Annotated in this window: 55 protein-coding genes and 1 pseudogene (2 of these 56 only partly in view); 31 read left to right on the top strand and 25 right to left on the bottom strand. The window is 70.6% G+C overall.

All coding sequences use genetic code 11. From position 1 onward, the window contains the following. Positions 1-385, bottom strand: partial view of an FHA domain-containing protein gene (locus ABD346_RS12095; protein WP_344374355.1) — the start only. It extends 422 nt beyond the left edge of the window; 385 of the gene's 807 nt are visible here — the first part of the coding sequence; the start codon lies at positions 383-385; its stop codon lies beyond the left edge, outside the window. A gap of 326 nt (positions 386-711) precedes the next feature. On the opposite strand from ABD346_RS12095, the gene ABD346_RS12090 reads away from it, so the two are divergent. The 3 genes from ABD346_RS12090 to ABD346_RS12080 all read left to right on the top strand — a co-directional run bounded on the left by ABD346_RS12090 (position 712) and on the right by ABD346_RS12080 (position 4,193). Then, entirely contained in the window at positions 712-2,226 is a 1,515-nt protein-coding gene (locus tag ABD346_RS12090; protein ID WP_344374354.1) for a DUF8189 domain-containing protein, read from the top strand. A 56-nt stretch (positions 2,227-2,282) separates the two neighbouring features. Beyond that, on the top strand, positions 2,283-2,798 hold the full coding sequence (locus ABD346_RS12085) for a GNAT family N-acetyltransferase (RefSeq protein ID WP_344374353.1): 516 nt from the start codon (positions 2,283-2,285) through the stop codon (positions 2,796-2,798). Between the two features lie 81 nt (positions 2,799-2,879). Then, positions 2,880-4,193 carry a cytochrome P450 gene (locus ABD346_RS12080; protein ID WP_344374351.1) on the top strand — a complete coding sequence of 438 codons (1,314 nt, stop codon included), beginning with the start codon at positions 2,880-2,882 and terminating at the stop codon, positions 4,191-4,193. Positions 4,194-4,255: 62 nt separating this feature from the next. Here the strand turns inward: ABD346_RS12080 and ABD346_RS12075 are convergent, their stop codons facing one another. From ABD346_RS12075 to ABD346_RS12065, 3 genes are all read right to left on the bottom strand, one after another. Beyond that, entirely contained in the window at positions 4,256-5,404 is a 1,149-nt protein-coding gene (locus tag ABD346_RS12075; protein WP_344374481.1) for a macrolide family glycosyltransferase, read from the bottom strand. Between the two features lie 315 nt (positions 5,405-5,719). Beyond that, positions 5,720-6,370 carry a CatB-related O-acetyltransferase gene (locus tag ABD346_RS12070; protein ID WP_344374350.1) on the bottom strand — a complete coding sequence of 217 codons (651 nt, stop codon included), beginning with the start codon at positions 6,368-6,370 and terminating at the stop codon, positions 5,720-5,722. A 270-nt stretch (positions 6,371-6,640) separates the two neighbouring features. Then, entirely contained in the window at positions 6,641-6,781 is a 141-nt protein-coding gene (locus ABD346_RS12065) for a hypothetical protein (RefSeq protein WP_344374349.1), read from the bottom strand. Positions 6,782-6,808: 27 nt separating this feature from the next. Here ABD346_RS12065 and ABD346_RS12060 point away from each other — a divergent pair, with 27 nt between their 5' ends. The 4 genes from ABD346_RS12060 (at position 6,809) to ABD346_RS12045 (ending at position 9,261) form a co-directional block, all read left to right on the top strand. Then, on the top strand, positions 6,809-6,991 hold the full coding sequence (locus ABD346_RS12060) for a hypothetical protein (protein ID WP_344374347.1): 183 nt from the start codon (positions 6,809-6,811) through the stop codon (positions 6,989-6,991). A gap of 108 nt (positions 6,992-7,099) precedes the next feature. Beyond that, positions 7,100-8,245 carry a winged helix DNA-binding domain-containing protein gene (locus tag ABD346_RS12055; RefSeq protein WP_344374346.1) on the top strand — a complete coding sequence of 382 codons (1,146 nt, stop codon included), beginning with the start codon at positions 7,100-7,102 and terminating at the stop codon, positions 8,243-8,245. 54 nt (positions 8,246-8,299) lie between these two features. Beyond that, positions 8,300-8,653 carry an ASCH domain-containing protein gene (locus ABD346_RS12050; RefSeq protein ID WP_344374344.1) on the top strand — a complete coding sequence of 118 codons (354 nt, stop codon included), beginning with the start codon at positions 8,300-8,302 and terminating at the stop codon, positions 8,651-8,653. Between the two features lie 110 nt (positions 8,654-8,763). Next, complete coding sequence (locus ABD346_RS12045) at positions 8,764-9,261, top strand: VOC family protein (protein WP_344374343.1); 498 nt, start codon at positions 8,764-8,766, stop codon at positions 9,259-9,261. Positions 9,262-9,393: 132 nt separating this feature from the next. Here the strand turns inward: ABD346_RS12045 and ABD346_RS12040 are convergent, their stop codons facing one another. Next, positions 9,394-9,756 (bottom strand): nuclear transport factor 2 family protein, encoded by a 363-nt coding sequence (locus tag ABD346_RS12040; RefSeq protein WP_344374341.1) that lies wholly within the window; start codon positions 9,754-9,756, stop codon positions 9,394-9,396. A gap of 175 nt (positions 9,757-9,931) precedes the next feature. Between ABD346_RS12040 and ABD346_RS12035 the strand changes: the two genes are divergently transcribed. The 5 genes from ABD346_RS12035 (at position 9,932) to ABD346_RS12015 (ending at position 17,157) form a co-directional block, all read left to right on the top strand. Beyond that, the gene (locus tag ABD346_RS12035) at positions 9,932-10,402 is read left to right on the top strand and encodes a pyridoxamine 5'-phosphate oxidase family protein (protein ID WP_344374340.1); all 471 of its coding nucleotides are present in this window, start codon (positions 9,932-9,934) and stop codon (positions 10,400-10,402) included. 253 nt (positions 10,403-10,655) lie between these two features. Continuing rightward, positions 10,656-13,628: an amino acid adenylation domain-containing protein gene (locus tag ABD346_RS12030; RefSeq protein ID WP_381228843.1), complete on the top strand. Its 2,973-nt coding sequence runs from the start codon at positions 10,656-10,658 to the stop codon at positions 13,626-13,628. Beyond that, positions 13,625-14,839: a cytochrome P450 family protein gene (locus ABD346_RS12025; protein WP_344374338.1), complete on the top strand. Its 1,215-nt coding sequence runs from the start codon at positions 13,625-13,627 to the stop codon at positions 14,837-14,839. Before ABD346_RS12030 ends, ABD346_RS12025 begins: the two co-directional genes overlap by 4 nt. A gap of 44 nt (positions 14,840-14,883) precedes the next feature. Continuing rightward, the gene (locus ABD346_RS12020) at positions 14,884-16,110 is read left to right on the top strand and encodes a cytochrome P450 (RefSeq protein ID WP_344374336.1); all 1,227 of its coding nucleotides are present in this window, start codon (positions 14,884-14,886) and stop codon (positions 16,108-16,110) included. Positions 16,111-16,353: 243 nt separating this feature from the next. Continuing rightward, positions 16,354-17,157 (top strand): maleylpyruvate isomerase family mycothiol-dependent enzyme, encoded by an 804-nt coding sequence (locus ABD346_RS12015; RefSeq protein WP_344374335.1) that lies wholly within the window; start codon positions 16,354-16,356, stop codon positions 17,155-17,157. On the opposite strand, the gene ABD346_RS12010 is transcribed toward ABD346_RS12015, so the two are convergent. The 3 genes from ABD346_RS12010 to ABD346_RS12000 form a co-directional block, all read right to left on the bottom strand. Beyond that, complete coding sequence (locus tag ABD346_RS12010; RefSeq protein ID WP_344374334.1) at positions 17,154-17,819, bottom strand: HAD-IA family hydrolase; 666 nt, start codon at positions 17,817-17,819, stop codon at positions 17,154-17,156. The genes ABD346_RS12015 and ABD346_RS12010 overlap by 4 nt on opposite strands. A gap of 41 nt (positions 17,820-17,860) precedes the next feature. Further along, a complete protein-coding gene (locus tag ABD346_RS12005) occupies positions 17,861-19,399 on the bottom strand; it encodes a carboxylesterase/lipase family protein (protein WP_344374333.1) in 1,539 nt (512 codons plus the stop codon). A 189-nt stretch (positions 19,400-19,588) separates the two neighbouring features. Next, positions 19,589-20,197, bottom strand: a complete 609-nt coding sequence (locus ABD346_RS12000; RefSeq protein ID WP_344374332.1) for a TetR/AcrR family transcriptional regulator — start codon at positions 20,195-20,197, stop codon at positions 19,589-19,591. Positions 20,198-20,251: 54 nt separating this feature from the next. Here ABD346_RS12000 and ABD346_RS11995 point away from each other — a divergent pair, with 54 nt between their 5' ends. Then, positions 20,252-21,208, top strand: a complete 957-nt coding sequence (locus tag ABD346_RS11995; RefSeq protein ID WP_344374330.1) for a GNAT family N-acetyltransferase — start codon at positions 20,252-20,254, stop codon at positions 21,206-21,208. Between the two features lie 34 nt (positions 21,209-21,242). Here ABD346_RS11995 and ABD346_RS11990 read toward each other — a convergent pair whose 3' ends face one another. Then, the gene (locus ABD346_RS11990) at positions 21,243-21,524 is read right to left on the bottom strand and encodes a hypothetical protein (protein ID WP_344374329.1); all 282 of its coding nucleotides are present in this window, start codon (positions 21,522-21,524) and stop codon (positions 21,243-21,245) included. Positions 21,525-21,996: 472 nt separating this feature from the next. Here ABD346_RS11990 and ABD346_RS11985 point away from each other — a divergent pair, with 472 nt between their 5' ends. Then, complete coding sequence (locus tag ABD346_RS11985; protein ID WP_344374328.1) at positions 21,997-23,733, top strand: MFS transporter; 1,737 nt, start codon at positions 21,997-21,999, stop codon at positions 23,731-23,733. Positions 23,734-23,778: 45 nt separating this feature from the next. On the opposite strand, the pseudogene ABD346_RS38610 reads toward ABD346_RS11985, so the two are convergent. The 3 genes and pseudogenes from ABD346_RS38610 to ABD346_RS11975 form a co-directional block, all read right to left on the bottom strand. Beyond that, positions 23,779-24,120 (bottom strand): annotated as a pseudogene (locus tag ABD346_RS38610) (VC0807 family protein); the annotation flags it as partial. 301 nt (positions 24,121-24,421) lie between these two features. Continuing rightward, on the bottom strand, positions 24,422-24,814 hold the full coding sequence (locus tag ABD346_RS11980) for a carboxymuconolactone decarboxylase family protein (protein ID WP_344374327.1): 393 nt from the start codon (positions 24,812-24,814) through the stop codon (positions 24,422-24,424). Continuing rightward, complete coding sequence (locus ABD346_RS11975) at positions 24,811-25,485, bottom strand: class II aldolase/adducin family protein (protein WP_344374325.1); 675 nt, start codon at positions 25,483-25,485, stop codon at positions 24,811-24,813. The genes ABD346_RS11980 and ABD346_RS11975 overlap by 4 nt, the downstream gene beginning before the upstream one ends. Before the next feature lie 118 nt (positions 25,486-25,603). Between ABD346_RS11975 and ABD346_RS11970 the strand changes: the two genes are divergently transcribed. Then, complete coding sequence (locus tag ABD346_RS11970) at positions 25,604-25,996, top strand: MerR family transcriptional regulator (RefSeq protein ID WP_344374324.1); 393 nt, start codon at positions 25,604-25,606, stop codon at positions 25,994-25,996. Positions 25,997-26,171: 175 nt separating this feature from the next. On the opposite strand, the gene ABD346_RS11965 is transcribed toward ABD346_RS11970, so the two are convergent. From ABD346_RS11965 to ABD346_RS11955, 3 genes are read right to left on the bottom strand one after another with little or no spacing between them, the layout of a single operon-like run. Continuing rightward, positions 26,172-26,813 (bottom strand): response regulator transcription factor, encoded by a 642-nt coding sequence (locus ABD346_RS11965; RefSeq protein WP_344374323.1) that lies wholly within the window; start codon positions 26,811-26,813, stop codon positions 26,172-26,174. Continuing rightward, positions 26,804-27,958 (bottom strand): sensor histidine kinase, encoded by a 1,155-nt coding sequence (locus tag ABD346_RS11960; protein ID WP_344374322.1) that lies wholly within the window; start codon positions 27,956-27,958, stop codon positions 26,804-26,806. Before ABD346_RS11960 ends, ABD346_RS11965 begins: the two co-directional genes overlap by 10 nt. Positions 27,959-27,978: 20 nt before the next feature. Continuing rightward, a complete protein-coding gene (locus ABD346_RS11955) occupies positions 27,979-28,626 on the bottom strand; it encodes a DedA family protein (RefSeq protein WP_344374320.1) in 648 nt (215 codons plus the stop codon). A gap of 180 nt (positions 28,627-28,806) precedes the next feature. On the opposite strand from ABD346_RS11955, the gene ABD346_RS11950 reads away from it, so the two are divergent. Continuing rightward, complete coding sequence (locus ABD346_RS11950) at positions 28,807-29,514, top strand: DUF6215 domain-containing protein (RefSeq protein ID WP_344374319.1); 708 nt, start codon at positions 28,807-28,809, stop codon at positions 29,512-29,514. 40 nt (positions 29,515-29,554) lie between these two features. Here the strand turns inward: ABD346_RS11950 and rph are convergent, their stop codons facing one another. Continuing rightward, on the bottom strand, positions 29,555-32,152 hold the full coding sequence (gene rph, locus ABD346_RS11945) for a rifamycin-inactivating phosphotransferase (RefSeq protein WP_344374317.1): 2,598 nt from the start codon (positions 32,150-32,152) through the stop codon (positions 29,555-29,557). Between the two features lie 552 nt (positions 32,153-32,704). Between rph and ABD346_RS11940 the strand changes: the two genes are divergently transcribed. Further along, complete coding sequence (locus ABD346_RS11940) at positions 32,705-33,445, top strand: VC0807 family protein (RefSeq protein WP_344374316.1); 741 nt, start codon at positions 32,705-32,707, stop codon at positions 33,443-33,445. Positions 33,446-33,476: 31 nt separating this feature from the next. Then, the gene (locus tag ABD346_RS11935; protein ID WP_344374315.1) at positions 33,477-34,652 is read left to right on the top strand and encodes an epoxide hydrolase family protein; all 1,176 of its coding nucleotides are present in this window, start codon (positions 33,477-33,479) and stop codon (positions 34,650-34,652) included. Positions 34,653-35,026: 374 nt separating this feature from the next. On the opposite strand, the gene ABD346_RS11930 is transcribed toward ABD346_RS11935, so the two are convergent. Both ABD346_RS11930 and ABD346_RS11925 read right to left on the bottom strand, forming a co-directional pair. After that, the gene (locus ABD346_RS11930; RefSeq protein ID WP_344374314.1) at positions 35,027-36,535 is read right to left on the bottom strand and encodes a neocarzinostatin apoprotein domain-containing protein; all 1,509 of its coding nucleotides are present in this window, start codon (positions 36,533-36,535) and stop codon (positions 35,027-35,029) included. Between the two features lie 158 nt (positions 36,536-36,693). Then, positions 36,694-37,053 carry a winged helix-turn-helix transcriptional regulator gene (locus tag ABD346_RS11925; RefSeq protein ID WP_344374312.1) on the bottom strand — a complete coding sequence of 120 codons (360 nt, stop codon included), beginning with the start codon at positions 37,051-37,053 and terminating at the stop codon, positions 36,694-36,696. A gap of 133 nt (positions 37,054-37,186) precedes the next feature. Between ABD346_RS11925 and ABD346_RS11920 the strand changes: the two genes are divergently transcribed. After that, on the top strand, positions 37,187-37,897 hold the full coding sequence (locus ABD346_RS11920) for an ANTAR domain-containing protein (RefSeq protein ID WP_344374311.1): 711 nt from the start codon (positions 37,187-37,189) through the stop codon (positions 37,895-37,897). A gap of 3 nt (positions 37,898-37,900) precedes the next feature. Here the strand turns inward: ABD346_RS11920 and ABD346_RS11915 are convergent, their stop codons facing one another. From ABD346_RS11915 to ABD346_RS11905, 3 genes are read right to left on the bottom strand one after another with little or no spacing between them, the layout of a single operon-like run. Then, complete coding sequence (locus ABD346_RS11915) at positions 37,901-38,308, bottom strand: GntR family transcriptional regulator (protein WP_344374310.1); 408 nt, start codon at positions 38,306-38,308, stop codon at positions 37,901-37,903. 33 nt (positions 38,309-38,341) lie between these two features. Next, a complete protein-coding gene (locus ABD346_RS11910) occupies positions 38,342-39,328 on the bottom strand; it encodes an ABC transporter permease (RefSeq protein ID WP_344374309.1) in 987 nt (328 codons plus the stop codon). After that, positions 39,325-40,269 carry an ABC transporter ATP-binding protein gene (locus ABD346_RS11905; protein WP_344374308.1) on the bottom strand — a complete coding sequence of 315 codons (945 nt, stop codon included), beginning with the start codon at positions 40,267-40,269 and terminating at the stop codon, positions 39,325-39,327. The genes ABD346_RS11910 and ABD346_RS11905 overlap by 4 nt, the downstream gene beginning before the upstream one ends. 325 nt (positions 40,270-40,594) lie before the next feature. Between ABD346_RS11905 and ABD346_RS11900 the strand changes: the two genes are divergently transcribed. From ABD346_RS11900 to ABD346_RS11880, 5 genes are all read left to right on the top strand, one after another. After that, a complete protein-coding gene (locus ABD346_RS11900; RefSeq protein WP_344374306.1) occupies positions 40,595-41,122 on the top strand; it encodes a flavin reductase family protein in 528 nt (175 codons plus the stop codon). Positions 41,123-41,338: 216 nt separating this feature from the next. Beyond that, on the top strand, positions 41,339-41,890 hold the full coding sequence (locus tag ABD346_RS11895; RefSeq protein WP_344374305.1) for a nucleoside 2-deoxyribosyltransferase: 552 nt from the start codon (positions 41,339-41,341) through the stop codon (positions 41,888-41,890). A gap of 90 nt (positions 41,891-41,980) precedes the next feature. Further along, positions 41,981-42,859: a dihydroorotate dehydrogenase gene (locus ABD346_RS11890; RefSeq protein WP_344374303.1), complete on the top strand. Its 879-nt coding sequence runs from the start codon at positions 41,981-41,983 to the stop codon at positions 42,857-42,859. Next, complete coding sequence (locus tag ABD346_RS11885; protein WP_344374302.1) at positions 42,856-43,710, top strand: creatininase family protein; 855 nt, start codon at positions 42,856-42,858, stop codon at positions 43,708-43,710. Before ABD346_RS11890 ends, ABD346_RS11885 begins: the two co-directional genes overlap by 4 nt. Beyond that, the gene (locus ABD346_RS11880; protein WP_344374300.1) at positions 43,707-45,047 is read left to right on the top strand and encodes an NtaA/DmoA family FMN-dependent monooxygenase; all 1,341 of its coding nucleotides are present in this window, start codon (positions 43,707-43,709) and stop codon (positions 45,045-45,047) included. The genes ABD346_RS11885 and ABD346_RS11880 overlap by 4 nt, the downstream gene beginning before the upstream one ends. A gap of 47 nt (positions 45,048-45,094) precedes the next feature. Here the strand turns inward: ABD346_RS11880 and ABD346_RS11875 are convergent, their stop codons facing one another. Continuing rightward, positions 45,095-45,514 (bottom strand): winged helix-turn-helix transcriptional regulator, encoded by a 420-nt coding sequence (locus tag ABD346_RS11875; protein WP_344374299.1) that lies wholly within the window; start codon positions 45,512-45,514, stop codon positions 45,095-45,097. Between the two features lie 126 nt (positions 45,515-45,640). On the opposite strand from ABD346_RS11875, the gene ABD346_RS11870 reads away from it, so the two are divergent. Both ABD346_RS11870 and ABD346_RS11865 read left to right on the top strand, forming a co-directional pair. Continuing rightward, positions 45,641-47,224 (top strand): MFS transporter, encoded by a 1,584-nt coding sequence (locus ABD346_RS11870; protein ID WP_344374298.1) that lies wholly within the window; start codon positions 45,641-45,643, stop codon positions 47,222-47,224. A 289-nt stretch (positions 47,225-47,513) separates the two neighbouring features. After that, a complete protein-coding gene (locus ABD346_RS11865) occupies positions 47,514-49,364 on the top strand; it encodes a M1 family aminopeptidase (protein ID WP_344374297.1) in 1,851 nt (616 codons plus the stop codon). Positions 49,365-49,485: 121 nt separating this feature from the next. Here ABD346_RS11865 and ABD346_RS11860 read toward each other — a convergent pair whose 3' ends face one another. Continuing rightward, a complete protein-coding gene (locus ABD346_RS11860) occupies positions 49,486-50,304 on the bottom strand; it encodes a dienelactone hydrolase family protein (RefSeq protein WP_344374296.1) in 819 nt (272 codons plus the stop codon). 90 nt (positions 50,305-50,394) lie between these two features. Between ABD346_RS11860 and ABD346_RS11855 the strand changes: the two genes are divergently transcribed. After that, the gene (locus tag ABD346_RS11855; protein WP_344374295.1) at positions 50,395-51,366 is read left to right on the top strand and encodes a GlxA family transcriptional regulator; all 972 of its coding nucleotides are present in this window, start codon (positions 50,395-50,397) and stop codon (positions 51,364-51,366) included. 53 nt (positions 51,367-51,419) lie between these two features. Here the strand turns inward: ABD346_RS11855 and ABD346_RS11850 are convergent, their stop codons facing one another. Both ABD346_RS11850 and ABD346_RS11845 read right to left on the bottom strand, forming a co-directional pair. Continuing rightward, positions 51,420-51,959 carry a TlpA family protein disulfide reductase gene (locus tag ABD346_RS11850; RefSeq protein WP_344374294.1) on the bottom strand — a complete coding sequence of 180 codons (540 nt, stop codon included), beginning with the start codon at positions 51,957-51,959 and terminating at the stop codon, positions 51,420-51,422. A 115-nt stretch (positions 51,960-52,074) separates the two neighbouring features. After that, on the bottom strand, positions 52,075-52,629 hold the full coding sequence (locus ABD346_RS11845; protein ID WP_344374292.1) for a MauE/DoxX family redox-associated membrane protein: 555 nt from the start codon (positions 52,627-52,629) through the stop codon (positions 52,075-52,077). Positions 52,630-52,848: 219 nt separating this feature from the next. Between ABD346_RS11845 and ABD346_RS11840 the strand changes: the two genes are divergently transcribed. The 4 genes in view from ABD346_RS11840 to ABD346_RS11825 are tightly spaced (at most 36 nt apart) and all read left to right on the top strand, a layout consistent with a single transcriptional unit that may run on beyond the window. After that, positions 52,849-53,016: a hypothetical protein gene (locus ABD346_RS11840; protein ID WP_344374291.1), complete on the top strand. Its 168-nt coding sequence runs from the start codon at positions 52,849-52,851 to the stop codon at positions 53,014-53,016. Between the two features lie 36 nt (positions 53,017-53,052). Continuing rightward, positions 53,053-53,223 (top strand): hypothetical protein, encoded by a 171-nt coding sequence (locus ABD346_RS11835; RefSeq protein ID WP_344374290.1) that lies wholly within the window; start codon positions 53,053-53,055, stop codon positions 53,221-53,223. Further along, on the top strand, positions 53,223-55,109 hold the full coding sequence (locus ABD346_RS11830; protein ID WP_344374288.1) for an ABC transporter ATP-binding protein: 1,887 nt from the start codon (positions 53,223-53,225) through the stop codon (positions 55,107-55,109). The genes ABD346_RS11835 and ABD346_RS11830 overlap by 1 nt, the downstream gene beginning before the upstream one ends. A gap of 25 nt (positions 55,110-55,134) precedes the next feature. Beyond that, positions 55,135-55,405, top strand: partial view of a S26 family signal peptidase gene (locus tag ABD346_RS11825; RefSeq protein ID WP_344374287.1) — the 5' portion only. It continues 215 nt past the right edge of the window; 271 of the gene's 486 nt are visible here — the first part of the coding sequence; its start codon is at positions 55,135-55,137; its stop codon lies off the right edge, out of view.

Here is a 55,405-nt window from a genome sequence, read left to right as displayed (position 1 = left end):
CGTGGTCGGGTGCGAACACCTGGAAGGCGACCGTGGTGTTGCGGCGGGTGGGCAGCACGACCCGGGAGAACTCGAAGGGGATGGGCGCTCCGGCCCGCCGTGGCGGCACGCGGAGATACTCCCCGGCCCCTTCCGGGTTCTCGACGAGGTAGCTCTGCGTCGTACTGAGGTTGCTGAGCTGCCAGTGGTCGTCGGTCACCCTGATCTCGCCCGCGAGCCGGGAGATGGCCTCGTCGTCGAGGCGGAGTTCGACGGGGGTCGTCGCGGAGCCCCGCCCGAAACGTGCCACCTCGCCCGGCCCGAGCCGCAGCGTCACGGCGTCGCCGGACGGCTCACCCGCGACCTCGCCGCACCCCCGCGGCACATGGATCACTACCCCACTCACTGCCCCCTCCTCACCCCCGCGTCACCGAACCTCACGCAGATCGAACGTTACACATCCTGACGATCGGTCAACTCCTGGGATCTGGCCGATTTAGTACCCAGGGAATGGGGTTGTTCTGTCCGGATCCATCGGGATTCCGCTGGGGCGCGTGATGGCCTCCACCGGCTTCCTTCACAGGTCGGCGGCGGGTGTCTGCTCCCCGGCCGTTTGTCAGCCCGTAGCGTTCCGGGTGCCACCGCCGGGCGTACGCGGCTACCGTCCACCCCGACTCGATCTCAAGGCATCTCAAAGGGATCGCACGGGATCCCCAGGGGGAGGAACGCCACGTGCTTCACGGTCTTTCCCGGCGCGCGCTGCGCTTCGCGCTCGCCGCGGCCGCCGCCGTACTGCCGTCGCTGGTGACCGCCTCCCCGGCGGCCGCCCAGACCGCCGGATTCGCCGGATCGTGCCCCACCACCGGCTTCGTGTCCCAGCGCTACAGCGACGGCCACGACGGCATCGACATCGCCGACGACTACGGGACACCGATCTACGCGGTCGGCGACGGAGAGGTCATCAACTCCGGCCCGGCGCAGGGCTACGGCCAGTGGATCCGCATTCTGCATCCGGACGGCACGGTGACCGAGTACGGGCACATGTACCGGCGGGACGTCGCCGTCGGCGAGCACGTGGTGGCCGGGCAGCGCATCGCGCTCATGGGCAGCGAGGGCGAGTCCAGCGGCCCGCACCTCCACCTGCGGGTGCGCGTCGGCACCTCGACCGACGTCCGCGGCATCGACCCCATCCCCTACCTCGAAGAACGCGGCGTGGGACTGCCGTGCACCCCTGGCGGCGGGCCGCGGCCCAAGCCGTTGGTGTATCCGGTGGAGTCGGGGCGGATGGTCTCGACGCGCTCGGCCGACGGACGGCTCGAAGCGTTCGCCGCCGGGGCCGACGGGGTGCATCACGCGTGGCAGTCGCAGGTCAACGGCGCCTGGTCGGAGTGGGAGGCCCTGGGCGGTCCGGGCAACGCGCAACTCGCGGTCGCGCCCAACGCCGACGGACGCCTTGAGGTGTTCGCGCTGAACGGTGACGTACTCCAGCACCGCTACCAGACGTCTCCGTCCGGCGGCTGGTCGGGCTGGGAGAGCTTCGGCACCGGCGGGCGTTACGTCACCGCCGGGGCCGACGCCGATGGACGGCTCGAGGTGTTCGCCTCCGGCCCGTTGGGGGTGTTCCACACGTACCAGACCGCCCCCAACAGCGGGTGGTCCGCATGGGAGCCCACGGGCGGCGGGCCGAGCGCCGGCCGGATCGAGATGGAGAAGGCACCCGACGGCCGCCTTGAGGTCTTCGCACTCAACGACAACACGTTCCAGCACCAGTACCAGACCGCAGTCAACGGCGGCTGGTCGGCGTGGGAGGACTTCGGCGGCGGAGGGCACGACCTGACGGTCGACCACAACGCCGACGGGCGCCTGGAGGTCTTCGCCTCCGGCCCGGTGGGTGTCTTTCACAAATACCAGACGGGGACCGCCAGTTGGTCACCGTGGGAGTCCGCGGCAGGTCCCGCGAACTCCCAGCTCACCAGCGACCGAACCCCCGACGGCCGGGTCGAGGTGTTCGCCGTCAACGGCGACGTGGCGATGCACACCTGGCAGACCGGGGTCAACGCCCGCTACGGAGACTGGGCCCCCTTCGGCGGTGGTGGCACCGAGATCGCGGCCACCACCAACGCGGACGGCCGGATCGAGGTGTTCGGCACCAGCCGCGAGGGAGTCCACCACAAGTGGCAGACGGGCTTCAGCACATGGTCCGAATGGTCCTGGCTCGCGAACGGTCCCGGTCCTGGGGTGAGTTGAGATGCACACGAACAAGCGCCTCGCGCGCACGACAGAGCCGATGCCAGACTGCCCGAATGATCGAGGATCTTCCCGCAGGCCTCAGCGCCCGGCACCCTGCCTGTGACGACCATCTCCGCGTGCTCGCCGTACTGGACACCTGGTGGGGCGGACTCAAAGGGGCGGCAGGGGCGACGGAACGCGCGCTTCTTCTGCCCCGGCTGTACTTCCAGCACTTCACCACCACCAGTTTTCTGGTCGAACGTGCCGACGGCGAGGTCGCGGCGTTCCTGGTCGGCTTCCTGTCGCAGACAGAGCCCGAAACCGCCTATGTGCACTTCGTCGGCGTGGACCCGGCTCTGCACGGACGGGGCATCGGACGCACCCTTTACCGGGCCTTCTTCGCACTCGCCCGGTCACAGGGCCGCCGCTACGTGCACTGCGTCACCAGCCCGGAGAACACCGCCTCACAGGCATTCCACACCCGGCTCGGCTTCTCCGCCTCCCGGGTCGAGCCGGACTACGACGGTCCCGGGCTCGACCGGGTGGCGTTCACCCTCGACCTGGCTACGGAGCCGACGGCGAGCCACTGACGCGGGGGGGAGGGGCTCTGGTGGAGGACGCGTGAATCGCGGATGCTCATGGACATGTTCCGACAACCATGAGGAGCGGCCATGAACATCCCCGGTCCCGAGCCCCGTACGGACGCCGGTGTCGGCGCGATCGCGGCGGCGGGCGGGCTGCACCACTACCAGCGGTGGCTGCACACCGAGTACGGGCCGGTCGTACGGTTCCAGCTCCCGGGCGCCGAGACGGCCGTGTCGGTCGCCGATCCCGTACTCCTCGAAGCCACGGCGCACATCAACAAGCGACCGGAGCGGCTCTTCGACTTCCTGGCCCCGCTGTTCGAGGCCGGGAACCTACAGGTGCTGCCGGCCGACGAGCACACGCCCTTACGGCGCCTGCTGCTCTCGGTGCTGGCCGGACGCCCTTCGCACGAGCGGCACTTCGCGCGGTTCACCGAGCTGACGACAGCTCTCGCGGATCGCTGGGCCGAACGGCCCGGCCAGGGGCCCGTCGCACTGCAGAAGGACCTCACGGCGCTGACGCTGCGGATGATCTGCGCGTACGCGCTGGGAGGCGACGCCGAGGACCCGGACGCCGTCATCGCCGCGTTCGAGGACGTGCTCACCGAATACCTGGGGCGGCTCTACGAGGTGCCGGCTCCGGATGCCGGACAGGAGGGCGCCAAGCGGGCGGCCGAGGCTCTCGCCCACCTCCGGGCGACGGTCGACCGCATCGTCGCGGCGCACGGGTCCGGCGGCGGGGACAGGAGCGATCTGATCGGGGCGCTCGTCGAAGCGGGCGAGCGGCCGGCTCGGATCCGCGACACCGTCATGATGTCGCTCCTCGCCGCCCACCACACCACCGGCGTCGCCGTCTCCTGGACCCTGCATCTGCTGGCCAGCCATCCCGAGGCGGCCGACCGCGTCACCGACGAGCTGGACCGCGTACTCGGCGACCGTCCGGCTCCCGAGTACGCCGACCTGAGGCGGCTCACCTACCTCGACATGGTCCTCAAGGAGTCGATGCGGCTCTGTCCGCCCGGCCCGTACGGTGCGCGCGAGACGGCCGAGGCCATCACCTTGGGCGAGTACGAGATCCCGGCCGGGGCCACGGTGTTCTATCCGTTCTGGGCGGTGCACATGAACCCCGATCACTGGCCCGAGCCCGAGAAGTTCGTGCCCGAGCGGTTCACTCCTCAAGAGGTGGCCAAGCGGCCGCGGCTGGCCTACATTCCCTTCGGGCTCGGGCCGCGCAGCTGCGAGGGCGCCGGCCTGGCCGTGATCGAGGCCCAACTGGTCCTTGCCGTCCTGCTCAAGCGCTTCCGGTTCCGGCCCGTGCCCGGACACGACGTCACTCCCGTCGAGCGGTTCGTGCTGTGGGCGGCGGACGACATCCTCATGACCGTGAGCCCGCGCCGCTGACCGGGGGCAGGGGTGGTGAAGCGGGACAGCGCTCCACCACCCCCGGCCACGGGCGGACGGGCTCAGACCAGCATGTTCTCGATCAGGTCGGCTGCGCGCCGGGTGCCGCCCTCGGACCGTGCGTCGGCGCGCAACTGTGCCGAGCGCCGGGCGACCTCCGGGTCGGTGACCAGGTCGTCGAGGGCTGCCCGTAGGGCCTCGGCGGTGGCGTCCGGGGTGTCGATGCGGCGGGCCACGCCCAGTTCCACGAGCCGGTCGGCGTTCATGGGCTGTTCGGCCCCTTGCGGCACGGCGATCATCGGGACACCTGACATGAGTCCTTCGCTGCAGCCGCCCATACCGGCGTGCGTCACGAAGGCGTCCGCCTGTTCCAGGATCGCCCGCTGCGGAACCCAGGAGTGCACCTCGACATTGGACGGGATGTCGCCGAGTTCGCGCGGGTCGGTGTACTTGCCGATCTGGAGGACGACGTGCCAGCCGGGCAGGTCGCCGTAGGCCGCGAGGCACTGGCGGTAGAACTCGGGTCGACGGGTGAACGCCGACCCCAGGGACACCAGGAGCACACGCTCCGCATCCACCGGTCGGGCCCAACCGTCCATCTCCGTACCCGGGTTGAAGCAGGGCCCGACGAAGGTCACCGTGTCGGTGTCGACCCGGTCGGCGTGCGGCTGCATCGCCCGTGTGATCAGCGCCAGGGCCCGGGCGGGACGACCGGAGAATGCGTCCACGCCCGTGGTGGTCGCTCCACAACTCGCCAGCCACTGCGAGAACTTGGCGTGGTACGCGTCGGCGCCCGGCAGCCGACGAAGGTGGACCGCAACGTCCTCTTCGTAGCCGTCCCAGCCCACGAACGTCGGGGACAGCTGCATGAGCGGCCGGCCCTGTGATTCGGCGAGGGCACGCGCGGCGTAGGCGCCGATGTCGTACAGGTACAGGTCCGCAGGGTCCGGGTCGTACACGGCGCGCAACTGCGGGAGCGCCTGCATGGCGTCGTCGAGGAAGAGCCCCATCGCGGCAAAGGGTTCGTCGGGCCAGTTGTTGTCGGCGACCGGCAGCACGGAAGTGCAGGGAACGAATGCGGCGCCGGTGGGCGTGATCAGGTCGGCCACGGCCGGGGCGTTGGCATAGGTCACCCGGTGGCCCCGCGCCACCAGCTCGCGGATGATCTCAAGGCTGGGCAGGACGTGACTGACGGCGGGGATGCCGACCATCGCGATGTGGGCACGGCGAGGGAACGTAGAAGGCACGGAGGATCACTCACTTCAGGTCTGCGGCGAAAGGACACGGCAAGCCGGTGCGTCGGCCTCGCCCGAGAGACTCGGTCGTAGGGCCGCGCGCACAGGGATGTGCGGGAAGGAAGTGGAACGCTTCCCCTGCGCGTGTCAGCCGTAGATCTGAAAGAGGTTCATGCCCGCGACCCTAGCCCGTAGCCCGCCTTCCAGCACGTCATTTTCGGTCGACCGCCCGCGTGCAGTGCCCCGCCCCGGTCCGATGCACCGGCATGCACGGCAACTCCCTTGCTTCCCCTATGAGTTGGTATTGCTTGGGGCAGCGGCCTCCAGCTCGTCGATGCTCCCGGACATGATCGTCCGTACGTGTTCGGTGATGTGCTCCGCGGTCCAGTCCCACCAGGCCACGGCAAGCAGCCGGGCGATGCTCTGCTCGCTGTAGCGGGTACGGATGAGGCGGGCCGGGTTGCCGCCGACGATCCCGTAGTCCGGTACGTCCGTGGTGACCACGGCGCCGGAGCCGATGATCGCGCCGTGCCCGATCCGCACCCCCGGCATGACCGTCGTGCCGTGCCCGAACCAGACGTCGTTGCCGACGACGGTGTCCCCCCGGTTCGGCAGGCCGGTGAGCAGATCGAAGTGCTCGGCCCAGGAGCCGCCCATGGTGGGGAAGGGGAAGGTCGAGGGGCCGTCCATGCGGTGGTTGGCCCCGTTCATGAGGAAGCGCACCCCTGTGCCCAACGCGCAGAACTTGCCGATGACCAGCTTCTCCGGTCCGTAGTGGTAGAGCACATTGCGCGTCTCGAAGGCGGTCGCATCGACCGGATCGTCGTAGTAGGAGTACTCCCCGACCTCGATGAGCGGGGACTTCACCAGCGGCTTGAGCAGCACGACGCGCGGCTGCCCGGGCATCGGGTGCAGGACGGTGGCGTCGGCGGGTACGGGCATGGCGAGCTGTTCCTTTCGGGCCGCGTATGTTCCGCTCCATGATCGCGGTCCTGCGGTCGCCGGTCACTGATTTTCCTGTGGACGTCCCCCCGTCCCGCTGGTCCCCGGAAGCCACCTGCGGTGGAGGCCGCGCGATTGCCCGTCTGAAGCTCGCTCATCGAACAGGTTCTCCCCGGCGCCGCGGGTGCGGTGCCGGGGAGACCCTTGTTGCTTCGGTGCGCCCGAAGTCCAGCTACTGCCCAATCTCCTGACGGAACATCAGCGAACCACCTAACCGAAGCGGCCGCCGGTGGCCGGGAGGCCGCCCTGGCCGGGCTGGTAGGTGGTGATCGCGGCGTTCGAGCCGCCGGCGGTCACGTTGGACAGCGGCAGGGAGTAGACCGTGCCGTAGCTGCCCGGGCCGTACGGCATGCCGAGGTAGAGGTGGGTGCCGGTGTAGTGGATGCTCTGGCCGAGGTGTTCAAGTCCTCCCTCGCCGGCACCGCGCTGGGCCTGATCGCCTTCGGCCAGTCCAAGTGGATCGGCGCACTCGGCGGGTCCCAGGTCGCCACGAAGATCACGCAGTTCGGCCACGACCTCGTGTCCCCGGTCACCGGCCTCCTGGGATCCCTCGGACTCTGATCGGCCAGCGTGAGGACCGCATGGGGCCGGCGGCGCATCTGCCGCCGGCCCCATGCGCCCAGACCGGTGCTGGCGGATACGGCACGGCCCACGGCAGAATCCCCGAGCATGGAGATCTCCGAGCGCGAGCTCAACCGGGCGAGCCTGAGTCGGCAGTTGCTGCTGAAGCGCCGGCCTCTGACCGTCCTGGACGGCCTGCAGCGCATCGTCGCGCTTCAGGCACAACACCCGGCCTCTCCGTATCTCGCGCTCTGGAACCGGCTCGCCGGTTTCGACCCTGCCGAGCTGGACGAAGCCTTCGCGCGGCGCTCCGTGGTGAGGGCGACCCTGATGCGCATCACCCTGCACGCGGTGCTCGCGGAGGACTACGAGGTGTTCCGCGCGGCGATGCAGCCGACGCTGTACGCCTCGCGGCTCGGATACCGCTTCGCCGCGGCGGGGCTGACGCCCGCGGACGCCGAAGAGCTGGTGCCGGAGCTGCTGGCCTTCGCGGACCGGCCGCGGAGCATGGCCGAGATGCGGGCGTGGGTCGAGGAGCGGCTCGGTGCCGAGAAGGCAGAAGGGGGTTGGTGGGGGCTGAAGGCGTACGCGCCGCTGCACCACGCTCCGTCGGGCCCGCCGTGGTCGTTCGGTGCCAGGTCGTCCTTCGTCGCGGCCGGGACGGGGCCGGGGATCACCGGCCGGGCAGCGGACCCGGAGGCTCTGAGGACCCTGATCCTGCGGTACTTGGCGGGGTTCGGGCCGGCCTCGGTGGCGGACGTGGCGCAGTTCGCGATGGTGCGGCGCGCACCGGTACGCGAGGCCCTGCGTGCCCTGAACGGAGCGGTCGAGGAGCTCCAGGGACCGAACAGGGTCACACTGTTCGACCTGCCGGACGCCCCCCGGCCACCGGCGGACACCCCCGCCCCGCCCCGCTTCATGGCGATGTGGGACAGCATCCTGCTGGCCTACGCCGACCGAAGCCGAGTGATCCCGCCGGCCTGTCGCTCCTCCGTCATCCGCACCAACGGCGACGTCCTTCCCACCCTGCTGGTGGACGGCTACGTAGCGGGAGTGTGGCGCCCGGTGGAAGCGGGCATCGAAGTGACGGCCTTCCACCCCCTCTCCCCCGCGACGTGGGACGTCCTGGCCGAAGAGGCGGAGTCCCTCACCGCATTCCTCGCGGACCGCGAACCGGCCCCGTACAGCCGCTACGACCACTGGTGGGCGAAGCTCCCCGAGGCGGACGTACGGGTGTTGCCGATGCGGCCCTGACCTGGGGTACTGGTCAGACGTCCCTGACGTTGGCGGTCCGTTAGGGTGCACCGAATGGACAACACCACATCGCGGGACGCAACGCCGACTCAGTCGCTGTACTTTCACCCCGACTATCTCGACGCGGTGCGGGCCGAGCGGAAGACGACCACGGTCCGTTTCCGCGACCCCGTGGAGCCAGGCCCGGTGAGCCTGGTGTTCGAGTCGGACGACGAGGTGGCATTGCCGGGTGTCATCACCCAGGTCACCGTGAAGACCGTTGCCCGGTTGACCGAGACGGACGCCCACGCGGACGGTTTTCGTGATCTGGCCGAGCTCCACGACAGGCTGCGGTTCCACTACCCCGACATCGGGCCGACCGACGACATCACCATCGTCCACTTCCGGTTGGCGGAACGGAACGCCTGACCCCGGGCGGTGTCACGTTCGGGGTTCATACAGGACCGAATCTGACCCAGACCATGACTACTGTCATCACCACATCGAGGCAAGGCACCCCCGCCCCAGGAGGCAGTCACATGTCGGTCGAGCCGGTTCCCGAGGGATACAGCACCGTGACGCCGTGGATCATCTCGCGGGACACGCGGCAGCTCATCGACTACCTGAAGAGGGCCTTCGGCGCGGTGGAACTCGCGTGTCTCGTCGGCACGGACGGAACCGTCGAACATGCCGAGGTACGGATCGGCGACTCGGTGGTGATGATGTTCGACGCCCGTCCGGAGTGGCCGCCGACCCCTGCCTTCCTCCGCCTGTACGTCGAGGACGCCGACGCCGTGCACCGCCAGGCCGTCGCGGCCGGAGGTACATCGGTCACCGAGGTCACCCACCTGTCCTTCGGCGACCGCGTCGGGCGGGTGCGCGATCCGCTGGGCAATCTGTACTGGATCCAGACGCACGTGGAAGACGTGAGCCCGCAGGAGATGCAACGCCGCTTCGGCGACCCGGAGTTCACCAAGGCCATGGAGTACGTCCAGGGCGCCGACTTCTTCCCCGGCCGTAAGTCCGACCTCGGCTGACGGGGGCAGGCCGGCGTCGGCCACCGAGACTCCGGGTTCCCCTCCAAGCCTCGATGTACGACGCCATCAGGCCGTCCGATCAGCCACCGGATCCGACACATCCGGAAACGAGTGGTGCTCGTGCGCCACCACTCAACGGCCCCTCCTTGCGCAGCCCGAGCGACAGCCGCACACGCCCGAATCCGGGCGACCGGCCGGCTCCTGGGACGTACCCCAGCGCAGCAGGGCGCGGGCGAAAGCCACTTCGGCGCCGGCGGTCACGTCGAGCGACTCCATCTCGAACACCGCCCCCTGCGCCAACCGGGCAAAGGAGGGCGGCCACGTCTGGCGGTACGCCTCGATGCCGCGCACACCCCCGTACGGCGGCGGCGCATCGAACACCACGATGCGGTCCGGAAGTTGCCGTAGACCTCCGGCAGTGGCGTGGGCTTTCCACGTTCCGTCCTTGACGCCCTTGACGCCCTCGGCGCCCTCGACGCCCCCACAACCGGACATAGCACTGCAGAAACCGGCTTAAAACTGCCTAAAACACAAGTTTATTGGCTATTCCGCCGGGGAGTGATCACTCGTTCTCACCATCGCCCGCCGCGGTGACACCCACAACAGCGCCACCTCGGCCACATCCCTCAGCCACGTCCCCCAGACAGGAGACCCACACATGCTTCCCTCCATGCCACGTCAGGACCGCGAGCGATTCCTCGCCGAGCCACGCGTCGGTGTCCTCGGCGTCACCGACTCCCGGGGCGGCGACCGGGCACCCCTGATCGTGCCGGTGTGGTACGGGTACGAGCCCGGGGGCGAGGTGCTCGTCGGTACGAACCGGGAGAACGTCAAGTCGCGCCTCCTGCGCACCGCAGCGCGCTTCAGCCTCTGCGTGCAGGACGAGCAGCGGCCGTACCGGTATGTCAGCGTCGAGGGGCCGGTCACGGCGATCGAGGACCCGATACCCCCGGCCGTGCGCGAAGCACTGGCCCATCGCTATCTGGACCCCGAGGAGGCCCGCGCGTATCTGACGGCCACCTCGGCCCAGCTCACCGACGACATCCTCTTCCGCATGCGCCCCGAACGGTGGCGCAGCGCCGACTTCGCCGCGTTCGCGGCCGACTTCGCCGAAGAAGGAGCGGGTGGCAACACCGGCTGAGCGCCCCCACCCCGCAATCCCCCGCGTCGGCCGCGTGAACGGCCCGGCGCACGCAAGCCGTTCGACCGAGAAGGACTTGATGAACAACACCGATGTTCCGTTAGCCCCGTCACGCCCGTTGTCCGTTCCTCCGCGAACAGCCGCCGGCACGCCCGCGCCCGGCTATCCGCGGGACAGCCTCATCCCGGAGCTGTTCGAGGCGCAGGCCGCGGCCCGGCCGGACGCCCCGGCGGCACGGCACGGAGAACGAGTCGTGACGTACGGTCAACTCGACGCCCACGCCGACGACTTGGCGGCGCGCCTCACCGCGCACGGCGTCCGCCCCGGTGAGCTGATAGGCGTGTGCGGCAGCCGCTCGCTGGAGGCACTGGTGGCGATGCTCGGCATCCTCAAGGCGGGCTGCGCGTACGTACCGCTCGACGAGGACCTCCCGCCCGCCCGGCTGCGGGCCATGGCCGAGGACGCGGGGCTCAGTGCCGCGGTCACCCTGCCGGGCAGTACGCGCCGCGTGCGGGGTCTACGCGCGTCGGTCGAGGTCGGTCCGCTCGGCCGCCCTACCGACGGACTCACCCAGCCGGTCGCCCGTACGCGGAGCGGCTCAGCAACAGACTGCGCCTACGTGGCCTTCACCTCCGGCACGACCGGCCGCCCCAAGCCCGTCGCCGTACCCCACCGCGGCGTGGTGCGACTCGTTCTCTCCGAGCCCCAACTGCCCCCGCCCGGGCCGGGGGACGCGGTGTTGCACGCGTACGGCCTGTCCTCCGACGCCTCGACCATCGAGATCTGGGGCGCGCTGCTCACCGGCGCCTGCCTGGTCGTGGCCGACCGCGAGGAGCTGCTCTCCCCCGCCGCGCTGGAGCGGCTCTTCCAGGCGGCCGGCGTCACTGTGGCGTATCTGACGACGAGCGTGTTCCACTTGGTCGCCCGGACCCGCCCCGAGGCGCTGGCCTCGCTGCGCTTCGTCTCCGCGGGCGGCGAGGCGATGGACCCGCGCCTCGCGAACGCCGTCCTCGCTGCCTGCCCCGACACGACGGTGGTCAACTTCTACGGCCCGACCGAGAACGCCGTGGTCTCCACCGCGCACGTCCTGAGCCCGCTGCCCGAGGACGCCGCGAGCGTCCCTCTCGGCCGCCCCTTCGGCGCCTCCACCTGCCATGTCCTGCGGCCGGACGGGTCGGTCGCGAGGCCCGGCGAGGAAGGCGAGTTGTACGTCGGCGGGGACGGCCTCGCCCTCGGCTACCTCGGCGACCCGCGCCTCACCGCCGAGCGGTTCGTCGCACTGCCCGCCGTCGAACCGGGCGGCGGCCTTCTGTACCGGACCGGCGACCGGGCCGTGGTGGGCGCCGACGGGCTCCTTGAGTACCGCGGCCGCCTCGACCGCCAGGTCAAGGTGCGCGGCGTGCGTGTCGAACTCGACGAGGTGGAGGCCCGATTACGGGCCCACCCCGAGGTCGGCGAGGCCGTCGTCGAGGCCGGTCCCGGTGCCCTCACCGCCTACGTCACCGCCGTCACACCGGGAAGCCCTCTGCCGCTCGCCGCCCTGCGCACGTACTGCGCCCAGTGGCTGCCCCCGCAGGCCGTCCCCGCCCTCGTACCGGTGGACCACTTCCTGGTGACCAGCGGCGGCAAGATCGACCGCAGTCGTCTGAAGTCCACCGCACCCCTCACCGACAGTCATCGCACACAGCGCAAGGTCGAGGGGCTGCTCGACGTCCTCACCGAGGTGTGGCAGCAGGTGCTGCGCGTACGCCCCCTGCCCGAGGACGACTTCTTCGTCCTCGGCGGCGACTCCCTGCTCGCCTCCGAGGTCGTCACCCGGGCACTCGCCGTGCTCAACCTCGACGCGGCCCTCGGCTCGACCCTGATCAGGGCCCTCCTTGCCACGCCCACGCTGGAAGGCTTCACCGCCGCCGTACGCGATGCCCGGAGCGGGTTCGGCGGGGCGGCCGGGCCGGAGCCCGTCGTCGACTTCGTGGGCGAGACCCGGCTCGGCTTCGCGCTGCCGCCCGCCGAAGGCCCGGCCCCGCGCCCGCAGGAACCCGAGGACGTACTGCTCACGGGAGCATCGGGGTTCGTCGGCGCGTTCCTGCTGCACCGGCTGCTGCGCTCGACGGGCGCCCGCGTCCACTGCCCCGTACGGGCGACGAACCCGGCCCACGCCGAGCAGCGGGTGCGTACCACGCTCGCCCGCTACGGACTGCGTCTCGACGAGGCCGAGTGGCGCCGCGTGGAGTGCTTCCCCGGCGACCTGGCCCAGCCGGGGCTCGGCCTTTCGACCACACACATCGCCGAGCTGGCCCGCCGCCTCGACCTTGTCGTGCACAACGGCGCGAGGGTCAACTTCCTCTATCCGTATGAGGAATTGCGCCCGGCGAACGTCGACGGAACCCGGGAGGTCATCCGTATCGCGGCGCCCCGACGCGTGCCGGTGCACTTCGTCTCGACCGTCGCCGTCGTCGCCGGATTCGGCACCGCCGGGGTCCGCGAGGTCGCCGAGGACCTGCCGCCCGCCCACGCCGACGGGCTCACCATGGGTTATGCGGAGAGCAAGTGGGTCGCCGAAGGCGTGCTGCGGCGGGCGGCCGAACAGGGGCTGCCCGTGGCCGTGTACCGGCCGTACGAGGTGACGGGCGATGGGGTGCACGGCGCCTGCAACACCGAGACGGCGATCTGCTCCCTGTTCAAGACCATCGCCGAAACGGGTCTGGCCCCCGACATCGAGCTGCCGGTGGATTTCGTCCCCGTCGACCACCTCGCGGACTCGGTGGTCCACATCGCCACCCACCAGCAGGCGGACGGCCGGGTCTATCACCTCACCAACCCCCGCCCTGCGATGTTGTCGGACGTCCTCGACCGGATGCGCGCGACGGGTATCGCCCTGCGCACGCTGCCGTACGCCCAGTGGGTCGGCGAGCTGGTGCGGTACGTGGCCGCGAACCCGACCAGCGCCACGGCACCCTTCGTGTCCCTGTGCGTGGACCGCAGTCGCCACGCCGACATGTCCGTCAAGGAGATGTACCTGAAGGGCACCTTCCCGGTCCTGGGCCGGAGCAATGCCGAGGAGGCGCTGGCCGGCAGCGGACTGCACTGCCCTCCGGTCGACTCCGCGCTGCTCGACCGCTACCTGGAGTACTTCTTCGCCTCCGGCTACATCGCACGCCCCGCACCCTCGCCGGGCCTTGGCACACCGCGCGCCGCCGCGGCGGAATCGGAGCACGCCGCATGAGCCGTCCGGAAGCCCTCGTCCCCGTCCCGGACGTCGAACCCGGTACCGCGGGACCACCCTGCGCGTACGCCCGGCTGCGGGCCGAACAGCCCGTCGTCAAGGCCGAGTTGCCCAATGGCGAGACCGGCTGGCTGATCAGCCGTTACGAGGACGCGCGCGCCGCGTTCGCCGACCGCCGGCTGATCCGGCCGCTCCTTTCGGCCTGGCCGCCCCGTGAAGGGGCCGACGCCCCGCCGCCCGCCCTGCCGACCTTCCTGGAGATGACCGGCGAGCACCACGAGCGCGTGCGCCGCGCGGTCCTGCCGATGTTCGGGCGGCGGCAACTGGAGTTCATGCGGCCCCGGATCCGGGCGATGGCAGAAGAACTCGTCGACGCGATGGTGGGAGGGGCAGCCGACGGCAAGGCGGCCGACCTCGTCGCCTCCTACGCCGAGCCGCTGCCGCTGCGTGTGCTGTGCGAGACCGTCGGCCTGCCGTACGAGGACCGCGAGATCTACCTTCCGCACACCCTCACGCTCCTGGGCGCGTCCGGGCTTTCGATGGAAGAGGTGCTCGCGGCGCTGTACGCCCTGCAGGACTACGCCGACCACCTCATCTCCCGCCGGGAGAAGGACGGCTACGGCGAGGACCGCATCGGGTTGCTCCTGACGGAAGCACACCGCCCCGGGGGCCGGCTGACCCGGGACGATGTCGTCAGCTTCGTCGTCACCATGCTCATGGCCGGCTACAAGACCAACATCCAGCACACCGGCAACGCCCTGCTCGCGCTGCTCACCCACCCCGAGCAGGTGGACAAGCTCCGCGAGAAGCCCGAGGGGATCGGCACCGCGGTGGAGGAGCTGCTGCGGTACGTGCCGCTGATGAACGCCATCAACATCCTGGTCGCGACGGAGGACTTCACCCTGCATGGGCAGGAGATCCGTGCCGGTGACGCGGTCGTGCCGGTGCCCGCGTCCGCCAACCGCGACCCGGAGCAGTTCACCGATGCCGACCGCCTCGACCTCACCCGCACCCCGAACGCGCACATCGCCTTCGGGCACGGCCCGCACTCCTGCATGGGCGGGCACCTGACCCGTCTCCAACTCGCCACCGCCATCGAGGTACTGCTCGAACGGCTCCCCGGCATCGAGCTGGCCGTGCCCACGGAAGCCATCCCCTGGGACGAGTCCACCCCCCTGCGCGCCCCGGCCGTTCTGCCCGTGCGCTGGTGACGACACCCCCGCTCCCGTACCCAACCCAGGAGAAAGGCCGCCCCGTGCCCACCCCCCAAGCACCCACCTCCGAGGAAACCCCGACCGGGGATCCGCTCCCCCACTACCCCTTCAGCACCCGGGGCGACCGGCTGGCCCCCGAACTCGCCGAGTTGCAGGGCCGCTGCCCCGTGGCCCGGGTCAGCACCAACTCCGGTGACGAGGCATGGCTGGTCACCGGCTACGAGCTGACCCAGCACGTGCTCCGCGACCGCGCCTTCGGCCGTTCCGTGCTGGGCCGGGCGGACAGTCCGGGGCAGGACGCCCCGATCATCGCGCCCGAACTCCTCGACGCCATGAACCACCTCCAGAAGGCGGGCCTGCGCGACGAGGTGCTCAAGGCCCTCGGCCGCGACCAGCCCTCGCTGCCCGCCGACTGGGTGGAAGGCGTGACCCGCGAGGGCCTGGACGCGATGGTCCGCGAAGGCGGCCCTGCCGACCTGCAGCACCACTTCGCGGAGTGGGTCGCCGCCCAGTGCATGTGCCGCCTGCTCGGCCTGCCCTTCGACGACCACGCCTGGCTCGCCGTACGGGCCGACCTGGACCTGACCATGGTCACACCCACCCATGAGGAACTCGCCCGCAACTGGGAGGAGATCCGCGTATACATGCACGAGCACATGACCGCCCGCAGCCCCGGCGAACCCCGCGGCCTCGCGGACCGCCTCGCCGACCTCAATGCAGAGCAGTCCGGCTTGACGGACCGTCAGCTCTCCAACATCGTGTCCGTCCTCTTCGTCAGCGGATACGAGGACTTCGCGAGCTTCCTGGGCGTGGCGGCCTTCAACCTGCTCCAGCGCCCCGAGGTCATGGACGCGGTACGAGCGCGCCCGGAGACGATGCCGAGCTGTGTCGAGGAGTTGCTGCGCTACAGCGTCGTCCTCGGCAACGCGATCCCGCGCTTCGTCACCCGGGACACACGGCTCGGCTCCGCCGAGGTGAAGGAGGGCGAGATGATCCTGCTCTCCCTGGACGCGGTGAACCACGACCCGGCGGCGTTCTCCGACCCCGGGGCGTTCGACCCCACCCGTTCCCCCAACCCGCATCTCCGCTTCGGCTACGGCCGCCACCACTGCCCCGGCGCCCACCTGGTCCGCCGCCAGTCCGGCGTCGCCTTCCGCACCCTTCTGGACCGCTTGCCCGCCCTTCGCCTGGCCGTACCGCCGGAGAAGGTCACCTGGCATCCGAATCGGATGGCCATCATGGCGGCGGAGATCCCTGTTACGTGGTGAGCATGCCGGTGTGGTGACTGAGGATGCCCCGTCCATGCCGTGAGTTCTGGTGGGCGGGGCCATCTCAACGACGGAGGAGCCGAGGCGCGCGGGGTGCGAAACAGCCGATCCCGGGGGCGGGCCCTGGTCGGCCGCCCGCGCCTTCACGGGAGAACGGCATGTGGCCGGGCTCCTCCAACTCACCCAAGGTGCGGGTAAGTTGGCTGCACCACGAACAGCGTCTGCGTCAGGAGTGCCGAAGCCATGGACTACGTCGCCCAGTTCCGTCGCGAGGTCGAGGCATTCGAGGGCGCGGCCCGCGTGGCGTCGCGCGAGGTGGGCGACGACGGGGTGGCGCTCGTCCCGTCGTGCCCGGACTGGTCGGTGGCCGACCTCGTGTTTCATCTGGGTGCTGTGCACCGCTATGTGATCCACGTGATCGGCGAGGGGATGACCGATCGCCCGAACGACAACGACTTCGCCTTCCTGTCCCTGCCCGGGGACAGGGCGGGCTGGCCCGATCCCCGACTCGCCCCGAATCGGGGCCTGTTGCCCGCCGGGCTCCTCGACTGGTTCCACGAGGGGGCGTCCCGCCTGGCCTCGTTGTTCGCCCAACACGATCCCGCCGAGCGGGTGTGGTCCTGGTCGGACGAGCAGTCCGTGGGGTTCTGGCGGCGCATGCAGGCCATCGAGGCGGCCGTACACCGCTGGGACATCGAGCACGCCCTGGGCGCGGCCCAGCCGGTGGACCGTCAGCTCGCCGCCGACGCCGTGAGCCACACCTTCGAGGTCATGGCTCCCGCCCGCCGCGCCCGCCAGAACGCACCGGCGGGGCAGGGCGAACGGCTCCGCTTCCGGCAGTCCGACGGCTTCGGCCTCTGGGTCGTACAGATGGATCCCGAGGGCGTTCTGCTGAATGAGGGCACTGGGTGCTGTGACGTCGAACTGACCGCCACAGCATCGGAGTTGATGCTGTTCCTGTGGCGCCGCATCCCCTCCGACGGCCTGGAGGTCCGGGGCGATGCCGCACTCCTGGAGCGCTACTTCAAGCTGGTCCCGCCGCTCTAGACGCGGTCAGCGCGTCGCGCGGCGAAGGCCAGGATCTCCGGGACGGCTGCGCTCAGCGTCTCGAAGTGCCGGTGCACACCCGCCACGGCGACCACCGCGTTGACGCCCCAGACCGTCATGCCGGCCCGCACTCCCGCCGCCACACCCGACGGCGCGTCCTCGATGACCAGGCAGTCCGCGGGCTGGACGCCGAGCCGCTCGGCGGCCAGCAAGTACGGCACGGGCGACGGCTTGCCCTCGGCCACGGCGGCCGCGTCCACGACGACGCCCGGCATCGGGAGCCCCGTACGGGCGAAGCGCCCCCGTACGCGGTGCTCATAGTTGGAGGTCACCAACGCCCAGGTGCCGGGTGCCAGTCCGGTCAGCAGTTCCCGCGCACCGTCGAACGCCGAGTAGACCCCGGAACGTACGTCCTCGTCCTCCAGCGCGTGCAGCGCGGCCAGGCACTCCTGCGGGTCCTGGTCGGGCACCACCTCCGCGAACGTCTCCACCGGCCTGGTCCGCAGCGCCACGCGGTAGGTCTCTTCGGGGTCGCGCCCGTACCGGGCCGCCCAGGCCGCCCACACCCGGCGCTGGTTCTCCACGGCGTCGATCAGCGTGCCGTCGACGTCGAAAAGGACACGCTTCCCGGCCCCGGGCTGCCGCACATGCTCATCCGTCACGCCGTGATCATGCCAGGAACCGGTCGCCGGGTCGGCGGTGGCTACTCGCTGATCAGCGGCAGCACCGGGAACGCGTGGTCCTGCCAGATCAGGCGTGAGGACTCCTCCGGGTACGCGGTGACCGCGGGCCGGGCGTCGAAGAGCTGGGCTCGGCGTCGGCGGGTGTCGTACGCGGGCCAGCCGGGGTCGCCGTGGGCGGCGAACGATGTCCACGCCGTACGCATGCGGGCGGACAGGGCCTCCGCATCCGGGGAGGGCTCCGCGCCGATCAGCATCGCGGGCTGCCCGCGGTCCAGGTTCCCGAAAGTCAGGGGTACGTCCAGGCCGTGGCAGGCGCCGAAGGCGGCGCCCATGCCCGGTGCGGGCCAGGTCAGCTCGTAGACGTGCGCCCGGCCTCCGGCGGCGATCCGGGACTCGGCGAGGTGGAGGGTCGGCATGCGGAACAGCCAGTCGGAGTGGACCAGTTCGTACAGCTCGTCCGGGCTGGCTGTCGGGAACGCATCCCGGTAGCGGCGCTCGCCGTCCGGGCCGGGGGCGAAGACGCGAAGGGCGGTCGCGGCCTGCTCCTCGGTCACCTCGCCGAGCAGGCCGTCGAGCGCGGTGAACAGGCGCTGCTCCTCCCGGGTGTGGCCGACGAGCAGGTCGATGCCACGGCCGGCGCCGTCGGCGATCGCCTGCCACGGCGTGGCGGCCAGGACCTCGCCGTCGACGACGGGCGCGAAGAGGATCGACCGGTGCGCGGGCAGGCCCCAGCGGTGCACCCATGAGCCGATCTTCGCCGTGACCGCGTCCCCGGCGGCGGAAAGCCGGTCCGGGCTGACACCGGCCAGGTCGGCCACCGTGGGACTCAGCCCCAGCTCGGCGGCGCAGGCGGCCGTGATGTCCGCGGCGAGTTCGGGTGAGAAGAACGTGCCCGGGGCGCTCTGCACGACGGCTCGGCGGAAGAGCCCGGCCGTACGGTCCATCGCGAGGAGCGAGGCGATCGATCCCCCGCCCGCCGACTGGCCGAAGACCGTGACCCGGCCCGGGTCCCCGCCGAAGGCCTCGGCGTTGTCGCGCACCCACTCCAGTGCGGCGATCTGGTCGAGCAGCCCCCGGTTGGCCGGAGCGCCCTCGATCTGCGCGAAGCCCTCGAGCCCCAGGCGGTAGTTGAACGTCACCACGACGACGCCGCCGTCCCGGGCCAGCCTGCCGCCGTCGTACTCCGGGAGGCCGGACATGCCGATCGTGTACGCACCGCCGTGGAACCAGACCATCACGGGCAGCCCCGCGCCCGGGCCGGGTTCGGGCGACCAGACGTTGACCGTCAGCCAGTCGTGGTCGCCCGTGTCCCGCGCCAGCGCGTCCATGCCGAAGTGGCCGCCCTGCGGGGGCGGCGGACCGTACGAGACCGCCTCCCGCACCCCGCTCCATCCCCGCACGGGCCGCGGCTCGGCGAACCGGAGCGGGCCGACCGGGGGTTCGGCGAACGGGATGCCACGGAAGACCGCCGTCCCCGCCTCCCAGCTGCCCCTCAACTCGCCGTCCGCAGTACGGACTTGGGGCGGCCCACCGGCCGTCCCGGACCCGGCAGCAGTCATCGCGGCTTCCCCTCAGGAACGTCACGGCTCTCGGAAGTTCTCGGAATACCTCAGGAAGAGGGCGGGCGCACGGCTCCCTGCCCTCCGGATGATCCGCCGTGTCCGCATGCCGCGCCAGCCATTTTCCGAGCCGGCCCATTCCCCAAGGCTCGCGAGCCTGCGGGCACCGACCGCCGAAGGGGCTCAGCCCTACCGGACCCGCCCTGGCCGGTCCGAGATCGAAGCGAGGAAGTCGTCGAGCATCGCGATCTGTACGGCCTCGGTGAACCGGGCCGGGTCGAAGAGGGCCTGGACCACCAGTCCGTGGGTGAACGCCACGGCCGTGGCGGCGAGTTGGTCCGGATCGGCGGACTCCGGCAGCTCCCCGGCGGCGCGCGCGGCTTCGAGGTGCGGGCTGATCGACGCGCGCAGCCGGGTGTAGCGATCGGCCTGCTCCGAGCCGAGTCCGTCGTCGGCGAGGGCCAGGTCCCAGGAGCTGACCCAGATCCGGTTGCGGGCGGTGTCGCCCGGGGTGAGCGGCAGGATGTCGAGCAGCATCGCCCGCAGCGCCGCGATCCCCTCGGCAGGGCGTTCCCGGCGGGGCCGTTCCGCAGTACGGGTCTCCAGCAGGTGCAGCGCGTGCGCGACCAAGGCCCGTTTGGTCGGGAAGTAGTGCATGAGCATGCCGGTCGAGACGCCCATCGACGTGGCGACGGCCCGCAGGGTGAGCCCCCCGAACCCCCGGTCGGCGAGGACTTCCCACACCGCCTGGCTCACGTCTTCACGGCGTGCTTCACGGTCTCCTGGCGCGGGCGGCATGCTGCTACCTTACATACCGAACGCTTGTTACGTACCCATGGAAACGAGGGATCCGTGTTCGCACTGCCGCTCGGCGACGACGCTCAGCTCCGCCCCCTGGAACCCTGGCAGGCACGGGAGTTCCTGGAGCACATGGACCGCGCCCGCCCGCATGTCGACCCGTGGATCCCCTGGGCGACGTTCAGCACCGACCTCGCCACGGCCGAGGCCACCCTTCAGCGTTACGCGACCGCGACGGCAGAGGACTCGCGCCGGATCTACGGCATCTGGCTCGACGGCACGCTGGTCGGCGGGGTCATGTTCACGAGCTTCGACCCGGCTTCGGGCGTGTGCGAGATCGGCTGCTGGCTGGAGGAGAAGGGCGCGGGCCGTGGCCTGGTGACCCGGGCGTGCCGGGTGCTGATCGACTGGGCCTTCACGGAACGGGCGATGAGCCGCGTCGAATGGTGGGTCGCGGCCGGAAACACCCGCAGCATCGAGGCCGCGCGCCGGCTCGGGATGACGCGCGAGGGCGTACTGCGCGGGCGCTACCCGTACCGGGGCACGCGGCACGACTCCGAGATCTGGGCGGTACTCGCCGAAGAGTGGCCCCCGGCGCAGGGGCCCGCGCCCGACGTCAAGGCCGAACTCGACCAGCTGATGAGCGCCTTCCTCGGGGCGTTCACCAACACCGGCGGCGGCCGGCCGGACGTCGGCATCGTCCGGGAGGTCTTCATTCCGCAGGGAATGATCATCAGCAACGTCGGGGGCGAGCCCGTGATCTACGACCTCGACTCGTTCGTGGCGCCCCGCGAGAAGATCCTCACGGACGGGACGCTGACGGAGTTCTCCGAGTGGGAGGTCTCCGAACGGACCGAGATCTTCGGCACGATCGCGCACCGCTTCAGCGAGTACCGCAAGTCCGGATACCTCAACGGCGCATGGTTCGAGGGCTCCGGCCGCAAGACGACCCAGTTCATACGCACACCCGCCGGCTGGAAGATGAGCTCGCTGTCCTGGGACGACGAGTAGGTCCCCCCTCGTCGGGCATCCGGGCGCGTGGGCATCAGAAGACGAAGTAACTCGCCCCGAACGTCGTCGCGGACTGTCCGGGGTCGACCTCCGCCGTAACCGGCCCCTGGCAGTTCGCGGCTGCGTGTACCAGAACGATCGAGTTCGTGTGGTTCTGGACGGAAACCGGTGACGAAGCCGCGTAGCAGCCTCGCGCGGGGTTCCGGTGCGCAACCCCGTTCACGACCAGGAGTCCCGTCGCCGCCTGAGCGGGAACGGCGAGCGCGAGCAGGACAGTGGTGGCCAGCATGCCGATCGCGGCGATGTGACGGCGCATGACGATTCTCCCTCCCACAGGGGTGCGCTGCCGGAAGCCGTACCCCTCTCCAGGACATGACTGACTTACCCATCCTTTCCATGACACGAGGCGCACCGCCATACCTCAATGAGCTGAGGCCGCATGGGACTTCGTCGCGCCGGGAGGTGTGATGTCGCGCGGATGGCGTCGCAGGCGAACCTCCTCGACCTGCAACGTCACGCTTCGCAACCACCTGGCTCTCCGCCCATTGGCCCCTCAACAGGCTCGACCACTGCCCCAGCCGACCCGGCAATCTCCCCCGGCCGACACGGAATCCGCCGGACGCCTACGGCAATGAGAAGGTCAAGCACTTCCCATCCAGGTCAAGATTCGCGGTCCGACGGGATTCGGCCACGCTCTCCGGAATAGTCGCCTGGGGAAACGGGTTCAAGTTGCACGTACCCCGCCCAGGTGCCGCCGCCGACCTCTCCCCGCCTCCGGAGGCCCCGTAATGTCCCAGCCGACGACCGACCAGCAGGCCGCGCCGCGCGGCGTACGCGGTGTCGTCCCCGTGCTCGCCTTCGCCGGTATCACGGTCGCGGTGATGCAGACGCTGCTCGTCCCGGTCATCAAGGACCTTCCGACGCTGCTGAGCACCTCGCCCTCGAACGCCACCTGGGTCATGACCTCGACCCTGCTCGCCGGCGCCGTGGCCACCCCGATCATGGGGCGGCTCGGCGACCTGTACGGCAAGCGCCGCATGCTGCTGGCCAGCCTCGCCATCATGGTGGTCGGCTCGCTGATCGCCGGCTTCACCAGCCAGCTGCTGGTGATGATCGTCGGCCGCGCCCTGCAGGGCTTCGCCATGGGCGCCATTCCGCTCGGCATCGGTCTGATGCGGGACGAGCTGCCCCGCGAGAAGCTCGGTTCGGCGATGGCCCTGATGAGCTCTTCCATAGGCGTCGGCGGCGGACTCGCCCTGCCGCTCGCGGCCCTGGTCGCCCAGCACGCCGACTGGCACGCCCTGTTCTTCGGCTCGGCGGGCCTGGGCGTGGTGGCCATGCTCCTCACGCTCCTCTTCGTACCCGAAAGCAAGGTCAAGGCGGAGGGCACCTTCGACGTGCTCGGCGCGGTCGGTCTCTCCGCGGGCCTGGTCCTGCTGCTGCTTCCGATCACCAAGGGCAGCGACTGGGGCTGGGCGTCGACCACCACGCTCGGCCTGCTCGGCGCGGCGCTGGTCGTCCTCGTCCTGTGGGGAGTGATGGAGCTGCGCGTCAAGGCCCCGCTGGTGAACCTGCGCACCACCGCCCGGCGCGAGGTGCTGCTCACCAACCTCGCCTCGACGATGGTCGGCGTCGCCTTCTACGCGATCTCGCTCGTGCTCCCCCAGCTGCTCCAGCTCCCCAAGGCCACCGGGTACGGCCTCGGCCAGTCGATGGTCGTCGCCGGTCTCTGCGTCGCACCGCTCGGCCTGACGATGATGCTGACCGCGCCGGTCTACGCCCGCCTCTCGGCCAAGTACGGCCCGAAGACCACCCTCATCCTCGGCATGCTGATCATCGCGATCGGGTACGGGGCGGGGCTCGGCCTGATGAGCGCGGCCTGGCAGACCATCGTCATCTCCGTGGTCGTCGGCGCGGGCATCGGCCTCGCCTACTCATCGCTCCCCGCGCTGATCATCGGCGCCGTCGACCCGTCCGAGACGGGCGCGGCCAACGGCCTCAACACCCTGATGCGCTCCATCGGTACGTCCGTGTCGAGCGCCGTCATCGGCATGGTGCTCGCGAACACCGCGCAGCCCTTCGGCCCGGTCGAGCTCCCGACCATGCACGGCTTCCGCGTCTCGTTCCTGATCGCGACGGCCGCGGTGGCCGGCGGGCTGCTGCTCGCCGTCTTCCTGCCCAAGGGCCGCCCCGCCGCGAAGCCGCAGCTGCGGGCCAGCAGCGAGGAGGACGCGGTGCTGGAGCGGGCCACGGAGGTCCTTGCCGCGTTCCACGGCCGGGTCGTCGCCGCGTCCGGCGCGCCCGTGCCGCACGCCAAGGTCACCCTGATCGATCACGCGGGCCGCCAGGCCGGTTCGGCCCACACCGACGAGACCGGCCGGTACGCGGTGCCGGTCCCTCGGGGCGGCTCGTACGTCCTGGCCGCGACGGCCGCGGGCCACGCGCCCCTGGCGTCCTCGGCCACCCACCACGGCGGCGAGGGCCCGGTGACGGTGGACCTGGCACTGCCCGTGCCGGTCCAGTAGCCCGTCACCGTCACTGCCCACCCGCCCGGACGAGATCAACGGGCCACGGAGCAGGGCCTCGGCGAGCAAGCCGAGGCCCCAGCCGAGGGTGAGGGTCATGAAGATGTGACGCACTCCCGGTTCCGTGGCCCACCGCACGTCCCCGTCCGCGCCCGCCGCCGGACTGCCGACCCGCTTGGCGGCGTGGAAGACGAGCGGCCGCCGCAGCGCGCAACTCAGCAGCAGGACGAGCGCGAGCACACCCGTGGCGAGAGAGTCCCGTAGCAGCAGAACACGCTCGTTTCCGCTGATCAGCGTGGTCGCCGCGGACAGTCCGTACACCGCCGTCAGCAGCGCGGCGATCGCGTCGAACCGTCGGGGGCGCACGGCCACCCCCATCAGTCGCAGCGCGGCCCACCGCGGTGCCGCTCAGCAGAGCCGCCTCCGAGCCTGCACCCAGGGCGCGGACGACCTCGCCGAGGGCCGGCGGAGCGAACAGTTCCGGGCCTTCCCGACCCGGATCATGGCCACCAGCATCCGCGCCGGCCTCGACGCGGTCTCCGGCCGGCTCGTCGGCGACCCCGATCTCGCGCTCGACGAGTACGCCGACGAACTGGTGAAGCTCTTCCTGGCCGCGACCCTGCGGCACGATTCCCGAGGCGCCGACACCTGGCCCTCCCCACCAGCCGCCTCCACCCACGAGTTGACGTCAGCGTCCGGCCGATGTCAGCTCGGCGATGATCTCGGTTCCGAGTGCATAGGCCGGCACGCCCGCCGTGATCAGCGCGGTCTCGGCGACGCCGATGAGGTCGGGGATGCCTGCCCCTGCGTGGAGTGCTCCCTGGGCGTGGATCCGGGCGGGGTGCGCCCGGCCGAGGGCGAGCAGCTGTCCGAAGTGGACGAGCTGCTGCACCCGGCCTCCCAGCGGACTGTCGGTCAGCACGATGTGCCGCAGCGCCGCGATCGCCTCTTCGGTGGGCAGCCGGTCGAAGTCCTGGGCCAGGCGCAGTCGTTCCTGCACCCCGTCCGGAACGGCTCCGAGCGTGGAGCGGTAGCGGTCCCGTACGGCCTCGGCACGGTGGGCGGAGGTGTCGTCCGTCATGACGAGACCCGCGCGATCGAGGCACGTACGGCCTCCTGGGCTCCCGGAGGAAAGTCCACGCCTCCTCCGATCGCAGCCGCCGCGATCTCCGCCTCGGCGCTCTCCTCGATCGCCACCACGAGGTGGGCGGTGGCGGCCGAATCCGGGCCGAACACCAGCAGGCCGTGGTTGGCCAGCAGGACGGAGGACGTAGTCGGGCGCTGCTCCAGGACCTCGGCCATGCCCCGCACCGCCACGTCCGACCCGCGCGGCCCCCAGGGAACCACGGGGACGTCCTCGGCCTGCCCGAAGCGCAGCATCGGCTCGGTCCGGCACGGCAGCGGCCGGTTGGCCACGGCGAAGGCGGTCGCGGAGGGCGAGTGGGTGTGGATGACCGCGCCCACGTGCGGGCGGGCCTTGTAGATGGTGCTGTGCATGGCGATGATCTCGGCACTCACGGACTGCAGCTCGCCTTCCAGCACCTGCCCGTCGAAGCCGACGACCGCGAGTTGTTCGGGCCGCAGCCCGCGGACGAAACCCGGCGTCAGCAGGAGCCGCTCCCCGTCGAGCCGGGCGCTCAGATTGGCGTACCCCGAGTGGGACATCACCCCCGCCGCGAAAAGGCTCTCGGCGGCCTCGGCCAGCTGCCGGGCCCGCTCTTCCTTCACGGTGTCTGCGTCAGTAGTAGCCATGAGCCATCTCCCAGGTCTGTCGCGGCGCCCGCTGGTGGTTCGCCGCTGTCCACGTGCGCACCACTCTTCAACTTGAACTAAGGTTTAAGTCAAATGGGGCCGGGACGAGGAGCGCGACATGCGGATGACGATCGGCCAACTCTCCGACATGACCGGCGTTCCGGCCTCGGCGATCCGGTACTGGGAACGCCACGGCCTGCTGCCCGCCCCCGAACGGCAGGGCGGTCAGCGGCGCTACGTGCCGGAGGACGCGGAGCGGATCAAGGTGCTGCGCAAGTGCCAGCAGGCCGGGCTGACCCTGGTCGAGATCGGTGAACTCCAGCAGGACCAGCCGCGCCGGCAGGCGATGATGCGGGCCAAGGTCATGGAGATCGAGCAACGCATGCTCGACCTGGATCACGCCCACCAGCTCCTGACCCATGCCCTTCAGTGCAGCGAGGAGGACATCGTCAAGTGCCCCAAGTTCCGAGCGCAGATGGCGACTTGGGAGACGACCGCCCCGGAGCGGTGACAATCGGGCCACTCATGGAGGATCCGGCTCCTCCGCGTCCGTTCTACGCCCATCGGCCACGGCGGACTTGAGGCTCTCCGCGTCGCCGACCGCGGCGGCCACGTGGTGCCCGATGGCACTGCGGAGGGAGGCGGTCGAGATCGTGGGCGTATGCGAAGAGAGCCTCCCACCCACCTCAGGACTTCAGATAACGCAGCACCGCCAGCACACGGCGGCTGTAGCCGGCTGCCTGCGGCAGCTCCAGCTTGTCGAAGATCGCGTTGCTGTGCTTTTCGACGGCACTCTGCGACACATGGAGTTGTTCGGCGATCGAGGCGTTGGTGTGCCCCTGCGCCATCTGGGCGAGGACGGCGCGCTCGCGTGCGGTGAGGCGCTCCAAGGAGTCGAAGTGACTGGTACGGGCGAGGAGTTGGCGTACCACCTCGGGGTCGAACGCCGCGCCTCCCGACCTTACGCGTTCCAACGCGTCCAGGAACTCCTCCACCCGCGCCACTCTGTCCTTGAGCAGGTAGCCGACGCCCTGGGTGTCCGAGGAAAGCAGCTCCGTGGCGTAACGCTTCTCGACGTACTGCGACAGGACCAGGACCCCCACCCCTGGATGGTTGCTCCTGATGGTCAGCGCGGCTCGCAGACCCTCGTCGGTGTGGGTCGGCGGCATGCGTACGTCGGCCACGACGACGTCCGGCGGCGCGGCGGACACCGCCGCCAGCAGGGCGGAGGCGTCCCCGGTCGCCACCACGTCGTGGCCCTCCTCCGTGAGAAGCCGGACCAGACCTTCGCGCAGCAGGGTGGAGTCCTCGGCGAGTATCACGCGCACGGCAGCTCCGCCTCCACCAGAGTCGGGCCGCCGGGCGGGCTCAGCACCGTGAAACGGCCGTCGAGCGCGGCTGCGCGACGGGCAAGCCCGGCAAGCCCGCCGCCGCTCGCGTCGGCTCCGCCCACCCCGTCGTCGGTGATGCGCACGCTGAGCACCGAGCCGGATCGCTGCTCCACGACTGTCACTTGGACGTCTATGCGGGTGGCCCCGGCATGCTTGGCGGCGTTGGTGACGGCCTCGCGGACCGTGAAGTAGGCGGCGGTCTCGATCCGGGGCGCCGGGCGTGCGGCGAGGTCGCACCGGATCCGTACCGGTACGGACGAACGCTCCGCCACCGTCGCCAGCGCCTCCTCCAGGCCCAGATCGTCCAGGTGGGCGGGATACACCCGCCATGCGACCTGGCACAGTTCGTCAAGCGCCCGCTGCGATTCCTCGTGGGCCTGTGCGTACAGGTCCTCGGAGCCGCTGCGCCGGGCGCGGCCGAGCAGCATCGCCATGGCGACCAGGCGTTGCTGGAGCCCGTCGTGCAGGTCCCGTTCGATGCGGCGGCGCTCGGCGTCCACGGCCTCGACGATCCCGGCGCGGCTCGCCGACAGCTGGTCGATGCGACGCCGCATCAGCTCGCGTTCGCCCAGGCCGAGGAACCGGCGGACCAGTGCGCGCTCCAGAGCGACCACCGCCACGAGGCCGGCCAGGTCGAGGAAGAGCACCAGCGTTGCCACCGTCAGCAGGTAGGTGACGACCGGCCAGGTCGCGGAGATCCCGTCCGGTTTCTCGCCCTGGAACCAGCCCGTCAGCACCTGGGCCGTCGTCGCGGCACCGAAGCCCAGGACGGTGAGGGCGCCGCCGCCCAGCAGACCGACGGGGCAGCGGCTCGCGAGATAGCGCAGGGCGCGCCCCGCCGTGAATTCCCCGGTGCCGTCACCGCCCAGGAACGCCGCCACCCGCAGGTGTTCGACGCGGGCCAGCCGCAGAGCGGAGGCGGAGAGCGAAGGCGGAAGGGGACGGCGGCGGCGCACGGCGAGCACCGGGGCAGCCAGCGCCAGGAAGACGACCGCGACCACGGCGGACAGGGTGCCCAGCGCCAGCCCGGCCACTGCCCGGACGGCGGTTGCGGCGACACCGCGCACAGTCGACCTCCCCATGAACGGTGAGCTTAGACGGGTCACGCGCCGTGCCGGCCCCGGGATCGTGACAGCCGGGAGACCACGAAGCAGCCCACCAGCACCACGATGGCCACCCCCATCCCCTTCGACACCATGCCGCCGTACTCCTCGACCAGCCGCCAGTTGTCCCCCAGCCAGAACCCCGCCATCACGAACACGGTGTTCCAGACGAGGCTGCCCAGGGCGGTCAGACCGACGAAGACCGTCAACGGCATGCGCTCGATCCCCGCCGGAACGGAGATCAGGCTGCGGAAGACCGGCACCATGCGCGCGAAGAACACCGTCTTGGCACCGTGCCGGGCGAACCACGCCTCCGCTCTGTCGATCTCGTGCGCCTTGACCAGAGGGATCCTCTCCGCGATCCGCCGGGTGCGGTCGCGGCCCAGCGCCGCGCCGACGAAGTAGACCACCAGGGAGCCGACCACCGACCCGATCGTGGTCCACACGATGACGGCCAACGGACTCATCCGGCCCTGCCCTGCCGTGAACCCCGCCACCGGCAGGATGACCTCACTCGGAACGAAGGGGAGCACCGTGTCGACGGCATTGGTGAGACCGGCGCCCGGCGCCCCCAGGGACTCCATGATGTGAACGGCCCACCCGGCGATCCCACCGGCCGGCTCCGCTCCACTGCTCGCTGCAATCATGGCCGCAACGCTAGGAGTCGGGGCGGTCGGGGACCATGCGGTCGACCGCCGAACCGTACTGCGGAAAACCACACCTCAGACGTCTCGCCTCCTTACTCCTTGTCCGCCCGATGATCACGAGTTAAGGTCCGCGAGCCACCTATCGGGGCGCATATCGGGGGATCGACGCAGGCGGGGGACATGGCCGGGGACAGGACAGCAGACATCAGTGCGCCCGCGGAGGGCGGAAGACCGTGGCTGCAGGCCGTCGCCGCCGTGGGGCTGGTGGCGGCGCTCTGCGCCGGTGTGTGGGTGTCCGGGGCGCTGTCGGACTCGGGCAGTGTCGCGAAGCCTGCCACGTGCTCGGGCGGGGAGCCCACCACGGCTGCGGGGAAGGCCCATGTCTCCGGGGCACAGCTCTGCAAGGCGTTGAACCGCCCCGATCTCGCCGAACTCCTCGGCACGCCGGGGCAGATCGCGAAGACCGCCAGCGGTAGCGACAGCTCGATGAGCCTGCTCGCCGGCAAGGACGTCGCCACTCCCTCGGCCCAGGTCGAGTTCGAGACGTACACCGTGACCCTGGCGGGCACGTTCGACCGTCTTCCCGTGGCCGGGTCGGCCTCGCTGCTGGGCAAGGGCGCACAGCAGCGGACGCTGCTTGGCCGGCCTGCGGTCCTCTACTCGGACCAGACCGTCAGCATCCGCTTCCGGCTCGACGGGGGCGACGCCCAGACCGGCCCCGGCGTCCCGGCCCGTGTCGTCAGCGTGGCCCGGAACGCGAAGGACAGCGGGGGCTCTTTCGAGGTGACCCTGTGGCGTTCGGACGGCCGGGTGCCCGACGACGCGGTACTGCTTCGCATCGCCGAGCAGGTGCTGCCGACGGTCCCGGGGTGGACCGCCGGCGGATGAGCCCCTCCCTTCCCGGCGCCACGGGAGGGGCCGCTCGGTGTCAGGACAGGATCTCGATGTACCCGTCGGTTCCGTGCACGCGGATCCGCTGCCCGTCCCGGATGAGCCGGGTGGCCTGATCCACGCCCACGACGGCCGGCAGGCCGTACTCCCGGGCGATCACCGCGCCATGGGTCATCAGGCCGCCCACCTCCGTCACCAGGCCCGCCACCGCGACGAACAGCGGCGACCAGCTGGGGTCGGTGAACGTCGTGACCAGGATGTCGCCCGCTTCGAGATCGGCGTCCGCCATGTCGAGGATGACGCGAGCCCTTCCCTCGATGGTCCCGGCGGAGACCGGCAGGCCGATCAGCGCGCCGGCCGGCACGTCGTCGCGCCGGTACGCCCCCGTCACGGCCTCACCGTCCGAGGTGAGCACCCGGGGCGGTGTGAGCGCCTGGTACGACCGGAACGCGTCCATGCGCTGCTGGATGAGCCGGTGATCCGCCCGCTGCGAGCGGACGACGTCGTGCAGTTCCTGGAACGTGAGGTAGAAGATGTCCTCCTTCGCCTCCAGTACACCGGCCTGCGCGAGGCGCTCGGCCTCCGCCATGAGGGCCTGCTTGTAGACGAAGTAGCGGCTGACGATGTCGTACTTCGGGTACTCCCGGTATCCGACGAAGGCTCTGACCTGGTCGATCATCCGCTTCGTGTCGTCCGCCTTCCGGTCCCCGTCCGGCAGGTCCCGCAGGCGTGACAGCACCTCCTGTTCCTTTTCCCGCGCCTTCTGCCGCCCTTGCTCGAAGCGTCGCTCGGCGACACCCGGCTCGAAGTTCCTCACGTTGTCCAGGATCACGGGCACGAGCGAGGTGGGCCGCTCCCGCCAACGTGGCCTCGAGATGTCGATCTCGGCGACGCAGCGCATGCCGTACCGGTCGAGGTAGGCCTCCATGGCGTCGCGCGCTTCGGCCCCGCCCGCGATCTTCGCCAGCTCGTCCAGGAAGCCCTCGTCCTCGACGCCTTCCAGGAACTCCACGACCTCGGGATGCGGGCGGATCACGTCCGCGACATCGAGCAGCGCCAGTCCCATCTCCGACGTGATGTTGTCGGGGGCCGACAGCGTCAGTGTGTCAGCCGCGTTCTTCTCGCCCAGCCACTCCTGCAGCTTGTCGTTGAGCCACCAGGTGGCCTCCATCCCCGCCATGATCGCCTGAATGTTCAGCGGGTCACTGAGGACTCGCTTGTGCTCGGCGAAGGCCTCGAAGAGGAAGTCGAACAGCGCCGGTCCGGTCTTCGTCCGGATGTCGCGCTCCAGGGCGGCGATGGACTCCTGGCTGCGTTCGATCAGCTCGGTGACGATGGCCGGATCGGGTTCGACCGGGGCGGACGCACCGCCTGCCGGCGGCTCTACGGGACCCTCGTCCGGGAGCGAGGGGACGAAATCCTCGCGGTCGAGGACGGTCTCCAGCGCGTCCCTGACCAGCGGGTCTCCTCTCCCCACCAGGTCGAGGAGGCCGGCACGGCTCGCGGGCGAGGCCAGTCGCCCGGTGACATCGACGAACAGCCTGCCGCCGGCCTCGTGCATCGCCACCATGGCCGTCTGCTGCCACATGGAGAGCCCCAGCGGCTTCATGGCGTCGGTCATCATCTGCTGATGGCCGACGGAGACGTAGACGTGGTTCTCCTCGTCTCCGGTCTCGGGGATGGGGAACAGCGTGGTGATCGGCCGGCTCTGAACGATCTGGAATTCGTCGTCGACCAGACACCATTCGATGTCCTGCGGGCGGCCGAAGTGCGCTTCGATCCGCCGCCCGAGTTGCACGAGCCGTACGGCCTGAGCATCCGACAGAGCCGGCTGCTCCTGCTGCCGCGCATCGATCGTCACTTCCCGCGTACCGCCGGCCGGCACGGCGTGAATGGCACGCTGTTTGGCGGCGATCGCCTTGGCGACCACCTCGCCGTCTCGCACCGTGAAGACGTCCGGGTTCACCAGGCCGGACACCAGAGCCTCGCCGAGGCCGAAGCCGGCGTCCACGGTGGCGACCTTCCGGTTGCCCGTGACGGGGTCGGCGGTGAACAGGATGCCGGCCGCCTGCGAGAAGGCCATCTGCTGCACGACCACGGCCATCTGGACCGTACGGTGGTCGATGCCGCCGCGCTGGCGATAGGTGACGGCCCGCTCGGTGAACAACGAGGCCCAGCACCGGCTGACATGCCGGAGGATCGCCCCCGGCCCCACGACGTTCAGGTACGTGTCCTGCTGGCCCGCGAAGGAAGCCGTCGGCAGGTCCTCGGCCGTCGCACTGGACCGGACGGCGTAGGCGGCCTGCTCGCCGTGCCGGGCGAGCGCTCCGGTGATCGCCGCCGCGACATCGGCCGGGATGGCGATCCCTTCGACGGTCCGGCGGATCTGCGCGCTGAGCGTGCGGATCGCCTCCCGGTCGTCCGGGTCCAGGCGCGACAGCTGATCGAGCCGATCGTCGATCGACGGCGCCTCCGCCATGATCCGCCGGAAGGCGTCCGTCGTCACGCAGAAGCCGTCCGGCACGCGGATGCCTTCGATCCGCGAAAGCCCGCCCAGGTGCGCGGCCTTGCCGCCGACGACCGCGATCTGCGTCCCGTCGGCCTCTCGCAGATCCAGCACGTACTGCTCAGTCATGGCGATACCTCCGAGGCGCCCGTGTTCCGTTTCCCTGCCCCGGTCGATCGCATCGCCGGTGTCTCCCACTCTGCCTCTGCCGAACCTCTTGTCGAGCACGTCCCCATCCCTGCTTGCCTTCCCTCTGACGAGTCGTGATTCTGCGTCATGACCCGGGCCTTGCGGCAAGCCCCCCAACGCGCTATAAGTTAAGAGAGGCAAGGAGAGAACACTCTCCCTGCCTTTTCTTTTGCCGTCGAAGGGGACGGACAGGCCTCCCCCGAAGCGGTGGCGCGCCCGGTGGGCGCCCTGGGGCGAGCGCCGCTTCTTCCACCTCCACCCACCCTCCACCCAACGGTGCAGACGACCCTCCGGATCTCCACCGAGGGCTCCAAGACGCGTGCAGCCGGGGAAAGTTAACGTCGGTTGCGAACGAGAGAAAAGCATTCTCGCGATTCATGGAATGCATCCGCGGCTCCCTCCCAGGGGAATACCCGAAGCAATTCATGCATGCGTGCCCGAATGCGGGAATGCGCTCGAACCGATTCCCCTGCTCGGCCGACTGGAGTCCGCATGCAACCGACCTCGTCCGATCCCGCCGCCAAGCCCACCGCCTCTCCGCCCCGCAGGCGGCTCGACCCGGCCATGCGGGCAATGGCCTTCACCCTCTTCTGCGACGTCGGCCTCTCGGTGATCACCTACTTCACCGCCGGGCTGTTCGGTGCGAGCAACTACCTCGCCCTGCTGCTGGCCACCGTCGTCGCCGGGCTGCGTACGCTCTGGGTGGCTCTGCGCCGGCGCAGGCTCGACCCGTTCGCGCTGTTCTTGCTCACCCTGTTCGGCGCGGGGCTCGGGCTGAGTTTCACCACCGGTGACGCCCGGTTCGTTCTCGCCAAGGACGCGGCAGGGTCCTTCACGGCGGGGCTCGTCTTCGTCGGCAGCTGTGTCATCGGGCGTCCGCTCGCCTACTACGCGGCGCTGCGCTTCGCCCGCTCGGCCGGTCCCGAGCAGCACGACGAGTTCCACAGCACGGCGAACACCGCCGCCATGCAGGCCCGTTGGTTCCGCGTCTCGCTGGTCTGGGGGATCTCACTCCTGGTCGACGCGGGGTTGCGGATCGCGGCCGTGTACCTGCTGCCGATCGGGCCCGCTGCCAATGTCTCGCAGGTCCTCATGCTCGCGGTCTATGGACCTCTGGCCGTGTGGACCGTCCACTCGGCGAAGAAGGCCCAGGCTGCCGCCCGGGGCCGGACGGGGCATGACCCCCGGCCCACCACCGGACCGAACGCGGGGTCCCCCTCGGCGGGTTCGTGAAGTGACGCCACCCGGTCGATAGGCTCGCCCCATGCCCGACGCCCTGCCTCGACCCGAGTCGTTCATCCCGCAGACCTCCCCGGCCGCGCTCGCGGACCTCCGAGCGCGGCTGCGTGCGACGCGCTGGCCGGATGCGCCCGAGGGTGCCGGGTGGACGCTCGGCACCGATCTCGGCTATCTGCGCGAGCTCGTCGCGTACTGGGCGGACGGGTTCGACTGGCCGGCCCAGGAGGCCGCGCTCGCCCGGCTCCCGCACTTCCGCGTGCCGCTCCGCGGGCTCGGGGTCCACTTCGTCCATGCGCGGGCCGTCGCGCCGGCCGGGCCCGTGCTGCCGCTGGTCCTCAGCCACGGCTGGCCGGACTCGTTCTGGCGCTATTCGAAGGTCGTCCCGCTCCTCACCGACCCCGGCGCGCACGGCGGTGATCCGGCCGACGCGTTCGACGTGGTCGTGCCCGACATGCCGGGCTTCGGATACTCCGACCGGCCCACCGGCCCGCCCCTGGACACCATCGCCGTCGCCGGACTGTGGGCCGAGCTCATGGGCGTCCTGGGTTACGAGCGGTTCGGCGCGGCGGGCGGGGACATGGGCAGTCACGTCAGCCGCTACCTCGCTCTCGACCACCCCGAACGGGTCGTGGCCGTCCACCGCACCGACGCGGGCCTGCCCGCCTTCGGCGGCGACCCGGCGGAACTCGCGCCGGAGGAGCGCGCCTGGCTGGAGGACGCGGTGGCCTGGGGCGGCACCGAGGGCGCGTACGCCGCGATGCACCGTACGAAGCCGCAGACGGCCGCCTTCGGGCTGACCGATTCGCCGGCCGGGCTCGCCGCGTGGATCGTCGAGAAGCTCCGGGGGTGGAGCGACTGCGACGGCCACGTCGAGCGGAGCTTCACGAAGGACGAGATCCTCACGAACATCACGCTCTACTGGCTCACGGAGACCATCGGCTCGTCGATGCGCACGTACCACGCGAACGCGGCGATCCCACCCGCCCAGCACGCCCGCCGGGTCGAAGTACCGTCCGGCTTCTCGCTGTTCCGCGGCGACGTGGTCCGCCCGCCGCGGGCGTGGCTCGAACGCACGGCGAACGTGGCGTACGTGACCGAGCCGGCCCGCGGCGGACACTTCGCCCCGTTCGAGGAGCCGGAGCTGTACGCCGAGGAACTCCGCGCCTTCTTCCGGCCGTACCGGGAGGCGGCACTGGGCTGAGGGAGAGCCGCACAAGCTGCTGTGTGTCGGGTTCACGGCGTTCGCGCTGTCGGCACTGTTCCAGTCCCGGTTCGGCGAGGACACCGGCATCGCGTACGTCGCCTTCTCCTTCGTCCTCATGGGCTTCGGCTGGGCCTTGACCAGGCCGCGATGTGGCTGCTCTTCGCCACGTCCGCGCTCGCGCTGTGCGTGATCGGCGCGCTGGGCCTGCGGCGCACGAAGGCGTCGGTTCCCGGCCCCGCTGCGGCAGAGGCACAGCCCCTGCACAGCGAGCCTCGGTGAGCAGTCCTTGACGGTCACTGCAACGAGGGCGGGGGCCGACCCGGGTCGGCCCCCGCCCTCTCGTCAGGAGGCGCCATACCCCTGGCCGGCGCTCACCCTCCCGACGCCGGCGGCGCTGCGAAGCCGAGCGGATGGCGGACCGTCTCCGGGCCGCGGACCCGCGTGCCGAAGACCACCAGCTCGCACGCGGCCGCGGCACGGCAGTCGATGGTGCGGCCGTCGATGGCCGTGAACGTCGCCGACAGGGTGACCGTCTCGTCCACCCGGCCCGCGTCGCTGGTGGCCGGCGGCCTGGAGCGGGGGCGGCAGCCGAACGTGTCGGTCGAGCCGGTGGCGCACTCCATGATCAGCACGTGGTACTGCGGTTCGTAGCCCTTGCCCGTGGCCCGCACTGCCTGGCCGTCCACCAGACCCGTGTCGGGGTCGACCCGCAGGGTGGGCGGCGCTTCCAGCGCCCCGTGCAGGGCGAAGCGCAGCGGCACGGTGGTGAGCAGTGCCCCGGTGTTGTCGGTCAGGGCGAGCGAGCACGGGTTGCTCGGTGACACCGTACGGCAGTCGAACGTCCCTGCCGTGGTGTGCAGTTGGGCGTACAGCTTCTTCGGGGAGAGCTGGTACGTGCCGTCCGGGTACACCCGGAACTGGCGGCCCGTGTCGTCGTCACAGGTGGTCGTGGACGCCGAGGGGCCGCACTCCTTGACCCAGACGTAGTCCTTGGGCGGCCCGCCCGCGATGGTGAACTTGACGATGTCGCCGTCCCGGAGGCCGGTGGTGCGGTTCACCTTCAGCTGCGGGCCGGCGGGGGCGGCGAGCGCGGCCGGCGCCGCTGCCGCCACCGAGGACATCAGCTGCCACGGGCCCCAGCCGCCGCCGGGAAGCGACTGATAGATCTCCCACATGCGGTCCCGGTTCCACTCACGGACCGTCAAGTGGAGCCGTCCGTCGGGTAGTTGCTCCACCGTACTCGGCTGGCTCAGTCCCACATTCGGGTCGGGGACCTGGCCCATGGGCAGCACCGGGCCCCAGCCCGCGTCCGCGTTCTGCTGGTGCCGCATCTCCATCGTGCTGCCGGTCCCGGACCCGGAAGCGAAGGCGTCGATGCTGCCGTCGCGCTCTTTGAAGAGGACGACTCCGCCGTGGTACGGGGTCGGGGCGAGCCCGAAGGCGTCCGGAGTGCTCCAGCCGCCCGCACTGTCGTCCTCCACGGCGTGGCAGAACGTGCCGTATGTGGAGAACAGCAGTTCCAGGTCGCCCGCAGAGTTCTCCATCGCCGTGATGTAGTAGCTCTTGGGGCCGACGGTCGCGGCGCTCACCCGCTGCCAGGCGCCGTACGCGCCGCCCGGCGCGTCCTGTTCGCGGTGCCACACGAAGGGCAGGCCCTTCGTCGCGGTGCTGTCGTAGAAGAGCTGGAACTGCGCGATCCGGCCGTCCGCGCGATCCACGGAGACCGGGCCACCGGAGGCCGGCGAGCTCGCCAGGCCCTTCGCTCCGGTATCCGTACTGCATGCGGACGTGGTCGTGGCCGCGGCGGGTGCCGCCTGCGCCACCGCGGGCACCCCGGCCAGTGCCGCGCAGGCGATCGCCACCGCGACCGTGCCCCGCATCAGCGCCCCGGCTCTCCCGTCCCGCGACGTTCTTCGTCGTAGCCTCATGTACTCCCGCCCTCTCGGTCGCCCCACCCGGCAGGGGAGAATCCTCTCGACGCACGACGCCCACGGCCAGTTCTCAATCGGCCAGCGTCACGCGCGAGAACAAGCCGCGTTCAGGGTCGGTCCCCGTCGGTGTGCGCGCCGTTGCCGGACGGCGCGGCACGGTGGGCCTCGTCCTGGACGAGGAGGCCGAGCAGGGAGGCCACGGTGAGGCCGGCCTCGGCCTCGGCGGGGTGCCGCAGGGTCTTTCCCGGCTCGATCCGGTAGGTATTGCCGCGTCCCTCACGGGCGTGGGACAGGAAGCCGCTCTGCTCCAGGTCGGAAATGATCTTCTGAACGGCCCGCTCCGTGAGTCTGCAGCGGGCGGCGATGTCGCGGATCCGCGCGTTCTGGTCCTCGGCGATGGTCGCGAGCACACGCGCGTGGTTGGTGATGAACGTCCATCCCGTGTGCGGTTCCGGCACTCCACCCATGGGCGCATCGTAGGCCCGCCGGTTCGCGTTGAGGAATACCCGAACTTGGCTTCGTGTATCCCTTGACGTACGTCGTCCGTGAGCGCGAATCTGGGCAGGGAGGAACTGCCGGAGTGCGCAGGGGGAGAGGGCCATGCCGCACTGTGAAGAGTCCGGGCCCGGGCAGGCGGGCACGTGCACGAGGCTGGCCGGATCCACCGGCACGCATCGGCTGTCCGGTCTGACGGTCTTCAGTCGCCCCGACGGCGACGGGACCGTCGTCGACGTGTGCGGCGAGCTCGACCTCGCCACGGACCAACAACTGCGACACGCTCTGGGCGCGGCCCCCGCCGGGTCGGACGGCTCTGTCCGACTGGACCTCAGCGGCGTCGAGTTCTGCGGCTGCTCCGCCGTGAACATCCTGCTGCACATCAGGCAGCCGGCCCTGGACCAGCCCCCCGCGGTCCCCGGGCTCGACGGCGCCGCATCCCCCTGCGTCAGCCCGCCGACGGACGATCCGGGGCCGGGCGCGGACCTCGCCGCCGCGTCCGACTCCGACCCTGATCCCGACATGGATCTCCGACTCGAACTCGGCCAGCTGCGGCGGGCGATGGAGAGCCGGGGCACCATCGACCTGGCTCGCGGCATCCTCATGGCCGCCTTCGCCCTCACTCCCGAGGACGCGTGGACGGTCCTCGTCGCCACCTCTCAGCACACCAACACCAAACTGCGCTGCCTGGCCGAGCAGGTGGTGGACTCCGCAGGGGGGACGCCGCTGCCCGAGCCCGTACGCAAACACCTGTCCGACGCGGTCGCCGAGGCCGTGCCCCCGGGATCCGAGCCGCCGCTCAGTCCCGCGGGCTGAGTCTCAGGACGAGGTCACCCTGATGGGCTGCGCAGCGTACGTCTGCTCGCGGACCGCGTCGAACAGGACGCCGACCTCCTGCTCCGTCAGCCCCATGGCCACGGCCTCCCGCATCCAGTCCGCGAGTTGGGCCCGCAGCGGTGACCCGGGGTCGCTCTGCGGAGCGGCCAGGGAGCGGGTGATGAAGGTGCCCGCTCCCTGGCGCACCTCGACGAGGCCGGACCGCTCCAGCTCCCGGTAGGCCTTGAGCGTGGTGTTCGGGTTGACCTTCGTGTCGGCGGCGACCTGTGCCGCGGTGGGCAGCCGGTCGCCCTCGCCCAGCGCCCCCATGCGCAGCGCCTGCTGCACCTGCTGCACGATCTGGAGGTACGCGGGCACTCCGCTGCGTCGCTCTATGCGGAACACGACCATCGCACCCGCCCCCTTCCCATCCTCTTCGTACAGCTACAGGGCCGTGCGCCGCGTACGCAACACGGCCAGGGCTACGAAGATCACGCCAGCGCCCGACAGCAGACCTGCCGCCGTCCACTGGAGCGTGGCCATCTGGTCGTAACCGAAGTAGTCCCACACCGAGTTGACGATCCCCAGTTTGGCGCGGCAGGCCTCGGGGGCGGCGTCGTTCACACACGTACCCCAGCCGTAGACCTTGCCGGAGGCGGTGCCGACCCACTGGTCGACCTGCACCGCGTCGGTGAGCACCGCGGGGTGCGCGCCGTCGAGGGGGAAGGCCACCCGGCGCGGGGTGGCCAGCCGGTTCCTGAAGTAGTCGGCCACCAGGAGCGAGGCCGCCGTGACGAAGAACGTGACGGTCATGGCGGCGACCGCGCGGCGCACGAGTGTTCCGATGACGATGCCGAGGGTGGTGGTGAACAGGACCAGCGCGGTCAGCACCGGCAGGGAGTTGTCGAAGACCGTGCCGTCGAGCCACGTACTGGACACCGCGGGCCGGACGGCCCGCCACCACCAGCCGAACAGCGCGCCCAGAACCCCGGTGGTCATCAGGACCAGGCCCAGTGCGAAGCCCAGCTTCCAGAGCAGCCAGCGCAGCCGGGGCACCGACTGGGTCGACACGAGACGGGCGGTCCCCTGCTCCTGGTCCGCGGAGATGAGCGGGGCGCCGATGAACACGCCGAACAGCAGCGGCAGATACCCGATGTACCGGGCGAGATCGCTGAAGGACCTGTCGAGGCGCTGGACCATGTCGGGGTCGAGGGCGGCGACGGGCTTCGCGGGCCACCCTGCCGCGTGCAGGGTGTCCAGCATGGTGCCGCGCTCGTGGATGATCCAGGCCGCTCCGACGACGGTCACCGCGGTGCAGGCGATGAGGGCGGCCCGGTGCTGACGCACCATCAGCCAGGCCAGGCCGCGGAGCCTCCGTCGCCCGGCGAACCAGGTTTCCTGCTGGACGGGGGTGCGGGTGACGGTGCTCATGCCGCGTGCTCCTCTCGGTGGCCGGGGACGGCGGTCGGGGAGAGCAGCGCGGGCGCCTCGGGGTGGCGGAGGTAGCCGAGCAGCACCTCCTCCAGGCTGGGTTCGGCGAGCTGCCACGCGGGGTCGAGCGGGGCCTCGTGCCGGACGAGGGCGGTGAACTGCCGCCCTGCGGTGCGGACATCGATCACGGTGTGCGTGGCGAGTGCGTCGGGCAGGCGGCCGTCGGTGGTGACCCCGGTGACGACGGTGTGCAGCGGCACCAGCTCGTCGGTGTCACCGGCCATCCGGACCCGGCCGCCGGCCATCACCAGAAGGTAGTCACACATGTGCTCGACCTCGGAGAGCATGTGGGACGACATGAGTACGGTGGTGCCGCGTTCGGCCACCTCGGACATGAGGAGGGAGCCGATCTCGTCGCGGGCGAGCGGGTCGAGGTCGGACATCGGCTCGTCCAGGAGCAGCAGCTCGGGCCGCTTCCCGAAGGCGAGCGCGAACGCCACCCGGGTGCGCTGGCCGCCCGAGAGGCTGCCGATCCTGGCGCTCGGCGCCAGGTTGCCCTCGCGCACGATCCGCTCGGCCACCGCCTGGTCCCAGCCGGGGTTGAGCTCCTGGCCCATGCGCAGGCACTCCGCCACGGTAAACCGCTTGAACAGCGGCTTGTCCTGGCCCAGGTAGGCGAACCGGGGCATCACGGACGGGTCGCCGACCGGCCGCCCGAAGATCCGCAGCTCGCCCCGCGTCGGCTCGACGAGCCGGGCCGCGATCCCCAACAAGGTGCTCTTTCCGGCCCCGTTGGGCCCCACCAGACCGCAGACGCGCCCGGCCGGAACCCGGAAGGACTCCTCCCGCAACGCCCACCCCCGGCGGTACTTCTTGCCGAGCCCGCGTGCTTCCAGGGCCCACCGACCGTCATTCCCACCAGACGTGGCCGTGCCGCTCATGCTCCCCCTCCCACTCGATTCCACTAGTCAACTAGTGGAATCATGGTCTTCGTGGCGCGAGCCTGTCAATCTGCTCCAGCCCCGGCACGGCCGGACGGAGCCGCGCGGGGCGTCGCGGACAGGCCGGCGGCAGGGTCGGAACGCAACAGAGTGCGCGCTGCAAACGCGCCCGAATCATTCAACTTGCCCAGACCATTGAAACGTCCCGTTCACGATTCAAAGGTCCCTTGTCCCAACTCTCCATGTAGTGCAGACTTTTACCTCCGAGAAAGCTCACGGAACAACGGGCCGATCGGATCCGCCGCTCTACCGTGAGGAACTTCCCTTGCATGGCGACAGCACATCCATCGCAGTTCAGGACCACGTCACCACCGATTCGTTCCGGTCCGCGGTCGGCAGCTTCTGTACCGGCCTGACCGTCATCAGCGCCATGGGCCCGAACGGCCCCGTCGGATTCACCTGCCAGGCCTTTTCGTCCCTCTCTCTCGACCCGCCACGGGTTCTCGTCTCCGTCGGCCGTACGTCCACGACATGGCCGCACATCAAGGCCGCGGGTCGCTTCTGCGTCAACGTCCTCGCGGCGGACCAGACGGCTCTGAGCAGGCGGTTTGCCCGCCCGGGCGGCGACAAGTACGCAGGTGTGGGCTGGAGCTGCCCGGCTGGCGGCTCCCCCAGGCTCGACGGCGCGTGCTCCTGGTTCGAGTGCGCCATCGAGGCGGAGTTCGACGCGGGCGACCATTTTGTCGTCGCCGCCCGGGTACTCGCCCTGGACACGGACGAGGACCGGAAGCCACTGCTGTATCACCGTGGCCGATACGCATCGCTCGGCGAGAGCGTACCCGGCCCGGCATAAGCCCGGAGCGTCCGCTCACATTCGTACGAGTGAAGCGATCCACACCCCGGACGTACACCATCCTTTTCTCGCCAGGTCTCCCGAATTCGGCCACCCCAAAGGGCTCGATCCCACTCGGGTATTCCCTCCTGTCGGCAGGTCTTCGATGACGTGCCGACCCTCGGCGATGCCACTCAGCCATCAAATCGACGTTAATATTCTGTCAGGAGAATTCACATGGCAATCATCTCTGATCGGTCGGGTCTGCTCACCGGCCTGGACGTGTTCGTGGGCGGTCCGATCCAGCACGCGATCCTGGCGAACGGCTTCGCGGGCGACCTCCAGTCCGCGATCACCAGGGCCATCGGCACCGTCCGCGAGAACGGCGGCAACGTGTTCTCCGCCCATGTGGCGGAGAAGTTCGGCGAGGACACCGCGCAGTTCACTCCCGAGCAGGTCTCGGTGCGCGACTTCCGGTGGATGCGCAAGTGCGACGTGTTCGTCCCCGTGCTTCCGGTGCTTCCCGACCTCACCCTGCGCCGCACCGACGGCACGCACGTGGAGCTGGGCTGGGCCACCGCGCTGGGCCGGCCCATCGTCCTGGTGACCAAGCAGCCGTTCGTGGACTCGGCCAGCCATCTGCTCAAGGGGCTGCACCGGGTGGGTTCGGTGCAGGTCATCGACTTCGACGAGTTCAACGAGAAGCCCGGGCTCCTTGTCGACGCCGTGCTCGCCGCGACCGAGGTTCAGCGCGAGGCCCTCGGTTCGGCCATCGCCGCGGGCGCCTGACGGCACTCCTCGCACTCCCCCGCCCGGTCGTCACCCGGCCCGTGCCCGGTCGGCCGCGCATCCCGCACCGCCTCACTTCGGAGACATCAATTGTCCGACGCCGTACGCATATTGGGACTCACGCTCAAGAATCCGGTCGTGGTCGGTTCCGGCCTGCTCACGGACCAGGAACGCAACATCCGCAAGCTCCTCGCGACCGGCGCGGGGGCCGTCGTCACCAAGACGATCCACCCCAGTCCGCCCCAGGGCCTCGACGAGCGGATCTTACGGTTGCCTTCGGGCATGCTGAACAGCACCACGTACTCCAAGAGGTCGGTCGAGCACTGGCTGGCGGTCCTCACATCCTTCGCCGACGAGCGGTTGCCCGTGATCGCCTCCGTGCACGCCGACACCCCGGCCGAGCTCGGTGAACTCGCCGCCCGCGTGGCGGCCACCGGCTGTCCGGCGCTCGAGCTCGGTATCTCCTGCATCAACGAGGAACCCGGCGGCGAGGAGGACACCCCCGACCGGGTCCACGCCTACACCGCGGCCACCCGCGCCCGCACCACACTGCCGATCTCGGTCAAACTGGCCATCGGCGAGGGCCTGGTGGACCGGGTGCGCGCGGCCGTCTCCGCCGGCGCGGACGCCGTCACGGTCAGCGACACGATCTCCGGCGCCGCCGTCTCCCCCGAGACCGGCGGCCTCGAACTCGGCGGCGTCTTCGGCTACTCGGGCCCCGCCATCAAACCCCTGGTCCTCGCCGCCATCTGGCAACTGCGCCGGCACGGCATCGACGTGCCCGTCCTCGGCTGCGGCGGCGTGAGCTCCGGCCGGGACGTGGCCGACTATCTGAGCGTGGGCGCGAACGTGGCACAGGTCTACACGGCGCTGCACACCGACATGTACGAGACGCTCGACCGGATCGTGACCGAGACCGGTGCGGCCCTCGGGCGCCCGGCCGGCGCGACGGCGGGAGCGGCCCGGTGACTCACGCCGCGTACTCCGCCCTGACCAGCGCCGACGTGAACCGGTCCGTCCAGGGCAGGACCCTGGTCTGGCCGATCGGCGCCACCGAACAGCACGGCCCGCACCTCCCGCTCAGCGTCGACTCCGACCTCGCCGAGGCGTTCGCGGCCGAGATCTCCGCCGGGCTCGGCGGACTCACCCTGCCCGTCCACCAGATCGCCGCCCGCTCGCTCCCGCAGAGCGGCGGCGGGCTCTCCTTCCCCGGCACGCTGTACGTGGGCGGTGACACCCTCATCCGTTACGTACGGGAAGTGCTGGAATCGCTCGTCGCGCTGCCCTTCGAGCGGCTGGTCATCGTGAACGGGCACTTCGAGAACGAGCCCTTCCTCTTCGAGGCGCTCGACCAAGTGCGGGCTCGCGGGCTCCTGGACGGCCGTGAGGTGTACGCCTTCAGCTGGTGGAGCCTCGTCCAGGAATCGTGGATCGCCGCCGAGGTGCCCGGCTTCCCCGGCTGGCACGCGGAGCACGCGGGTGTGACCGAGACCAGCCTGATGCTGCACCTGCGCCCGGAGCTCGTGACCGAGGAGCGGCCGGAGCACGACAACCCGCCGCGCAGCGGGGTGTATCTGCACCCCATCGATGTCGAGCAGATCTCCAACAACGGCATTCTGTCGTCCACTTCGGGGGCCGGCGCGGAGCTCGGCGAGAAGCTCTTCCGGCATGTGACCGACGAGGCGCTCGCCATGGTCCGCCAAGGCGAGGGCCTGCTGCTCGCCCGCACCCGCCCGGACCGACGCGGTCGTACGTCGCCGAACGGCGCAAGCGACGCGACCGCTCCGGCCCCACCCGCGCCGAAGGGACGACGCGCATGACGAGCACCGCATCTCAGGACCGGTCGGCGGGCAAGTTCCATCTCGCCTTCATCTTCAACTTCACCCCCGACGACTGGCAGGGGCCGTTCGGGACAGGCGGGTCGCCGTGGGACGGGACGTTCCACACCGAGGTGGCCCAGGCGCTGGAGCGCGCCTGCTTCGACTACGTCATCGTCGAGGACAAGCTGATGGTTCCGGAGTCGTACGGCGGCTCCGCCGAGGCGGCTCTCAAGCAGGCGATGGTGGTGCCCAAGCACGACCCTGTTCCGCTGGCGGTGGCCATGGGGGTGGCGACCTCTCGACTCGGCATCGTGGCCACCCTTTCCACGCTCGCGTACCCGCCGTTCATGACGGCCCGGCTCTCCTCGACCCTGGACAGCATGCTGGGCGGCCGGTTCGGCTGGAACATCGTGACCAGCGCGGAGGACCTGGCCGCGCAGAACTTCGGCCTCGACAAGCTGCCGCCGCGCGATGTCCGGTACGAGATGGCCGACGAGTACGTCGATGTCGTCAAGCAGCTCTTCGCGTCCTGGGACGCGGACGCCGTCGTACTCGACCGCGAGAAGGGTGTGTACGCGGACCACACCAAGGTGCGGCCCATCCACTTCAAGGGCAGGTACTTCCGGGTGCGCGGCCCCCTGAACACGGTGCCCTCGCCGCAGCACCGGCCGGCCTTCGTCCAGGCGGGTGCCTCTCCCCGGGGCCGGGCCTTCGCGGCCCGCAACGCGGACTCGATCATCGCCATCGCCAACGGCGTGGAGGGCATGAAGCAGTTCCGCGAGGACGTACGGGCCCACGCCAAGGACCAGGGGCGCGATCCGGACACCATCAAGACGCTGTTCTGTGTCACCCCCGTCCTGGGCGAGACGGAGCGGGACGCCCGGGACAAGCAGGCCCGGATGGTGTCCTCGCCCCAGTTCATCCAGGACATCCTGGCCCAGACGTCGGCGCTCACCGAGATCGACTTCGCGCAGTTCGATCTGGACGAGCCGCTGCCGCGCCGCCTGGAGACCAACGGCGAGCAGGGCTCGCTCGACCAGCTCCAGCAGTGGGGCAGCGGGAAGACCCTGCGCGAGCTGGTCATCGACGCGGCGGGCGGGCTCGTCTCCTCCGTCGACCTGGTCGGTACGCCGGATCAGGTGGCCGAGCGGATGGGTGAGGTGATGGAGGAGGTCGGCGGCGACGGGTTCATGATCACGACGCCGCTGCTCCGCCTGAACCGCCGCTACATCGCCGAAGTCACCGACGGGCTCGTCCCGGCGCTGCAACGCCGGGGGCTGACCCGCTCCGCGTATACACCGGGCAACACGCTCCGGCAGAACCTGCTGGAGTTCTGAGCGGGTGGCACAGGCGCCCCGCGTGGCTGATCGGCCGCGCGGGGCGGCTAGGCCCTTACGACAGGGAGTTCTGTGTCCTCATCACGAGAATCGGCCACCGGGAATTCACGGTCGGCGTCCGTTTCGACGGCCCTCATCGTCCGGTACCGGCGCCCCCAGGCGTCGAGTTGTTCCGCGATGTGGTCCAGGCTTCGGCCGATCTCGGTGAGCGAATACTCGACCTTCGGCGGCACCTCCCGGTAAACGTTCCTTATGACCAGACCGTCGCTCTCCATTTCGCGCAGCTGGCGGGTCAGCATCCGCTGCGTGATCCGGGGCAGGGCACGCTTGAGCTCGCTGAACCGCCTGGTCCCGGCCAGGAGTTCTTTCAGGATGGCCAGTTTCCACCGGCCGCCCAGGACCTCCATGGCACTCTCGACCGCGCAATATTCCGGCGTGTTTTCCGCACGTTCCGAACCGTCGCGCACGACTCCACCTCCACCACGGTATACACCTTGACGGTATACATTTTGAAACCTGGTATACATCTTGATACTACGTCACATTCAAGTGCGTACTTGTGCCCTGCATTTGTATCCCACGATAGTGCGAACATGACGAATAGCGATGCCCCCGCAATGATTCCGGGCGAACCGGATGCCGCCGCGCGGCGGCGCAAATGGCTGGTCCTCGCGGTGGTCTCCACCAGCCTGCTGCTGTGCGGGATCGACCTGACCGTGCTGCACGCGGCCGTGCCGAGCATGTCCCTCGACCTGCATCCCAGTGGCGTCCAACTCCTGTGGATCGTCGACATCTACTCGCTCACCCTCGCCTCGCTGCTCGTCACCTGCGGCACCCTCGGCGACCGCATCGGGCGCAAGCGCATGGTGCTCAGCGGCTTCGCCGTGTTCGGGCTCGCGTCGACGGCCGCCGCGTTCTCCCACTCCACGCCCCAACTGATCGCGGCCCGCGTCGCGTTGGGCATCGGGGCTGCGATGATCATGGCGTCGACCGTGGCCATCATCCGCGTCGTGTTCACCGACGACCGGGAGCGCGCCATCGCGATCGGCATCTGGACCTCGGCCCACAGCGTCGGCGCGACCCTCGGCCCGCTGCTCGGCGGCCTGATCACCGAACGCTGGGGCTGGGGCGCGGTCTTCCTGGTCAACGTGCCGATCGTGCTCGTCATCCTGGTCGTGGGCGCCCGCGTGGTGCCCGAATCCCGCAACCCTTCCCCGCGCCACTGGGACATGGCGAGCGTAGCCCTGTCGATCACCGGGCTCGCGGGGGGCGTGTACGCGCTCAAGCAGGCCGGCGAGCACGTGGGCGTCGATCCGCTCATCCTGGCCGCGGCGGCCGGCGGAGCGCTGCTGCTCTTCCTCTTCGTGCGCCGTCAACGACGCCTGGCGGAACCGCTGTTGGACTTCACGCTCTTCGCCGACCGCCGCTTCTCCACCGCGACGCTCTGCGTGATCGGCTGCTTCGGCAGCTATGTGGCGCTGCTGTTCTTCCTCACCCAGTGGTTCCAGCAGGTCGGTGAGTTCTCGCCGGTGCGGGCCGGGCTCGCCCTCATGCCGCTGGCCGCCGCGAACGCGGTGGGTGCCACGACCGCACCCTGGGCCTCGGCCCGCTGGGGCAACCGCTGGGCGCTGACCGGTTCGCTCGGCCTGTTCGCGGCGGCGGCCGCGGCCCTGGCGCTGACCGGGGACACCTCGCACTACGCCAGGCTCGTACCGCCGCTCGTCGCGGCGGGGCTCGGCGCGGGGGTCGTGATGACGCTGGGCGCGGACTCCATCATGGCCGCGGCCGACCCCGAGCGCTCCGGCGAGGCCGCCGCGATCCAGGAGACCTCCTTCGAGCTCGGAGCCGGGCTCGGCGTCGCCGTCCTCGGCACCGCGCTGGCGGCGGCCTACCGCACATCGCTGCCCGAGGTCCCTGGGCTGAGCCCGGGGCAACAGAGCGCCGCCCAGGAGTCGTTCGCCTCCGCTGAGGACGTACGGAAGCAGCTCCCGGCCACCACCGCCACGCACCTCACCACAGCGGCCCGTCACGCCTACGACCAGGGCTTCGCCACGGTCGCCGGGGCGGCCGCCGCCGTTCTCGTCGCCACGGCCGTGCTGGCCGCGACGATGCTGCGGCCGCGTGCGACGGAGGTGGCGGAAGAGGACTCCGAGAAGCAGGTGCACGCGGCGCCGTAGGGATGCCACAGGGTTGAGGGGCGCGTGCCGGTGCGGGGAATCGGGGCCGGTACGCGCCCTTCCTCTTCCTGCCACAAACACGTCCAGCACTTCACTTGGCATGCTCCGATCAGACCTGCCAAGCTTCCCCCCAGCCGTTGCCCTGACCCCAGGAAGACGGCAGCACACGCCCCACCTCAGTGATCGTGCACGTGCCGCGCACCGTCCGCGGCCGTCCTCCGGCGCACCCAAGCCGGGCCGGGCGGCCACCGAGCAGGCCGTAATCCCGGCCGCCTCAAAGGAGTTCCGTGTGAGACCCACCCCCCACAAGTCCCTCGCGGCGGCCGCATGCGCCGCCGCCGCGCTGGCTGCCGTATCCCTTCCCGCCACCCCGGCGTCGGCCGAGGCCCCGCGTGCCGACGCCTGCACGCCGGCCCAGGTGGTCGCCAACGGCGGGTTCGAGAGCGGTACTTCACCCTGGACCCAGTCGTCGACGAGTGTGATCACCAGTCGCACCGGTGAGAGCGCCCACGGCGGCACCCACTTCGCCTGGCTGAACGGTGTGGGCAGCACACACACCGACACCCTCTCCCAGAGCGTCACCATCCCCTCCGGATGCAGCAAGGCCACCCTCACGTTCTGGCTGCACATCGACACCACCGAGACGACCTCGTCGACCGCGTACGACAAGCTGACGGCGAAGATCGGCAGTACGACGCTGGCGACGTACTCGAATCTCGACAAGAACACCGGGTACGTACAGAAGTCGTTCGACGTGTCCGGCTTCGCGGGGCAGACCGTCGACGTCGCCTTCACCGGCAAGGAGGACTCCAGCCTCCAAACGAGCTTCGTCCTCGACGATGTCGCCCTCGACACCTCCGGCGGCTCGACCCCGCCCGCCGACTCCACCCGTACGCCTGCCGCGCCCTCGTACAACGTCAGCCTGACCAGCAACGCGAGCGGGAACGGCTGGACCGGGCACGAGAGCGCCACCTTCACCAACGCCTCGTCCACCGCGCTCAGCGAGGTGTATCTGAGGCTGTGGGACAACTACCACGGCACCTGCTCGGCGATGCCGATCACGGTCAGCAACGTCACCGGCGGCACCGCGGGCGCCCTCTCGGTCGGCTGCACGGCACTCAAGATCGACCTGCCGACGCCGCTCACGCAGGGGCAGAGCGCCACGATCGGCTTCGACCTGGGCATCAGCGTGCCAAGCGGCGCCGACCGGTTCGGCGCCGACGGCGCGTTCAACAACATAGGCAACGCCCTGCCGGTCCTGGCCATCCGGGACGCGGCGGGCTGGCACCTGGACCCGTACACCAACAACGGCGAGTCGTTCTACTCGCTGGCCGCCGACTTCAAGGTGACCCTCGACCACCCCACCGGCCTGCTGGTCCCGGCCACCGGCACCTCGGTCGACACACCCGGCTCCAGCGGACGCACCGTCACCACGGCCACCGCCTCCAAGGTCCGCGACTTCGCCTGGGCGGCCGGCCCGTTCAGCAAGATCTCCGGCACCTCGCCCGCCGGCACCGCCATCAACATCTACTCGGTCTCGGGCATCAGCTCGTCCGACGCCCAGTCGATGCTGGCCACCGCCAAGTCCGCCGTGGACACGCACGCGGCCCGGTTCGGCGCCTACCCGTACGGCGAGCTGGACGCGGTGATCGACAACAACTACTGGTTCGGCGGCATGGAGTACCCCGGCTTCGTCCTCGACCTGGTCTCCACCACGGCACTCACCCACGAGATCGGGCACCAGTGGTGGTACGGCATCGTCGGCGACGACGAGTACAACAGCCCCTGGCTCGACGAGGCGTTCGCCGACTACTCCACCGACCTCGCCCAGAACAAGACCGGCACCAACTGCTGGAACAGCGTCTCGTGGGCGTCGTCCGCCGAGAAGATCACCAACTCGATGGCGTACTGGGACGCCCACTCCTCCCGGTACTCGACCGTGGTCTACGGCTACGGGAAGTGCGCCCTGCACGACCTGCGGCGCGTCCTCGGTGACAGCGTGATGGCCACGTTGCTGAAGGATTACGCCACTTCACACTGGTACGGCGTCTCGACGACGGCCGAGTTCAAGGCGGCGGCCCAGGCGGCCACCTCCACGGACCTGACCTCCTTCTGGACCCAGCACCGCATCGACGGCTGACGGTTCATCAGTTCGCCGCGGAGGGCGTCCCGCACCCCACGTCCTCCGCGGCGAACCCCGCCCATCGGATGCGTCCGCTGCCACCTTGGAGTGCCGGCGCGCCGACCGGCGCGGACGGCGTTCAGCCCCGCTCCCCCAGCCGCTCGGCCAGGAAGCCGAGGATCTCGTCCCTGGCCCGCAGCGTCGGGTGGCCGTCCTCGTCGACGAGGTGTGCGGTGACCACGCTGTGCGGGGTGCCGACCCTGTCGCGGAAGAAGGGGGGCGGGTCGGTGTTCGCAGCGCTGTCGGGCAGGACACGGCCGTCGAAGGCGTCGCCGAGCAGTGCCCGGTAGGCGGCGAAGCGCCGGCCCGTGCACCAGCGGTCGCCCTGGAAGCGGTAGGCGAGGACCTTCAGGCCGTCGCGCTCGACGCGCTCGCGGACCGCACGCGCGTCCTCCTCGCCGATTTCGAGCCCCGCGGGGTCGTCCAGCGGCAGCGAGGGGTGGCCGAGCACAGGCGCGACGACGGCCGGCTCCAGCGTCATGGTGAGGGCGAAGTTGCCGGTGAAGCACAGCCCGATCGCGCCCACACCCACTCCGCCGCACGCGGCATGTGCCTGACGTGCGAGCCCGCGCAGCCACGACGTCACCGGACTCGTGCCGCCCCCGGCGAACGCACGGAACTCCGCGCTCACGCACGCGCGACGGACCACCTCCTCCCCGCCCTCCACCGTGGGGTACGCACCGTCGACCCCGAAGAGCGAGGGGACGTAGACAGTGAACCCCGCGTCCCGCACCCACCGCGCCAGGCGAAGGACGTCGGGGCTGATGCCCGGCATCTCCGGCATCAGGACGACCGCCGGGCCGGAACCGGCGACGTGCACCGCCTTCACCACCCCGTCCACGTCGACGAGTCGGCGGAGGAAGTCCGTGATCGGGTCGTCAAAGGTGTCAGTACTCATGAAGGCAGCGTGGACCGGCGGACCCGACAGGACGACGGGCCGGATCGCCAGACATGGGGGTAATCTCGCCACGGGAGAGAGGGGGCAGCCGTGGGTGCGCTGCGCATCGGAGTCCTGGCCTACCCGGGCTGCTTCGCGTCCGAAGTGTTCGGCGTGCCCGATCTCTTGACGATGGCGTCACACGTGGCCGGTCCCGGCCGCGCCGGGTATGAGGTGTCGATCGTCTCGTCCCGCCGTCGGGTCACCGCGTCCGGCGGCGCGGAACTGGCCGTCTCGCCGCCGCGCGAGGTCGACGTTCTTGTCGTGCCGGGCTTCGACGTCGCACCGGGCCTCGACGTCGACGCGAAACTCGGCGCCCTCGCCCCTGAAGTCGCCGTGATCCGCTCACACGCCGACGCGGGCCGCGTTGTCGTCTCGATCTGCGTCGGGGCGTTCCTGCTCGCCGAGGCCGGACTGCTCAACGGGCGCCGGGCGACGACCTGTTGGCTGCTCGCGGACGAACTGGGCCGACGCTGCCCGGGCGCCGATGTCCGGCCCGAACACCTCGTCGTCACCGACAAGGGCGTGACGACGACGGCCGCCTTCAGTGCCATGTACGACTTCGCCCTCGGCCTGATCCGCGAGCACAGCGGCACCGAAGTGGCGCGGACGACCGCACGGGTGGCGCTGCTCGACGACGCCCGCTCGTCCCAGACTCCCTACGTCGACGTCGGCCTTCTTCCGCGGCCGGGATCCGATTTCTCGCGCCGGGTCATGCGCCGGCTCGACCAGAACCTCGCCGAGCGATACGACCTCGCCACGCTGTCGGACACGTTCCATGTCAGCACGCGTACGCTGCTGCGGCGCTTCGCCGACGAGACGGGCCAAAGTCCGCTGGAATACCTGCAGTTGTCACGCGTCCGGCGTGCCCGTCACCTCCTGGAGACCACGGACCGGACGGTCGCCGCCATCGCCACGGCGGTCGGGTACCGCGACCCGGGAACCTTTGCCGCGCTCTTCGCCAGACACACCGGGCGGCGTCCACGGGACTACCGCGCCACCTTCCGGCGAAACGCCGAGTGATCCCGGAACGCTGCGGTCCGCGTACTGCCCCTCCCCCGTCAGACCGCCGCCCGTCAGACCGCCGTCTTCGAGGGCGCCGGAAGGCGGGCCGGGTCGAAGGCCGTCGCGGCGAGCGTGCCGTCCCTGGTGATCAGGCCGAAGACCGGGTACCCGGTGATGTCGAAGGCCTCGCCCAGCGGCCCGTCGCCGGGCTCGACCACGACGTGTGCGACCTCGGACAGGGCCGCCACCTGCTCACGGGCCTCCTCCTCGGTGCCGTGCACCACGGCGAGGACGCTGCGGCCGGTCTCGCGTGCGGTCGTGCGGGCCTGCTCCACGAAGAGCGGCAGCCGTTCCTTGCAGGCCCGGCAGTCGGGCGAGAAGAAGCCGAGCATGGTCTCGCCGAGGCTCTCGCGCGTGACCCGCTCGCCCGCGGTGGTAACCACCGAGAAGGGCGGGGCCGGTGAGCCCGCCGGGATGATCAGGCCCTCCGCCACCGCATCGGCCTTCTGCTCGGCCTGGGCCCGGAGTTTGCGGATGACGCCGAAGGTGAGCAGCAGGTTCAGCAGGCAGAGCACGGCGATGAGGGCGACGGCGGCGACGAGGAAGGGCATGGGTGACTCTCCGGGGTCTCGTGTCAGCGTGCGGCGGGGTCTCCGCCTTCAGGGGAAGGGTGCGGGCAGCTGTCCACGGCGAGATCGACTGCCCGGTCGATCAAGGTGGTTGATGTCACGGAGCGGATCTGCGGACCCGCCCCGACGTCTGCCGCGTACCGTCGTCGAACAGGACGCCCAGCTCGTCCGTGAAGATCACGAGCAGTGCGCCCACCAGCGCCCCGAATGCCGCGACGAGGATGCCCGCCGCCTCGGTCGGCGTCGGTGTCCCGGCGAGACCCGCCGCCATGCCGAGTGCGGCGAGGGCGAGCAGTGCGGTGTTCCGGACGAGGTGGCGGCGGCCGATCGGGGCGGTCGAGGCGCCGAAGCAGGCGCAGGACGCCTTGGTTCCGCTGCGCAGCGTACGGACGATTCCGGTGGTGAACGCGGCGAGCAGCAGCACGGTCAGGGCGAAGCCGGGCACGGGCCACACGGCGAGCAGGACCACCGCGGCGCACTCTCCGGCGATCACGGCCACGGCCACGGAGCGGCTCAGGCGGGCCGGAACGCCCATGGAGTGGGCGGAGTCCTCGAAGCTCCGGAAGGCCGCGGCGCTGCGCACCTTTCCGGTGGCGGAGGCCACGAACACGATGCCGACGAGGACTCGGACAGCGAGCAGGACGTATGCCACGAGCGGTTCTCACCTCCCTGGGACGGTGGAGCAGAGGCAATGTAACTCCAAGTCGACTTGAGCAACAGTGGCCAGTTCTGGCTCAGCCTTCCGTCACGGATCAAGAGCCGATCAGGCAACTCCCGCCCCCTTGCGCTCAGTTGGGTGCACCACATAACTTCTGCCCCGGCCGGATCTCACCCATGGGTCCGGTCTTCACCGCTACGACGGAGGTCCACGATGACCCGTGTGATCGGCACGATCGGCGACAGGCTTCTCGGGATGCTGCTGAAGGAGGACCGGGCCGGTGCCTGTGTCCCCGAGCACGGCAGCTTCTGCAAGTGCTCCAACCACGTCCGTTACGTCTACAGCTGCAACGGCCCCTGCGTGAAGGACGGCACGTGCTGATTGCGCCCCTTTCCATCTCGTAACCAGGAGGTAGTCATGAGGCGCATGATCGGCACGATGGGCGACCGGCTGCTGCGGCTCGCCATCGGCGAGCAGCCTGCGGGTGCCTGCGTCCCCGAGGTGGGGACGCTCTGCTATTGTAAGGGTGGATACGAGTACAGGTTCGCCTGTAACGGCGTGTGTACCAAGCGCACCAACAAGTGCTGATGACGCACTCCGACCCACCGGCCGGTTCCCCGGAGGCGGCTTCGCCTTCGGGGAACCGGCTGCGGGCCCGCGCCGCGTGGACGGCGGTCTCCCTCCAGTTCCGCGCCACGCCCGGGGGCGCCTCGCTGCTGTTCGCCGTGACCGTGGGAGTCGGGGTGACACCAGCCGCCACCGCCTGGCTCGCCAAGCTGCTCTTCGACGAGCTCGGCCGCGGTGCGCACGCCGATGTGCGGCATGCCGTCGTGCTCGCCGTCGCCACGGCCTCGCTCGGCGCGCTTTCCGCAGTCCTGCTCCAACTGGGCGCGTATCTGGACGAGTTGGTGCGCAGACGGCTCGTCGTCGAGGTCGAGCGGACCCTGTTCGCCAAGGTCGACGAGTTCCACGGGCTTCGCCGGTTCGAGGATCCCGCGTTCCACGACCGGCTGCGACTCGCCCAGCAGGCTTCGGAGGACGCGCCGCACAACATCACCATGTTCACCCAGGAAGCGGTCCGTTCGGTGGCGGCGATCAGCGGCTTCACCGGTGCGCTGCTCGCCGTATGGCCGCCGATGGTGGGCCTGTTGTTCCTGGTCGGCGCGGCCGCCCTGCTCGCCCGGCTCTCGCTGGCCCGCCGTCAGGTGACGGTGTGGGAACTGACCTCGGCCCGGCTGCGCCGGCACCTGTTCTACCGCTCGCTGCTCACCGACCCCCGTGCGGCCAAGGAGATCCGGCTCTTCGGGCTCGGCGGCTTCCTGCACGGCCGACTGGTCCGCGCGCTGAGCGAGGCCACCGAGGCGGAGCTCGCGGTGGCCCGGCGTGGCGCCCTGGTGCAGTCGGCGTTCGCCGCGCTCAACGCCCTGGTCGCCGGCGTCGGCACGGTCGTCGTCGTCGCGGGCGCCGCTCGCGGCAGGTTCACCGTCGGCGATGTGACGTTGTTCATCGCCGCCGCCGCGGGCGTGCAGGGGGCATTCACCGGGATCGTGCTGCAGGCCGGCTCGGCCGCCGAGGGCGTGCGGCTCTTCGGGCACTATCTCGATCTGCTGGACACCCCCGACGACCTGCCCCGCGGCGATACCCCCGCCCCCACGCTCACCGGGCGCATCGAGCTGCGCGACGTCTGGTTCCGCTACGACCCGTCCGGCCCCTGGGTGCTGCGCGGAGTGGACCTGACCATTCCGGCGGGCTGCGCGATGGGGCTGGTGGGCCGCAACGGCGCGGGCAAGAGCACCCTCATCAAGCTGCTCTGCCGCTTCTACGATCCCGAGCGCGGCGCGATCCTGTGGGACGGCACCGACATCCGCACCATGGATGTCGCCGACCTGCGCCGCCGGATCGGGGTCACGTTCCAGGACTACATGACGTACGACCTCTCGGCGGCCGAGAACATCGGCATCGGCGATCTGCCGCACCGCGAGGACCGGGAACGCATCCGCGGCAGCGCGGCGCTCGCCGGTATCGACGCGACCCTGCGCGGCCTCCCCGACGGGTACGAGACCCAGCTCAGCCGGGTCCACCTCGACGAGGAGGACGGCACACCGGGGGTCACCCTGTCCGGCGGCCAGTGGCAACGGGTGGCGCTGGCCCGCTCGTTGATGCGCGGCGCGGCCGATCTGCTGATCCTGGACGAGCCCAGCTCGGGCCTGGACCCGGAGGCCGAGCACGAGGTGCACCGCACGCTCGCGCTGCACCGCCGCGAACGCACCGCACTGCTCGTCTCGCACCGGCTCGGCGCCCTGCGCGAGGCGGACACCATCGCCGTCCTGGTGAACGGCGAGATCGCCGAACTCGGCTCCCACGACGAGCTGATGGCCCTGGGCGGCGGGCACTACGCCCGGCTCTTCGCCCTTCAGGCGGCCGGGTACACCGAGCGCGGCGACCGGGCCAGGTCCCCGGAGGCGGCCACGTGAGCCGCCCGGAACGGAAGGCGCTCACATGACGGATGCCGGGCGGACGACGGTGGCGCTGGCCGTGGGCGCGGGCGTGCTCCTCCTTTCCGTACGCGTCCTGCGCGCACGCGTCACGCTGGTCAGGGTGACCGGGTCGAGCATGGCGCCGGCCTTCGCCGACGGCGACCGCCTGCTGGTCCGCCGCACCCGGCGGGTGCGGCGCGGCGACGCGGTGGTCTTCCGCAATCCCCTGCCGTTCGGCGACGGCGACGAGGCGCTGCCCTGGCTGGTCAAGCGGGTCTCGGCGCTGCCCGGTG

The organism is Streptomyces mauvecolor (assembly GCF_039532965.1).
Classification (GTDB): domain Bacteria; phylum Actinomycetota; class Actinomycetes; order Streptomycetales; family Streptomycetaceae; genus Streptomyces; species Streptomyces violascens.
The sequence above is the reverse complement of the archived record's forward strand: the minus strand, read 5'-3'. Positions and strand labels throughout refer to the sequence as shown.

Excerpts from the sequence above, each read along its gene's own strand:
- ABD346_RS11895 (WP_344374305.1), top strand. The coding sequence starts at position 41,339 with ATGGCAATCATCTCTGATCGGTCGGGTCTGCTCACCGGCCTGGACGTG.
- ABD346_RS11920 (WP_344374311.1), top strand. The coding sequence starts at position 37,187 with ATGCCGCACTGTGAAGAGTCCGGGCCCGGGCAGGCGGGCACGTGCACG.
- ABD346_RS11830 (WP_344374288.1), top strand. The coding sequence starts at position 53,223 with ATGACGCACTCCGACCCACCGGCCGGTTCCCCGGAGGCGGCTTCGCCT.
- ABD346_RS12070 (WP_344374350.1), bottom strand. The coding sequence starts at position 6,370 with ATGCCCGTACCCGCCGACGCCACCGTCCTGCACCCGATGCCCGGGCAG.
- ABD346_RS11980 (WP_344374327.1), bottom strand. The coding sequence starts at position 24,814 with ATGACGGACGACACCTCCGCCCACCGTGCCGAGGCCGTACGGGACCGC.
- ABD346_RS12040 (WP_344374341.1), bottom strand. The coding sequence starts at position 9,756 with ATGTCCGGTTGTGGGGGCGTCGAGGGCGCCGAGGGCGTCAAGGGCGTC.
- ABD346_RS11985 (WP_344374328.1), top strand. The coding sequence starts at position 21,997 with ATGTCCCAGCCGACGACCGACCAGCAGGCCGCGCCGCGCGGCGTACGC.
- ABD346_RS12080 (WP_344374351.1), top strand. The coding sequence starts at position 2,880 with ATGAACATCCCCGGTCCCGAGCCCCGTACGGACGCCGGTGTCGGCGCG.
- ABD346_RS12085 (WP_344374353.1), top strand. The coding sequence starts at position 2,283 with ATGATCGAGGATCTTCCCGCAGGCCTCAGCGCCCGGCACCCTGCCTGT.
- ABD346_RS12015 (WP_344374335.1), top strand. The coding sequence starts at position 16,354 with ATGGACTACGTCGCCCAGTTCCGTCGCGAGGTCGAGGCATTCGAGGGC.
- ABD346_RS11960 (WP_344374322.1), bottom strand. The coding sequence starts at position 27,958 with ATGGGGAGGTCGACTGTGCGCGGTGTCGCCGCAACCGCCGTCCGGGCA.
- ABD346_RS11915 (WP_344374310.1), bottom strand. The coding sequence starts at position 38,308 with ATGGTCGTGTTCCGCATAGAGCGACGCAGCGGAGTGCCCGCGTACCTC.
- ABD346_RS11970 (WP_344374324.1), top strand. The coding sequence starts at position 25,604 with ATGCGGATGACGATCGGCCAACTCTCCGACATGACCGGCGTTCCGGCC.
- ABD346_RS12000 (WP_344374332.1), bottom strand. The coding sequence starts at position 20,197 with ATGCCGCCCGCGCCAGGAGACCGTGAAGCACGCCGTGAAGACGTGAGC.
- ABD346_RS12055 (WP_344374346.1), top strand. The coding sequence starts at position 7,100 with ATGGAGATCTCCGAGCGCGAGCTCAACCGGGCGAGCCTGAGTCGGCAG.
- ABD346_RS11940 (WP_344374316.1), top strand. The coding sequence starts at position 32,705 with ATGCAACCGACCTCGTCCGATCCCGCCGCCAAGCCCACCGCCTCTCCG.
- ABD346_RS11930 (WP_344374314.1), bottom strand. The coding sequence starts at position 36,535 with ATGCGGGGCACGGTCGCGGTGGCGATCGCCTGCGCGGCACTGGCCGGG.
- ABD346_RS11880 (WP_344374300.1), top strand. The coding sequence starts at position 43,707 with ATGACGAGCACCGCATCTCAGGACCGGTCGGCGGGCAAGTTCCATCTC.
- ABD346_RS12075 (WP_344374481.1), bottom strand. The coding sequence starts at position 5,404 with ATGGTCGGCATCCCCGCCGTCAGTCACGTCCTGCCCAGCCTTGAGATC.
- ABD346_RS11910 (WP_344374309.1), bottom strand. The coding sequence starts at position 39,328 with ATGAGCACCGTCACCCGCACCCCCGTCCAGCAGGAAACCTGGTTCGCC.
- ABD346_RS11905 (WP_344374308.1), bottom strand. The coding sequence starts at position 40,269 with ATGAGCGGCACGGCCACGTCTGGTGGGAATGACGGTCGGTGGGCCCTG.
- rph (WP_344374317.1), bottom strand. The coding sequence starts at position 32,152 with ATGACTGAGCAGTACGTGCTGGATCTGCGAGAGGCCGACGGGACGCAG.
- ABD346_RS12035 (WP_344374340.1), top strand. The coding sequence starts at position 9,932 with ATGCCACGTCAGGACCGCGAGCGATTCCTCGCCGAGCCACGCGTCGGT.
- ABD346_RS11925 (WP_344374312.1), bottom strand. The coding sequence starts at position 37,053 with ATGGGTGGAGTGCCGGAACCGCACACGGGATGGACGTTCATCACCAAC.
- ABD346_RS11835 (WP_344374290.1), top strand. The coding sequence starts at position 53,053 with ATGAGGCGCATGATCGGCACGATGGGCGACCGGCTGCTGCGGCTCGCC.
- ABD346_RS12045 (WP_344374343.1), top strand. The coding sequence starts at position 8,764 with ATGTCGGTCGAGCCGGTTCCCGAGGGATACAGCACCGTGACGCCGTGG.
- ABD346_RS11860 (WP_344374296.1), bottom strand. The coding sequence starts at position 50,304 with ATGAGTACTGACACCTTTGACGACCCGATCACGGACTTCCTCCGCCGA.
- ABD346_RS12005 (WP_344374333.1), bottom strand. The coding sequence starts at position 19,399 with ATGACTGCTGCCGGGTCCGGGACGGCCGGTGGGCCGCCCCAAGTCCGT.
- ABD346_RS11935 (WP_344374315.1), top strand. The coding sequence starts at position 33,477 with ATGCCCGACGCCCTGCCTCGACCCGAGTCGTTCATCCCGCAGACCTCC.
- ABD346_RS11870 (WP_344374298.1), top strand. The coding sequence starts at position 45,641 with ATGACGAATAGCGATGCCCCCGCAATGATTCCGGGCGAACCGGATGCC.
- ABD346_RS11850 (WP_344374294.1), bottom strand. The coding sequence starts at position 51,959 with ATGCCCTTCCTCGTCGCCGCCGTCGCCCTCATCGCCGTGCTCTGCCTG.
- ABD346_RS12025 (WP_344374338.1), top strand. The coding sequence starts at position 13,625 with ATGAGCCGTCCGGAAGCCCTCGTCCCCGTCCCGGACGTCGAACCCGGT.
- ABD346_RS12065 (WP_344374349.1), bottom strand. The coding sequence starts at position 6,781 with ATGCCGTACGGCCCGGGCAGCTACGGCACGGTCTACTCCCTGCCGCTG.
- ABD346_RS11950 (WP_344374319.1), top strand. The coding sequence starts at position 28,807 with ATGGCCGGGGACAGGACAGCAGACATCAGTGCGCCCGCGGAGGGCGGA.
- ABD346_RS11990 (WP_344374329.1), bottom strand. The coding sequence starts at position 21,524 with ATGCGCCGTCACATCGCCGCGATCGGCATGCTGGCCACCACTGTCCTG.
- ABD346_RS12050 (WP_344374344.1), top strand. The coding sequence starts at position 8,300 with ATGGACAACACCACATCGCGGGACGCAACGCCGACTCAGTCGCTGTAC.
- ABD346_RS11975 (WP_344374325.1), bottom strand. The coding sequence starts at position 25,485 with ATGGCTACTACTGACGCAGACACCGTGAAGGAAGAGCGGGCCCGGCAG.
- ABD346_RS11840 (WP_344374291.1), top strand. The coding sequence starts at position 52,849 with ATGACCCGTGTGATCGGCACGATCGGCGACAGGCTTCTCGGGATGCTG.
- ABD346_RS11955 (WP_344374320.1), bottom strand. The coding sequence starts at position 28,626 with ATGATTGCAGCGAGCAGTGGAGCGGAGCCGGCCGGTGGGATCGCCGGG.